The sequence below is a fragment of the Staphylococcus schleiferi genome, assembly GCF_025558325.1.
In the GTDB taxonomy this organism is placed as follows: domain Bacteria; phylum Bacillota; class Bacilli; order Staphylococcales; family Staphylococcaceae; genus Staphylococcus; species Staphylococcus schleiferi.
This window is the reverse complement of record NZ_CP094712.1, coordinates 1,441,787-1,499,457: the sequence shown is the minus strand read 5'-3', so window position 1 is coordinate 1,499,457 and position 57,671 is coordinate 1,441,787. Positions and strand designations below refer to the sequence as shown.

Below are 57,671 nucleotides of genomic sequence, written 5' to 3'. Positions count from 1 at the left end.
TTTATCCACTATATCTGTTATATTTTTGAAAAGAAAATGACGGAGGGAATTGATGATGTTTACTCAAGAAAAATTGAATCGAATCAATGAATTAGCTAATAAGAAAAAGCAAGAGGGTTTAACAGAAAGTGAAGCAAAAGAGCAATCACAATTGAGAAGTGAATATTTAGAAATGTTCAGAAGTAGCTTCAAAAGCCAAATTGAGAACACTAAAGTGATTGATCCAGAAGGTAATGATGTTACACCTGAAAAACTTAAAGAAATCCAAAAGAAAAATCATTTACGTAACTAATCTAAAATTAGTTTATATTTGCTGATTGGCATGCTGATTTATTAGGCTTTATACTACCATTTCGGTTATAATGAAAATATGATGAGCATTCGAAAGGAAGGAAGTAATAATATGACAGAAACAAAAGATCAACTTGCGATTAATACATTACGTGGTTTAAGTATTGACGCCATTGAAAAAGCAAATTCAGGACACCCTGGATTACCAATGGGTGCAGCACCTATGGCTTATACTTTATGGACACGTCATTTGAATTTCAACCCTAATTCAAATGAATATTTTAACAGAGACCGTTTCATTTTATCAGCGGGTCATGGTTCAGCATTATTGTACAGCTTACTCCATGTTTCAGGAAGCTTAGAATTAGAAGAGCTTAAACAATTCAGACAATGGGGTTCTAAAACACCAGGACATCCAGAATATCACCATACTAAAGGTGTAGAAATTACAACTGGTCCACTAGGTCAAGGTTTTGCAATGTCTGTAGGTATGGCAATGGCTGAGAAACATTTAGCAGCTAAATTTAATAAAGACATCGAAGTAGTCAACCACTATACGTATGTTTTAGCTTCTGACGGAGATTTAATGGAAGGTATTTCTCATGAAGCAGCATCATTAGCAGGACATTTAAAACTAGACAAACTCATTACACTTTATGATTCTAACAACATTTCTTTAGATGGTGAGACAAATAAATCATTTTCTGAAGATATTAAAAAACGTTTTGAGGCGTATGGTTGGAACCATATTCTTGTTAAAGATGGTAATGACGTAGAGGCTATCGACAAAGCCATTTCTGAAGCTAAACAACAAAATGGTCCGACAATCATTGAAGTTAAAACGATTATTGGTGAAGGTTCACCAAACAAATCAAATAGTAATTCAGTTCATGGTGCACCTTTAGGTGAAGAAGAACGTAAGCTTACATTTGAAAACTATCAATTAGATAGTTCTAAATATTTCCATGTTGACGACGAAGTTTATGAAATCTTCAATTCAACAATGATTAAACGTGCCAATGAAAATGAAGATGAATGGCATAAAAAAGTTGAAGCATACAGTCAACAATATCCTGAATTATACAAAGAGTTTAAAGATGCTTTAGAAGGCCGTTTACCTGAAGGTTATGAAGCTGAACTTCCAAAATTCGAATTAGGTCATAAAGGTGCTTCACGTGCAGACTCAGGAGATGTAATTCAAGCATTAAGTAAAGCTGTTCCAACATTATTTGGTGGTTCTGCTGACTTAGCATCTTCAAATAAATCAAATGTAAAAGAAGAAACAGACTTCTCAGCTGAAAATGGCGAAGGTAAAAACGTATGGTTCGGTGTGCGTGAATTTGCGATGGCTGCTGCCGTTAATGGTATGGCTGCACATGGTGGTTTACATCCATACGGTGCAACATTCTTTGTATTTAGTGACTATTTAAAACCTGCTTTACGTTTAGCAGCAATAATGGGACTTCGTTCTACATTTGTGTTTACACACGATTCAATCGCTGTTGGTGAAGATGGTCCTACACATGAACCAATCGAACAATTGGCAGGCTTAAGAGCCATTCCAAATCTTAACGTGATTCGTCCAGCTGATGGTAATGAAACACGTGTTGCATGGAAAGTTGCTGTTGAATCAAACGGTATCCCAACTGCTTTAGTATTAACACGTCAAGGTTTACCAGTGTTAGATGTAGAAGAATCTGTTGTAGAAGAAGGCGTTAGAAAAGGTGCATATGTCGTTTATGAAACTGAAAAAGCGCCTGAGTATGTTTTATTAGCTTCTGGTTCTGAAGTAAGTTTAACAGTTGAAGCTGCAAAAGCACTTGAAGAACAAGGTAAAGGTGTTCGTGTTGTATCAATGCCAAACTGGAATGCATTTGAAGCACAATCAAAAGCGTACCAAGACGAAATTTTATTACCACAAGTGGAAAAACGTGTTGCTGTTGAAATGGCATCATCACTTGGTTGGCATAAATATGTAGGTATGCACGGTCTTGTTGTAGGTATTGATCGTTATGGCGCAAGTGCCCCTGGCGACTTAGTTGTCGAAAAATATGGTTTTACAAAAGAAAACATATTATCTGAAATTGAAAAATTATAATTGATGATCGCATTCAAAAGTCGAGCTTGATTTGTTCAAAATTGAGCTTGGCTTTTCTTTTAGTTATTCATATAAGTTTGCTTTCATATCTTGAAAAGAATACATAATTTTAGTAAAATGCAAAAGGATACAGAAAGTGGGTGAAACTATGGCTACATGGTTAGCAATTTTATTAATTGTTATTGCACTTATCGGTGGATTAGTGGGGGGCTTTTTCTTAGCACGTAAATATATGATGGACTATTTAAAAAAGAACCCACCTATTAATGAAGAAATGTTGCGCATGATGATGATGCAAATGGGACAAAAACCATCTCAAAAGAAGATTAATCAAATGATGACAATGATGAATAAAAACATGGACAAAAAAATGTAATATCCATGATGTTGATAATAGCAAAGAGAAGTACGGTAATAAAAATCGTACTCAACTTTGCTATTTTTTTAGGTTAAAATAAAGAAGTGCTTTAAGCGTATGGCTATACCTTACTTGGTATTAATTTTAAGACAAGTGACTTCCACTCTATTAACTGAAAGAGGTAGGGTCTATGTTATGTCAAAGTACGTCCAGTTTATTCATATAGAAAAAAATTTAAAATAAACGTAATATAATTGTGGTTTCGTTTGTTATAATGGATAAGAGGAGGTATGACATACATGATTAGTATCATACTCATTATTGTTATATCAACGATTGTGACTATTTATTTGGGGATAACAAAAGATGTGAATATTATCGCTTCAATTGATGCGCAAAAGGTGCCTGCACATTTAAAAACTAAATTGATTTATTTGTTTATAGTAATGTTATGGTTGACTAGTTTAAGTCTTATATTAGTAATTGCTTTAATAGAAACACATCTTTTTATAGGTCTTATTTTGTTAGTGGTTAGTTTATTATTAATGCTCTCTTTTTATATATATTATTATAAGATAAGTCAGTAGTTTCAATAAAAGACATTGATAGACGTGCGTATAACATGAGTTATGAAAAAACACATTATTAGATGTAAAATCTTAAATAATACGTCGAAGTAAGAAAATTAACGAATTTAAATGTCATGTGATATACTATTGAGTATCGAATGAGAAATGAGGAGGAGCAACATTGACGTATTTAGTATTATCGATTCTTATTGCATTTGTCATGGGGGCAGCGGTCATTGTAATTAGAATGAAAGCGCAAAAATATCCAGTGAATGAAAAGAAAATTCTTTTACCTCCTTTTTTTATGGCAACAGGTGCATTGATGTACGTTGTTCCCTATTTTAGACTTTCTAATTTTGAAATTTTAGAGTCAGTTGTATTAGGTGTGATTTTTTCGAGTGTACTCATTATGACATCACACTTTGAAACAAAAGGGAGCCAAATCTTTTTAAAAAAATCTAAAGCTTTCCCGCTTGTGCTCATCACGCTTCTATTGGTAAGAACAGTATTAAAAGTATTTATAGGCAGTAATATTGATCCGGGTGAGTTAGCAGGTATGTTCTTTTTATTAGCTTTTAGTATGTTATTGCCATGGCGCCTTGCGATGTTACGTCGCTATCGCAAAATTAAGCATCAACTTGTACAATAAAGAGCATATTATTAAAATGTAATGTTTCATTTATGTGTTGTACGTGTCGTTTGTTTTAATAAAAAATGCTTGCAGCTTGGCGATATATTCATACATTGTTGAATCGCTGATATTTATAAATTAACCGTCTTGGATTGAGTTGAGTGTTTCAGCCTCAATCCATTTTTTTAATCATAATCAATATGATGGAGTGGGATAATGAAATCTCTTGGTTTCAATCTCATTCTTTTTTTAGGTTTATTGAGTTAAAGCGAGGCATTGATATTATCATTAAATGATGAAATGATAGATTTGAAATGGGCGCTTGAATTCCAATAAAAACACCTATACAATAATAACGAACGTTTGTTCTGAGGTGATCAATATGAAAATAATACATACAGCGGATTGGCATTTAGGAAAAGTATTAAATGGCCATTCATTTTTGGAAGATCAACAGTATATTGTGGATCAATTGATAGAAGTGCTTATAAAAGAAAAACCTGATTTGCTCGTTATAGCTGGTGATATCTATGATACAACGTATCCAAATAAGTATGTAATTAGACTAATGGAAAATACTATCGCAAAGATAAATCTAGATTTACGAATTCCTATTGTTATGATTAATGGCAACCATGATGGTAAAGAGCGTCTACGTTATGGAGCTTCATGGTTTCAGCACAATCAATTGTACATTGCTACAGAATTAGAGCAGTGTTTAACGCCATACATATTTGAGGATGTTGCACTCTACACTATGCCGTTTTTTACTGTATCAGAAGCGCGTGAATTTCTGAATGAACCGATTGAAACATATGAGCAAGCGGTTAAGAAATTGATTGCACGTATTCAACCACATTTAGACCAAAATATGACGAATATTTTAGTGGGACATTTCACTTTAAATGGTGCACCTAAAAGTGACTCTGAACGTGAAATTACTGTAGGTACAATTGAAGCGGTCTCACCCCAATTTTTAAATGATTTTGATGCTGTGATGTTAGGGCATATACATCATCCATTTGCGACGCCATTTAAGCATATCGTCTATAGTGGGTCAATTTTGCAATATTCCTTTTCGGAAGCTGGACAAGCAAAAGGGATTCGAATATTTGACGTACAGTCTCATGGAATAAAACAGTCTTTTGTCCCTTTGAAACCTAAACACGAATTAGAAGTAGTCGAAGCAAAATTTGATGATTTAATGAATGGTGAATTTGAGCGTAAAAGTGACGAAAGTTATTTTCACTTTATTGTTGAACAACTCAGTCATGTAAAAGATCCAATGCAAAAGTTAAAGCAAATTTATCCCAACACTTTATCACTAACACAACAAGTACAGACTTCCCAATATCAATCTAAAGCTTTAAAAGATGTTAAAAAAATGCATCCAATAGATATCGTGGAGAAGTTTTATAGTGAAATGACTACTGAAAAGTTATCGGAATTGCAAAAAGAAAATGTATTGGCATTGTTAGAAAAAATAGAAGGGGAGGAATAAAAGATGAAACCGATACGCCTCCATCTTAAAAATTTTGGGCCTTTTTTAGATGAAACCATTGATTTTTCAAATATACAATCGAATCAACTCTTCTTAATTAGCGGAAAAACAGGTTCAGGTAAGACGATGATATTTGATGGAATGGTCTATGCGCTATATGGACGTGCGTCTACTGAAAAACGAGAAGTGAAACATTTGAGAAGTCACTTTGCGCAACCTAAGGAACCATTAACGGTTACCTTTGAATTTGAAATCAACGGCGGTCGTTATAAGGTCGTTCGAGAAGCTTCATTTTTGAAACCAGGAAATAAAAATGAGACAAAACCTAAACTTGAAGTTTACCATTTAAATGGTGACGTTTTTGAGCTGGTTGAAAGTACAATTCAAGCCGGAGACCAATTTATTTTAAATCTTTTAAAGCTTAAACAAGATCAATTTAGACAGTTATTTATCTTGCCTCAAGGCGAATTTAAATCCTTTTTAGTTTCAAATAGCACAGATAAGCAGGCGATTTTGAGAACGCTTTTTAATACGCAATTGTATGACATTCTTAAAAATGAGTTGGTAGATAAAACTAAAAATATGAAGAATGAAATTAATCAAATCTATACAAAAATCCAAAGCAGCTGGGATGAAATGTATACATTAGATGACGCTGAATTAGTAGCAGAAAAACAATTGAAAAGTGAACAATATGAATTGATTCTTGATGCATTACCGATGTTTCAACGTATAGGACAACAACAGGTCGACGAAACGGCAGTGGAGAAAAGCAAAAGTGAAGCCGCTATGAAAAAGATAAATGAAGCGGTTGCACGTGAAGAATCACGTCAACAATTAAAACAACAAAAAGCGGACTTAGAACACAAATTAAATCAGTTAAATGAACAACAACCCCGAATTACGGAGCTAGAAAAGAAATTAAAATTGATAACTGAAAGCCAAGTGGCTATCAAAACGTATCAAAATAAGCTTGAATACGAAAAAACACTGAATTCCAAAAAAAGTAAGCAGTCTACTTTAACATCAGAATTTGATGCATTGAAAGAACTAGAAACACAAGATGCAACATTGCTTGAAAAACATTTAGCTCAACAAGAACGGATAGCTCAACAATCACAATTTATCCAAAATACGAGACATTATTTTCAACAAGTCGAACAGTTAAAACAAAAGCAACAGCGTGACCAACAAATCAACGCACAACATCAGCAACTCGTAGAAGAAATGGATAAAGCTAAAAATGAATTACAACAAATTAGTGAAGTGGATATTGAGAAAAAACCGGATTATGAGAAAAAATCACAGTTACAAAATATGCAAATGAGGCTCACTGAACAGCATACGTCACTTATTGAATCTGAAAAGCGCATGCAACTCAAGCTAAAGCATGAAGAAAGTCTTCAACAACTCAACAAACAATATGAAAATTTAACGCATAAAATTGAGGCACAGCGCGCACAATTGCATACGATTTCAAGTCAAGATCAACACTTACTCGATCATGAAAAAGCGGTTGTTACTTTAAGAACAGTTTTACAAGTTGACGAACCTTGTCCTGTGTGTGGGCAACACGTTTCACATGTCGATCATGGTCCGGAGATTGAGGCCATTAAATCATTGCAAAGTGAAAATGCGAAAATTGAAATTCAAATTCGAGAACTCACTGAGCAAAAAATTCATTGCGAAGCAGATATTACGCATACAAAGGAAAGAATAAATGAAATTGGAGACGTTCAATTTGATAAAAATTTATTAAATGAAAATGAAGCACAACTTTTAAATGTTAAAAATGATATAGAAGCCGTTGATCGTGAAAATAAACGGATTGAAGCATTACAACAACAAGTTGAACGTATCAATAAAGTGTTGGATGAAAATATGCGTCAAAAGCAACTTTTAGAAAAAGAACAACAACACATTCAAGAACAGTTAGGAAGTTTTCAACAAATAACAGGATATGATGATATTGTGAAGTTTCAAAAGGCATTTGAGCAAATTGATGCGGAAGTTCAAGACTTTGAAGCGCAAAAAGTAGCGTTAACACAACAATTAGAAAATACACAAAATAAAGTGAAAAATCATCACTATGATCTGCGTCTTATAGCACAACAAATTGATGATGTTACAATACAACTAAATCGACTCGACGAAGAATTGAAAACAGCAATGAAGCAATTAGATATTGCGGATGAGACGACATTAATGACCATTTCAAACGAAAGTGAAAACAAATCTGACTATGCGTCTGAAGTGGAGCAATTTCATCATGAAATACAAGCACTTCAATTTAAACTTCAAGATGTTACGACACAAATTTTAACTATTGAACCGCATGATATAGATATTTTGAAAAAAGAGCAACAAGAAACACAATTACAATATGAGTCTGTGCAAAAGCAGTTGAATGAATTTGCTTTTCAAGTAGATCAAAATAAGAAGACGATACAACGAATAGAACGGGAGATAGCACATTTAAAGCAGACATTGTCAGCACAAATTGAACTCTTTCAACTCGCCGAAATTTTAAATGGAAAAAATGAGCATAATTTAACTTTAGAAAATTATGTACTGATGCATTTTCTAGAACAAATTCTCGTTAAAGCGAATCAAAGATTGTTAAGTATGACAGGTCAACGGTATGAGTTGATTAGGAATGAGAAAAAAGGAAGAGGGTTTAGTGGTTTAGAAATTGAAGTTTTTGACTACTACTCAAACCAATCACGTCATATTACCTCATTATCTGGGGGAGAAACATTTCAAGCGTCACTGGCATTAGCTTTAGGTCTTTGTGAAGTGGTACAAAATGAGCAGGGAGGCATTGCACTAGATGCGATGTTCATTGACGAAGGTTTTGGGACATTAGACCAAGAAACTTTAGAGACAGCGTTAGATACATTAATTCAACTTCAATCGAGTGGACGATTAGTAGGAATTATTTCTCATGTCACTGAATTAAAAAATCGTATCCCTGTTATTTTAGATGTAGTTTCTAAAAATTATCAAAGTACAACTTTATTACGTTACAATGAATAATTATACGTCCTATATTTTTGGACTAGCTTAAAATATAAATGACAGACGGTAAGATAGAGATTCTTTTCTACCTTATCGCCTGTCATTTTTAATGCCCACTTATTTTTGATTTTGACGTAATAAATCGCGGATTTCAGTTAGGAGTACAGTGTTTTCTTCGATAGCTTCTTCCTCTTCTTCTGCTTTCGGTTTCACGAGCGTATTTGCAATTTTAACAAAGATAAATAATGCAAAAGCGATGATAATAAAATCAATGATAGATTGAATAAATATACCATATTTGATACCGAACATTGACCAGTTTTTAGCAAAATCAACTTCGCCAAATAGTAAACCGATTAAAGGCATTATGATGTTTTCGACCAATGATGACACGATTTTATTGAAAGCAGCACCCATTACAACAGCAACAGCTAAATCCAGCACGTTACCTTTTAATGCAAACTCTTTAAATTCTTTTAACATGGCTTTTTTCCCCTCCAATAAACATATTTAATGGCACACCGATTATACATTACTCATAAAATATTGCAAGATTTAATTAATAAAGAAATTGATATGATTCTTAGTTCGTTGATTATACGATAATGTTTTGTTATTGTATATATGTCGATTGCGCTTTAAAATATTTGTACATTGTTAATATAAAGTGCGTGATTATTTAAAATTTAATATATGAAAGGGAGTATGTTATTTTATGAGTTCTTCAACTCCAGAACCAAATGGTAAGAAGTTTTCTCCGGTATTCCTGATTAGTGCAATTATCGTTTTTGCGATTGTGTTAGTCGGTGTGTTCATTCCAACGCAGTTTGGTGAATTTACGAATACGATAAAACTTTGGATTACAGATAAACTGGGTTGGTACTATCTTATTTTAACGACGATTATCGTATTCTTCTGTATCTTCTTAATCTTCAGTCCGATAGGGAAATTGAAGTTAGGCCGACCACACGATAAACCGGAATTCAACACAATTTCTTGGTTTGCGATGCTATTTAGTGCAGGTATGGGGATTGGATTAGTCTTTTATGGTGCAGCAGAGCCAATTTCTCATTTTGCGTCACCCCCTAATGCTGATCCGAAATCAACGGAAGCATTTACTGAATCATTACGTGCGACGTTCTTTCATTGGGGATTCCATGCGTGGGCAGTATATGGTGTTGTCGCACTTGCATTAGCTTATGCGCAATTTAGAAAAGGTGAACCGGGCTTATTATCTAAAACATTACGTCCCATTTTAGGGGATCATGTAGATGGTCTCGTTGGTACGATTATTGATGTTTTAGCTGTATTTGCGACAGTTATTGGGGTAGCCGTTTCTCTAGGTATGGGTGCACTTCAAATCTCAGGTGGTTTACATTACCTATTCGGCACACCTAACAATATCATTACGCAATCTATTATTATTGTTGTCGTGACAATTTTATTTATAATGAGTGCTTGGTCTGGTTTAAGTAAAGGAATTCAATATTTAAGTAACTTGAACATCGGTTTAGGGACTTTATTATTGATTGCCGGGTTAATTGTGGGACCGACAATCTTAATCTTAAACATGTTTACAAGTTCAACGGGAAGCTTATTAAATTCTTTCTTATTTAACAGTTTTGATGCAGCACCAACAAATCCTCAAAAACGTGAATGGATGACAAATTGGACGCTTTACTATTGGGGCTGGTGGCTAAGCTGGAGCCCATTCGTAGGTGTATTTATTGCTCGTGTTTCAAAAGGGCGTTCAATTCGAGAATTTATTTCAGGCGTACTCTTAGTGCCTGTTATTGTAAGTTTCGTTTGGTTTAGTGTGTTTGGCGTTTTAGGTATTGAAACGGCTAAAAAACATACAGAAATTTTCAAAATGTCACCTGAAACACAACTTTTCGGTGTCTTTCATCATGTGCCATTAGGCATGGTGCTTTCAATTATCGCGTTACTTTTAATTGCGTCATTCTTTATTACATCAGCAGACTCAGCGACATTTGTACTAGGTATGCAGACAACATACGGTTCACTTAATCCAAGTGGTTTTGTTAAAGTAACTTGGGGTGTCGCACAATCACTTATCGCATTTGTTTTATTATTATCAGGCGGAGGCGATGGTGCAGCAGGATTAAATGCGTTGCAAAGTGCAGCGATTATTAGTGCCTTGCCGTTCTCATTGATTGTCATACTGATGATGATTAGTTTCTATAAAGATGCGAATAAAGAGCGTAAGTTCTTGGGCTTAACATTAACCCCTAATAAACATCGTTTGAAAGAATATGTCGCAAGTTCACAACAAGATTATGAAGAGGAATTAATTTCAAAACGTAAAGCGTTGCGAGATCAAGAAAAATAAATTCATTTAATTAAAAGACAGGTTTCAATTCACTGAAATGAAAATACAGTGGATGGACCTGTCTTTTTTATTGATCAACAGTTGATTGAAAATCATTCTCAATTAATAATATATACTTATTACACCTGATGAAAGTCATAAGTTTTAGTTATAATAACCGATTAGAAAGTCAAAACTTCAAAACCCCAGTTTTAATCATCATTTAGTTGTTTTCATAAAGCGTTAATTATACAATTAAACCAACGGCATATAAAAATATCAGGGGGGATATTCGATGGCTTCAAAATTAAAAGAACAAGCTAAAAAGTCATTTCAATTAAACGGAAAAAACTTAACGTACTATGATTTGAAAACGTTAGAAGAACAAGGACTTACTCAAGTAAGCCGCTTACCATATTCTATTCGTGTATTACTTGAATCAGTATTGCGTCAAGAAGATGGTTTCGTTATTACAGACGAACATATTAAAGCGCTTTCAACATTTGGTAAAGAAAATAGTAAAGGTGAAGTGCCATTCAAACCTTCACGTGTTATTTTACAAGACTTTACAGGTGTCCCAGCGGTTGTAGACTTAGCTTCTTTACGTAAAGCAATGGACGATGTTGGCGGAGACTTGTCTAAAATCAACCCAGAAGTTCCTGTAGACCTAGTGATTGACCACTCTGTACAAGTTGATAGTTACGCAAATCCAGAAGCTTTAGAGCGCAACATGAAATTAGAATTCGAACGTAACTATGAACGTTATCAATTTTTGAACTGGGCTACTAAAGCGTTTAAAAATTATAATGCTGTACCTCCAGCAACAGGGATTGTACACCAAGTTAACTTGGAATATTTAGCTAATGTTGTTCACGTACGTGAAGAAGATGGAGAAGACGTTGCATTTCCAGATACATTAGTGGGGACGGACTCACATACTACAATGATTAATGGCCTTGGCGTTTTAGGTTGGGGTGTTGGCGGAATCGAAGCAGAAGCGGGCATGCTTGGTCAGCCATCATACTTCCCAATTCCTGAAGTTATTGGTGTACGTTTATCTAATGAATTGCCTCAAGGTGCAAATGCGACAGACTTAGCATTACGCGTAACAGAGTTATTGCGTAAAAAAGGGGTAGTAGGTAAATTTGTTGAATTCTTCGGTCCAGGTGTAGATAAATTACCTTTAGCTGACCGTGCGACAATTGCCAACATGGCACCAGAATACGGGGCAACTTGTGGTTTCTTCCCTGTTGATGACGAAACGTTAAAATATTTACGTTTAACAGGTCGTTCTGATGAACATATTGAAACAGTTGAAAAGTATTTAAAACAAAATCACCTGTTCTTTGATGTTAATGAAGAGCCAAATTATACAGACGTTGTGGAACTTGATTTATCTACAGTTGAAGCTTCTTTATCAGGTCCAAAACGTCCACAAGATTTAATTTTCTTAAGCGATATGAAAAAAGAGTTCGAAAAATCAGTGACTGCACCAGCGGGTAACCAAGGTCATGGTTTAGACGCATCAGAATTCGATAAAAAGGCAACAATCGAATTCAAAGATGGTTCAACAACTGAAATGACGACAGGTGACATTGCGATTGCAGCGATCACTTCTTGTACAAATACTTCTAACCCTTACGTGATGTTAGGTGCGGGGTTACTAGCTAAAAAAGCTGTTGAAAAAGGATTAGAAGTTCCAGCCTATGTTAAAACGTCTTTAGCACCGGGTTCAAAAGTTGTAACAGGTTATTTACGTGACTCAGGTTTACAAAGCTATTTAGACAAACTTGGCTTTAACTTAGTCGGTTATGGCTGTACAACATGTATTGGTAACTCAGGTCCACTATTAGAAGAAATTGAAAAAGCTGTCGCTAAAGAAGATTTATTAGTAACTTCTGTATTATCAGGTAACCGTAACTTTGAAGGACGTATCCATCCACTTGTCAAAGCGAACTATTTAGCTTCACCACCATTAGTTGTAGCTTATGCTTTAGCGGGAACTGTAGATATTGATTTACACAAAGAAGCTTTAGGCCAAGATGCACAAGGAAACGATGTATTCTTGAAAGATATTTGGCCATCTATTCAAGAGGTAGCAGACGCTGTAGAAAGTGTTGTTACACCTGAATTGTTTAAAGAAGAATATAAGAGTGTTTATGATAACAACGAATTATGGAACCAAATCGATACGACAGATCAACCGTTGTATGATTTTGATCCTGAATCAACGTACATTCAAAACCCAACATTCTTCCAAGGATTATCTAAAGAACCAGGTCACATTGAACCATTAAAAGATTTACGTGTCATGGGTAAATTTGGTGATTCTGTTACAACTGACCATATCTCTCCAGCAGGGGCAATTGGTAAAGATACGCCAGCAGGACACTACTTAACAGAAAATGGTGTTTCTCCACGTGACTTTAACTCTTATGGTTCTCGTCGTGGTAACCACGAAGTCATGGTTCGTGGTACATTTGCCAATATTCGTATTAAAAACCAATTAGCACCAGGAACAGAAGGTGGCTTCACAACATATTGGCCAACTGGAGAAGTAATGCCAATCTTTGATGCAGCTATGAAATATAAAGAAGATGGCACTGGCCTTGTTGTATTAGCAGGTAACGACTATGGTATGGGCTCATCTCGTGACTGGGCTGCGAAAGGTACAAATTTATTAGGTGTAAAAACAGTTATTGCACAAAGTTATGAGCGTATTCACCGTTCTAACTTAGTTATGATGGGTGTTTTACCATTACAATTTAAACAAGGTGAATCAGCGGATACGTTAGGTTTAGACGGTAAAGAAACGATTTCAGTTGAAATTAGCGAATCTGTTCAACCTAGAGACACAGTGAAAGTAACTGCAACGAAAGAAGATGGTTCTACTGTTGAGTTCGAAGCCATTGCACGTTTCGATTCTAATGTAGAAATTGATTACTATCGTCATGGTGGTATTTTACAACTTGTGTTACGTAAAAAATTAGCTTCTTCATAATGAATAGATAAGAAAATATTATATAAAGTCCGGTCATTTTGATGTACCGGGCTTTATTTTTTGATACGTAGAGGTTAATATCCTTGATACATCTATTGCCAAATTCATTATAAGTTTCTAGGGTGGTTTTTTATGGTAAAATGAGTGGCATGAGCGCTAAGAGAAGGAAGGTAAAATAATGATCTACGCATTAACTGAAATCGAAGCACGTTATCAAGAGACAGACCAAATGGGTGTGATTTACCACGGTAACTATGCGACATGGTTTGAAGTTGCACGTACAGACTACATACGCAAACTCGGCTTAGACTATGTAGAAATGGAAGAAGCAGGTATTGTTTCTCCTGTAACAGAACTGAATATTAATTATAAAAAGAGTATTGGTTATCCTGAAAAAGTAACAATTAAAACATGGGTGTCTAAGTTTTCAAAATTACGCTCTCGTTATCAATATGAAGTTTATAATGAAAAAGGTGAGCTTGCGACAACGGGTTATACAGATAATGTCATCATCACTAAAAATGAAGGCAAACCTGTTCGTTTAGATAGAGCTTTTCCAAATTGGTATGAAGTTTATCATGATGTTCAGCAAAGAAATGAAGCGGGCGAAGAGTTAGAAGTCACACAAGAGTCGTCCATATAAAAACATCAATTTGTTTTTATCATCTCGTTTGTGCATCAGCAAATTGCAGGGCAAATGAGGCTATTAAAATTTAGAGTAATGATTATTGTAGTCTTAATAGCTTTGTCATAGAAATTGTTTCAACGCAATCATAAAAAAATCGAGGTTAGGAAATTGTGATTCCACCTCGATTTTTCTTGTTAATTTAATTTATGATTCAATAAGTTCGGCTTCATAAAGCACATCATCATTTTTAATATCTACTTTTATATGATGATCTTCAAAATACCAAACATCTTTTTCTGCTACGATGACATGAATGCCATCAAATTTTTCTTCGTATCCAATTTCATCTATATCACGTGTGTAATCTACATTAAAAGCTGGGCTAAATCCTTGTTTTAATTGGAACTCTCCACCATAGCGAACAAAGAAGCGTAACACTTTTCCGTCTTCTGGTAAGTCAAGTTCATCTTTAAACCAAGTAATGGCATCATTCGTAAATTCTATTTTCATGTCGAATTCTCCTCCCAGTATAAGGATATGATTTGTTTACCTTATTTTAATGGGTTTTAAACTAAATTCAAATTTTAAGTATTACATCCATTTGATTTTAGGTTCAGTCCCTTTAATAATGCGTTTAATATTACTACTATGTCGATAAATGAGTAGAACTGAAACAGCGATGCTCGTTATTAATAATACATAATCACTAATGAAAAATGAGCCAATCACACAACAAATTGCTGCAATGATACTTGATAATGAAACATATTTTGTTAATTTTAAAATGATAAAGAAAATCAAAGCAAGTATTAATAGTAAAATCGGATTAACAGCAAGCAGGACGCCAGCACTTGTCGCCACTGCTTTTCCCCCTCTAAATTTCAAGTAGATAGGGTAAACATGACCGATAATTGCAAAAATTCCTACGAGTAAACCGTGTATTTCCACATTGAATAACGCTGGAAGGAATACAACGATGAACCCTTTAAATATATCAAAAAATGTGACAGCAAACCCAGCTGGTTTACCTAGTACACGGAAACTGTTTGTTGCACCTGTATTGCCGCTCCCATATTCCCTAATATCTTTTTTAAAGAAAATCTTCCCAATTAAATAACCACTTGGAATAGAACCAATTAAATAACTTGCAATGAATAGTAGGGCTATCACCATAAGTATTCACATCCTTTTAGTACCTGCTCTTATTTTAACATAATTTCACAAAGAGTCATGTATTTTTATAGTCGTTTCTGTACATTTAATCAAAAGGTGGACTAAAAAAATGGCAATAAATCATTGTTTTTTTGACATATTCCCTAATTTCTAAATAGATGTCAGGATTGATAAAAATAATATTTATTTTAGTCATGATATAGATTAGCGCTTGCATTTTCAATGATTTTATATAAGAATAGCTATTGTATAGTTTGATGAACGAACGTATGTTTGTAGGAGGGGAATTGAGTGTCTGCAAAGAAAGTTAATAATTACTCGGATGATGCAATTCAAGTGCTTGAAGGACTTGAAGCTGTAAGAAAAAGACCGGGGATGTATATAGGATCTACAGATAAACGTGGTTTACACCATTTAGTATATGAAGTCGTAGATAACTCTGTTGATGAAATTTTAAATGGTTATGGTGACGAAATTAACGTCACAATCAATGCAGATGAAAGTATTACTGTAGCGGATAATGGACGTGGTATGCCAACAGGGACACATCGTTCTGGAAAGCCTACTGTCGAAGTGATATTTACTGTGCTACATGCCGGCGGGAAATTTGGACAAGGTGGTTATAAAACGTCTGGTGGTTTGCATGGTGTAGGGGCGTCAGTTGTGAATGCGTTAAGTGAATCGCTCAGCGTTGAAATTCATCGTGACGGAAAAATATTTGAGCAACACTTCGCTCACGGAGGTGTGCCACAAACAAAATTAGTTCAAAAAGGCACAACGAAAAAGACAGGAACAAAGGTGACATTCAAGCCGGATCCTGAAATCTTTAAAAATGCTACAAGCTTTAATTTTGATACGTTAAGTGAACGTTTGCAAGAATCTGCCTTCTTATTACAAGGATTAAAGATTACACTTGATGATCAACGTAAAGGAAAAGAACGCAGCGAAATTTACCATTATGAAGAAGGGATTAAAGCTTTTGTAAGCTATGTGAATGAAGGTAAAGAAGTCTTACATGATGTGGCTTTGTTCCAAGGAACGGCTAATGAAATCGAAGTGGATGTCTCTTTTCAATACAACGATCAATATTCTGAAAGCATTATGAGCTTTGTTAACAACGTCCGTACTAAAGACGGTGGTACACACGAGGTGGGCTTTAAAACAGCCATGACACGTGTGTTTAATGATTATGCGCGACGTATTGGTGATTTGAAAGCAAAAGATAAGAATTTAGAAGGTAATGATATTCGTGAAGGCTTAACTGCAATTATTTCTGTACGGATACCTGAGCATTTATTGCAATTTGAAGGACAGACAAAATCAAAGTTAGGTACGCCTGAAGCAAGAAGTGCAGTTGATGCTGTCGTTTCTGAAAAATTACCGTATTACTTAGAAGAAAAAGGACAATTATCAAAATCGTTAGTGAAAAAAGCGATTAAGGCACAACAAGCAAGAGAAGCTGCACGTAAAGCAAGAGAAGAAGCGAGATCAGGTAAAAAGAATAAACGTAAAGATACATTATTATCTGGTAAGTTAACACCAGCACAGAGTAAAAACACTGAGAAAAACGAACTTTATCTTGTCGAAGGGGATTCTGCAGGGGGTTCTGCTAAACTTGGACGTGATCGTAAATTTCAAGCTATTTTACCTTTGCGAGGTAAAGTCATTAATACAGAAAAAGCCAAGTTAGAAGACATCTTCAAAAACGAAGAAATCAATACAATCATCCATACAATTGGTGCTGGCGTCGGTAATGATTTTAGTTTAGAAGACAGTAATTACAACCGCGTCATTATTATGACCGATGCGGATACGGATGGTGCCCACATACAAGTATTGCTACTGACATTTTTCTTTAAGTATATGCGACCACTTGTAGCGGCAGGACGTGTGTATATCGCGTTACCACCCCTTTATAAGCTAGAAAAAGGTAAAGGTAAAAATAAACAAGTCTCATATGCATGGACAGATGAAGAGCTAGAAAAATTACAAAAAGAGATGGGTAAAGGTTTTATTTTACAGCGTTATAAAGGTTTAGGTGAGATGAATCCAGACCAGTTATGGGAAACAACGATGAATCCAGAGACAAGAACGTTGATTCGTGTTCAAATTGATGACGAGGTACGTTCATCTAAACGTGTTTCAACATTAATGGGTGATAAAGTTGCGCCACGTAGAGATTGGATTGAACGTCATGTTCAATTTGGCATGCAGGAAGATCAAAGCATTTTAGAAAATGATGAGATTCAAGTTTTGTCAGACCAGACAGTTGAAGAGGAGGATGCATAATGAGTGAAATCATCCAAAATTTACCTTTAGAGGACGTGATTGGAGATCGATTCGGTCGTTATAGTAAATACATTATTCAAGAGCGTGCTTTACCTGATGTACGTGACGGTTTAAAACCAGTACAGCGTCGTATCCTTTATTCAATGTATTCCAATGGCAACACGTATGACAAACATTTTCGAAAGAGTGCTAAAACAGTCGGTGATGTTATAGGTCAATTACATCCACACGGCGATAGCTCTGTATATGATGCGATGGTACGTTTGAGCCAAGACTGGAAATTACGTCATGTATTAGTTGAGATGCATGGGAATAACGGAAGTATTGATAATGACCCGCCTGCAGCGATGCGTTATACTGAAGCAAAATTGAGCCAGCTTTCTGAGCAAATCTTGCGTGATATTCATAAAGATACGGTAGATTTTGTTCCGAACTACGATGATACTGAAATGGAGCCTATGGTATTACCGGCACGTTTTCCAAATTTATTGGTCAATGGCTCAACAGGCATTTCTGCAGGTTATGCCACGGATATTCCGCCACATAATTTAGCAGAAGTGATTACAGCGACGTTAAAGTATATCGATCATCCTAATATTACTGTCAATCAGTTAATGAAACATATTAAAGGCCCTGATTTTCCTACTGGTGGTATTGTACAAGGGATTGACGGTATTAAAAAAGCTTATGAGACAGGTAAAGGCAAGGTTGTTGTCCGCGCGAAGTCTGAAACTGAAACGTTGAGAAACGGACGTCATCAAATTGTTGTTACTGAAATTCCTTATGAAGTGAATAAAAGTAGTCTCGTTAAAAAAATTGATGAGCTTCGTGCTGATAAAAAAGTGGACGGTATCGTTGAAGTACGTGACGAAACGGATCGAAGCGGTCTTCGAATTGCAATTGAACTTAAAAAAGATGTCAATGCGACTTCAGTGTTAAATTTTTTATTTAAAAATACGGACTTACAAGTTGCATATAATTTCAATATGGTTGCGATACGCGAAGGACGTCCTCAATTAATGGGCATTAAATCAATCATCGATAGTTATTTAAACCATCAAATCGAAGTCGTGAGTCGACGTACACGTTATGATTTGAAACATACGGAAGAGAGAATGCATATTGTAGAAGGACTAATGAAAGCTTTATCGATTTTAGATGAAGTGATTGCGTTAATTAGAAATTCCAAAAATAAACGTGATGCTAAAGATAATTTAGTTGAAAAATACGATTTTACTGAAGCTCAAGCTGAAGCGATTGTGATGTTGCAATTATATCGCCTGACAAATACGGACATTGTGGCACTTCAAGAAGAACATGCAGAGTTAAAAGGAAAAATCGATGCATTACGCCACATTCTAGATCACCATGATGCATTATTAAATGTCATTAAAGAAGAACTTACAGCGATTAAAAAGCAATTTAAATCACCACGTCTCTCAGTGATTGAAGAAAAAATAGCAGAAATCAAAATCGACAAAGAAGTCATTGTACCGAGTGAAACAGTGATGTTAAGTATTACGCAAGAAGGCTACATTAAAAGAACATCATTACGTAGTTTTAATGCAAGTGGCAAAGATGAAATCGGATTGAAAGAGCAAGATGGTGTACTTAAAATTTTAGAAGTCAATACGCAAGACAATGCGCTTGTTTTTACAAATAAAGGGCGTTACTTGTTCATTCCCGTTCATAAAATTGCAGATATCAAATGGAAGGATTTGGGACAACATGTTTCTCAGATTGTGCCGATTGATGAGGATGAGCGAGTTATTGATTGCTATGTTGTTTCTGAATTCGATGATCAAAGTGCCATCATCACAGCGACACGTCAAGGTATGATTAAGAAAAGCTTGCTCTCTGGTTTTAAATCAACACGCACGAATAAACCACTCGTGGCAGCTAAAATTAAAGATGGCGATGAATTGATTTCAGTCATGCATGTGTCAACGAAGACCCCTTCGCAGTTATTGACATTTTTAACTTTCAAAGGGATGTCACTCACATATGCGCTTGAAGAATTACCTGATACGGGTTTACGTGCTGCAGGTGTTAAGGGAATTAATTTAAAAAATGATGACCATGTTGTGATGGTTAATACAGTTTCACCACAAGACACGATTTTAATTGCGACTCAGCGTGGTTCACTTAAACGTATCGCTTTTAAAGTCTTACAACAAGCGAAACGTGCTCAACGTGGAATTACATTGTTGAAAGAGTTAAAGAAACAGCCGCATCGTATTGTGTCAGCGCGCGTGTGTCAACCTGATCAAAATCGCTACAAACTGATTTCTCAAAATGATACTTTTGAAGGCGAAATTAAAGATATTCATTTATCAGAGCAATATACAAATGGTAGCTTCGTTGTCGATACAACAGTATTTGGCGAGATAGAGAATCTGTTTGTTGAATAAGCACTAAAAAAATTTATAGTCACTGTTATACTTTGATGATAAAATGGGGCTAGTTGTTTTAACTTGATTGTTTACATTTTGAAATTAAAAAGTAAAGAGGGATTTGTGTGAGAGATTTTGATAGTTTAATTCCGGGGTGGTTTAAGGCTTTTATTCATGTCGGTAATGATTTGATTTGGTCTCAGTATTTAATTGGTTTACTTTTAACAGCAGGTTTATTTTTCTCAATTAGTTCTAAGTTTGTTCAAATCAGATGGATTCCAGAAATGTTTAGAGCTTTAACTGAAAAATCGGAAACTTTAGACAGTGGTGAAAAAGGTATTTCACCATTCCAGGCTTTTGCAATCAGTGCGGGTTCTCGAGTGGGAACGGGTAATATCGCTGGTGTTGCAACTGCAATCGTATTAGGTGGCCCTGGTGCAGTTTTTTGGATGTGGATTATAGCAATCATAGGGGCAGCGAGTGCATTTATTGAAGCCACTTTAGCACAAGTATATAAAGTGCCAGATAAAGAAGGCGGTTTCCGTGGAGGCCCTGCATATTATATTACTAAAGGACTCAATCAACGTTGGTTAGGTGTTTTGTTTGCGATATTAATTACAATTACATTTGCATTTGTTTTTAATACAGTGCAATCCAATACAATTGCTGAATCGTTAAATACGCAATACAACGTAAGTCCTGTGATTACAGGGATTATTTTAGCAGTCATTACTGCGATTGTTATTTTTGGTGGTGTGCGTAGTATTGCAACATTATCATCATTTATCGTTCCAATTATGGCAATTATTTATATTTTCATGGTATTAATTATTTTATTATTAAACTTTGATCAAATCTTGCCGATGATTTCAACTATTATTAAAAGTGCTTTTGGTATTGATCAAGCAGCGGGTGGCGCTGTAGGATTTGCTGTATTACAAGGTGTTAAACGTGGTCTGTTTTCAAATGAAGCAGGGATGGGTTCAGCACCAAATGCTGCAGCAACAGCCGCAGTCTCACATCCGGTTAAGCAAGGATTAATTCAATCACTCGGTGTATTTTTTGATACGATTTTAGTTTGTACTGCAACAGCGATTATGATTTTGTTATATACAGGTTTGAAGTTCGGTGAAGGACAACCACAAGGTGTGGCTGTGACACAATCAGCATTGAATGAGCATTTAGGTAGTGCTGGTGGAATTTTCCTTACAGTAGCGATTACATTATTTGCTTTTTCATCTGTAATTGGTAACTACTACTATGGTCAATCCAATATCGAATTTTTATCGACGAATAAAATGGTACTTTTTGTATTTCGTTGTTTTGTCGTTTTACTTGTATTTGTTGGCGCAGTCGTTAAAACTGAGACAGTTTGGAATACTGCAGACGTCTTTATGGGATTAATGGCAATCGTTAATATCGTGGCGATTATTGGACTTTCTAATATTGCTTTTGCAGTGATGAAAGATTATCAGAAACAACGAAAAGCAGGAAAACGACCGATTTTCAGACCAGAAGAATTAGAAATTAATTTATTTGGTATTGAATGTTGGGGTAACGAAATTCATAAAAATAAAAAACACGATTAGTTTCAATAAGGGCTGAGGCATGAATGTCTACAGCCCTTTATTAACAATTTTTTTAAGTGGAACGTTGATGAGTGAGCGTGTTATTTTAATATTGTATAACATTTGTCATTTAAACATATTTTTTTGTGAATAAGCCATGATTTTGTGCTTTTCATCTTCGGCAATAAGCGGTATGATTTGAATTGGATGTAAGAGGTGAAGACAGTGAATCAGTATACAATTAAAAAAGTCCTCAATAATAATGTACTTATTTGCCAACATCAACAATCTGAAGTGATTATCATCGGAAAAGGATTAGGGTTTAATAAAAAACCGGGCATGACAATTCGAGATCCAGAAACGATTGAGAAAGTTTTCAAATTAGAAAGCAAATCGGAGCAAGATCATTATAAAATGTTAATTGCGCACACTGATGAACGGGTGTTGCGTGTTGTCATTGATTCTGTTCAAATGATTATGTCGCATTTCGATTTGAGTCATGAAGAATCTTTTGTCGTTTCGTTAACAGATCATTTGATTTTTGCATTAAAGCGTATGGAAAACGGGCAATTAATTACTAATCCATTTTTAAGTGAGACAAAATATAGCTATCCAGAAGCTTATCAAATTGCGAAAAAAGTGGTGACGCGAATTAACTTGCAACTCAACATTGATTTTCCGGAAGATGAAGTCGGCTTTATTGCACTTCATATCGCTTCGCAGATCAATGATGTTGAATTTGGAGAAATGCAAACCGTTCCGAAATTAATTAATAATGCTATTCGAATGATTGAACATGATATGGGGATTGAAATTCCAGAGTCATCTATTCCATATCAACGTTTTGTAAGACATATCCATTTCTTATTGCAACGATTGAAAAAAGGTGAAGGCACAACCATTGAATTGAATTTTGAAAATCTATTGAAGACACAATACCCATTATGTTACAATATAGCTGTTAAAATAGTTAAAATGATTCAATCACAAATTGATGTTCGCGTATATGAAGCTGAAGTGGCATATTTAACGATGCATATCCATCAGCTGTCGCTCGCATCTAAAAAACAAGCATAAAAACGTGTTACTAAGTTAGATTAGGCATGAGTTTAAAACATTGTGAACAGTTTTCACATGTCGTTGACTCATGCCCTTTTTTTATGTCGTGTGAAGTGTGATGTGTCATAAATATAGGGAGGTTTATGTAGTGAGAAAGAAATTGTTTGGACAATTGCAACGTATTGGTAAAGCATTAATGTTACCGGTTGCGATTTTGCCAGCTGCAGGGCTACTTCTTGCATTTGGTGCAGCATTACAAGGTGATCAGTTACAATCGTATTTACCTTTTATTCAAAACCATGGTGTTCAAAATGTAGCTGAAATGATGGCTGCGGCGGGAAGTATTATCTTTGATAACTTGCCTATCATTTTTGCGATGGGTGTGGCCATTGGTTTAGCAGGTGGAGATGGTGTAGCTGCCATTGCCGCATTTGTAGGTTTTATTATTTTAAACAAAACGATGGGTGAATTTTTAGGTGTTACACCTGATAATGTTAGCGACACAGCAAAAGGTTATGCAAGTGTACTTGGTATTCCAACGCTACAAACAGGGGTATTTGGTGGTATCATCATTGGTGCGCTTGCGGCTTGGTGTTACAACAAGTTTTATAATATTTCGTTACCTTCGTACTTAGGTTTCTTTGCAGGTAAACGTTTTGTACCTATTGTGATGGCGACAACATCATTTTTATTAGCATTTCCGATGGCATTGATTTGGCCTATTATTCAAAACGGTTTAAATGCTTTTAGTGAAGGTTTACTCGACTCAAATACAGGTTTAGCTGTATTCTTATTTGGATTTATTAAACGTCTATTAATACCATTTGGTCTACACCACATTTTCCATGCACCATTCTGGTTTGAATTTGGTTCATATACAAACGGTGCAGGACAAATTTTCCGTGGGGACCAACGTATCTTTATTGAGCAAATCCGTGAAGGTGCGAACTTAACAGCAGGTAAATTTATGCAAGGTGAGTTCCCAGTTATGATGTTTGGTTTACCGGCAGCTGCGTTAGCAATTTATCATACGGCTAAACCGGAAAATAAAAAAGTTGTAGCAGGTTTAATGGGTTCTGCTGCTTTAACATCATTTTTAACAGGTATTACAGAGCCACTTGAATTTTCATTCTTATTTGTGGCACCATTATTATTCTTTATTCATGCTGTATTAGATGGTTTCAGCTTTTTAATTTTATACTTACTTGACTTACATTTAGGTTATACATTCTCTGGTGGATTTATCGATTTCTTATTATTAGGTATTTTACCAAACCAAACGAAATGGTGGCTTGTTATACCAGTCGGCTTAGTGTATGCGGTGATTTACTACTTTGTGTTCCGCTTCCTTATCGTCAAGTTCAATTACAAAACACCTGGACGTGAAGATAAACAAACAAAAGCAACGACAACATCGACAAGTGATTTACCATATGAAGTTTTAGAAGCGATGGGTGATAAAGACAACATTAAGCATTTAGATGCATGTATCACAAGACTACGTGTAGAGGTGAATGATAAATCTAAAGTAGACGTCGCACGTTTGAAAGATTTAGGTGCATCAGGTGTACTTGAAGTCGGTAATAATATGCAAGCGATATTTGGTCCAAAATCAGACCAAATCAAACATGAAATGCAACAAATTATGGATGGTAAAGTGGTTAGAGATCCTGTGACACTTGATGATAATGATGAAACAGTTATTGTTGATGGTTCACAATCAGATCTTGAAGTGACACATTCTGGTCTTGTATCCGCACCAATGAGTGGTGAAATTGTGCCACTTTCAGAAGTACCTGACCAAGTCTTTAGTGAAAAAATGATGGGTGAAGGTATGGCAATTCGTCCAAGTGAAGGTGAAATTTATGCACCATTTGATGGCAAAATTCAACTCGTATTCCCAACTAAGCATGCACTAGGTCTGGTTTCAGACAATGGTTTAGAATTGCTTATCCATGTTGGTCTAGATACGGTGAAGTTAAATGGTGAAGGCTTTACTGTTCATGTTGAAGAAGGGCAAGAAATTAAAGCAGGCGATCATTTAATGACCGTTGATTTAGAATTAATTAGAAAATCAGCGAAAAGCGATATTACGCCAATTATTGTAACGCAATCTGAAATTAAACATCTTGATTATACAGATGTGCAAACTGTTCAGCATGGTGATAAAATTTTTGAAATTTAACAGATAAGTTTGGAATGAAGGTCAAGATGCATTTGACTTGATGACATTAACCGATGTATTGACAATTATGGTTAAGCTTTAATCTTAATAGAAATCGCTCTAAGATGGTATTTGATTATAATCATCTTAGAGCTTTTTTATATTATTCGTGTGATTTCATTTTCTAAGGAAAACATCGTTCAACAGAAAATCATGCTTTATTATTTGAAATTTTCGGTTTATAGTCTGAAGAGCGTTGGTAATATTAATGGTATAATGAAGCGTATGAGGTTCATCGTTTAGATAGAAATAAATTTAAAGACTTGTATATTCATCTTTGCGACAAATTCGTATGTTTGTTTGTTATTATAGATTTAAGTTTAAATTTTTATGGAAAAGCGATAAACTATAACTAATTTCTAAAAGGCTTGGTGAAATCTATGACCGAACAGCAACAAAAAGAACAATTAGAACATCGAAATCTAAACATACGTGAGAGTCGCTTTATGAAATTTTTCGGTGGTAAAGACTTAATATTTGCATTGCTTGTTTTTATTTTAATAGGGGTTGTTATTTTTATATTTGATCGTGTGTCTTATATTTTTCAACCTTTCATTATTATATTTAATACTATTGCAGCACCGATTATTGTTGCGCTCATTCTGTACTATTTGTTTAATCCGATTATTAATTTAATGGAGCGTTATAATATTAATCGGGTCTGGGGCATTACGATTTTATTTTTAGGTATTGCTGGAATTATAACGATTGTTGTAAATTTATTAATTCCACTTGTTACAATTCAATTTGAACGCTTAATGCATAACTTTCCAAATTATATTAATAAACTCAGTTCCTTTGCGGACAATATGATGCATATACCATTTTTGTCTGATTATTATTCGCAAATTGAAAAAACACTACATGGTTTACAAGAAAAGGTGCCTAGTTTAGCTGATGGCTTAAGTTCAAAAATACGTGTTTTTGCTGAAACTGTTGTGAATATCACAGTTGTTATTGTGACAGTTCCTTTTGTTCTATTTTTTATGTTAAAAGATGGGCATCGTTTTAAAGAATTTTCTAACAGAATTGTTCCTCCAAAGTTTCGCAAAGATGTACATGATTTATTAGATAAAATGAGTGAACAAGTTGGGTCTTACATTCAAGGACAAATTATTGTCTCTTTCTGTATAGGGATTTTATTATTTATCGGTTACTCCATTATCGGCTTAGATTATGCTTTGATTTTGGCAAGTATAGCCGCAGTAACGAGTGTTGTGCCTTATTTAGGACCAACGATTGCGATTTCACCAGCGATTATTATTTCTATTATTACCTCTCCATTTATGTTGGTAAAATTGATTGTCGTCTGGACTGCAGTTCAATTTATAGAAGGTCATTTTATTTCGCCAAATATTATGGGGAAAACACTTAAAATTCATCCGTTAACGATTATCTTTGTCCTTTTATCTGCAGGTAATCTCTTAGGGATTGTAGGGGTTATTTTAGGTATTCCAACCTATGCGATTATCAAAGTTTTAGTTTCTCACATCTTCCTATTATTCAAGCGTCGTTATAATAAATATTACGCTGATGATGCAGGTGGATACGAGATGCCTGAGGAAGAATATAATAAAGAACAATAAAAGATGGAGAGATTGAGCAATCATAAAGTGTCTCAATCTCTTTTTCTAAGACATGGATTCACACATAGAGAAAGGAACAGTTTGCATGATAAAACAAAAACATCACTTGCTTAAATATCTAAAAATTGCATTTATCATTTTTTTAATCACAACGATTACAGTGATTTTAGTCAAAGAACTTGCGGCTATTGATTTTAAGAAAGTCTTCCTATTATTCAATCATATTAGTCCAATGGAAATGATTATTCTCTTCTTATTAGGGGGAAGTTCCGTCATTTTATTATCACTTTATGACGTGATTTTAACCGGTCGTTTTAAATTAGATCTTTCTCCTTTTAAAGCGTTGCGCGTCGGTTATATTATCAATGCGTTTAATAATATTATCGGATTCGGTGGTTTTATTGGCGCTAGTGTTCGTATGTGGTTTTATGGGAGTTATACAAATGAGCGCAAAAAGCTTGTTCAATTTGTCTCCTATATGTTGACGTCGATGCTGACAGGTTTAAGTTTCTTGTCACTATTAATCGTGACACATGTGTTAGATGTTAGCTTTTTATACCGCACATCGATTTGGTTTACAGTCTTTTTATACGTTATCGCTTTTTTATTACCTGTATTTATTATTATTTCATGGATTTGGCCTATTGATCGGACGGCGCGTTGGTTAGGGTCTATCTTTACACTCGTGTCTAGTTCAGAGTGGTTATTAGCGAGTATCGTTCTGTTCTGTGCATTCCAACTTGTAGGTGTGCATGTCTCTTATCCAGTGATTCTCAGTGTCTTTATTGTTGCGGCGATTTCAGGGCTTATTTCATTTATACCGGGTGGTTTCGGTGCATTTGATTTAATAGTTCTGTTAGGTCTACAACATTTAGGGATTGCCGAAGAAAAAGTGGTATTAGGGTTACTTTTATATCGTTTTGCCTATTACTTCTTCCCATTATTAATAGCACTTGTGTTAACCGTTTTTGAATTCGGTTCACTTGCGAAAAAATATGTTTCTGAATCAAAATACTTTTTACCCGCAAAAGAGGTTTCAGGTTTTTTAATGTCTTTCCAAAAAGACTTTGTTGCGTTAATACCATCACTTGCGTTGAGTATTCTAGTATTAATGATGAGTTCGATTTTATTCTTTAGTAATTTCTCCATTATATTCGATGCTTTAAATACGAAGCATCATACATTGTTTATTCTATTGTATATTTTAAATGTCAGTGCAAGTTTGATTTTACTGCTGAATTTACGTGGGATTATCGCTAGGAGTAAACGATCGATATTGTTTGCGATTGTAGCGCTCGTTATCTTATTATTATCTAATTTTTATGTATATGGCGCGACGTTATTATTACTCGTTATCGCTTTAATACTTGCAGCACTGATCTTTGCTTATCGTAAAGCACGTGTACTTAAACGACCACTTCGTATCCAAAAATTAACGATTATTTTAGTCATTAGTGCGATTGTCCTTTATTTCAATCAGCTATTAGTGAAGCAATTTTTATACTTAATTGAAGTACAACCGCCTAAAATTGACTTTTTCTTATTACGTTCAACTTTTTGGTTGTCTGTCATTGGTATGACATTAATTGTTGTGGTCATTATTTATCTTTTCGAATGGAATTATCGTCGCCCTCGAGAACATCATGATAAAGAAGTGGCCAGTCAAATTTTGAAACAATATGGCGGGCATTTATTAAGCCATTTATTATATAGTGGCGATAAGCTCGTATTTGTTAATGAACAACAAACGGCTTTCGTTATGTATCGTTATGACCGAAGTGCCTATATCATTTTAGGTGATCCTGTAGGTTTAGAATCAGATTTCCGTTCGTTGCTGACGGAGTTTTATGAGTATGCCACATATTTAGGTAGAGATGTCATTTTTTATCAAGTGTCTGAAGATTATTTGACGCTTTATCATGACTTTGGTAACCAATTCTTCAAATTGGGTGAAGAGGCGTTAATCAACGCGACAGACTTTACAGTTGCAGGTAAAAAACGACGTGGTTTTAGAGCGACGTTGAATAAATTTGAATCATTAGGTTATCAATTTGAAATTTTAGAGACGCCGTTAGACGAGAAAACGTATGATCGATTGCATCAAATTAGTCGAGAGTGGCTAGGTCAGCAATCAGAGTTTTACTTTTCAGTAGGTCGATTCACGCCTGCCTATATTAACGCAGCGCCAGTTGGGGTGTTGAGAAATGAAGAAGGTCGTATTGATGCCTTTTGTACATTAATGCCTGTTGAAGGTGCAGATACCATTTCCGTCGATTTGATTCGTTGGGATAAATCATTAGGCTTACCTTTCATGGACGCGTTATATTTAAATATGATTTTATGGGCCCAATCAGAAGGCTATTCACGTTTTAATATGGGGATGGCGACATTATCCAATGTTGGACAAGTGCCTTATGGTCATATTAGAGAGAAATTTGCAGGTCGCTTTTATGAACACTTTAATGGTTTGTATAGTTTCCAAGGTTTACGTCAATATAAAAGCAAGTTCAATCCAGATTGGGAGTCACGCTATTTAGTGTATCATCGAGGCCAAAGTGTCTGGGAGAGTCTCATTAAAGTGACAAGAGTGATTCGTCGAAAAAAATAATTGTAATAGAAAAATAAAAACGCCGACAAAGTCATAAGTACTTTGTCGGTGTTTCTGTAGTTTAAAACCAATATGTGATAAGTCCGATATAAAAATCCTTTATTCAAATCAGCAATGGTATGCTTATGTTTACTTAATTTGATGAGATTGCGCGTAAGCTTCACGTTCTCTTTCTTGTTGTTCAAAACGTTCAGGGTCTTTTTTATAGAAATCTTGATGGTATGCTTCAGCTTCATAAAATTCAGAAGCTGGAAGAACTTTAGTGGCGACTGCTTTATCGTGGTCAAAAGTGCCTTCGAGTGAAGCAATATAAGCTTCAGCGACTTCTTTTTGGTCTTCGTTTGTATAAAAAATAGCAGTGCGATACTGCGAACCTCTATCTTGGAATTGTCCACCGTCATCAGTCGGATCAATCACTGAGAAAAAGATTTCTAACAGCTTTTGGTATGAAAAGAGTGCGACATCATACTCGATTTTGACTGTTTCATAGTGACCTGTTTCTCCTGTTTTCACTTGTTGATACGTCGGTTGATCAACGTGGCCTCCCATATAACCTGATGTGACTTGCTCAATGCCCTCGTTTTGGTCAAATGGCTTGGTCATACACCAAAAGCAACCACCTGCAAAATATGCTGTATTGATATTCATTTAAACACCCTTCCATATAAGAACTTGGTATGATTTTATGGTTTTCACTTGATTTTTAAAATAAATTTATATAACGTTAATATGTATTTATTATAGTACATAGATACATAATTTTGAAGATATAAGGTTGATAAGATGAATGAAAACAATTTAAACCGTAGTACCTCGAATGCTTCTGAGAAAACTTTAAAGCGTAAGAAAAAGAGAAAGATACCTAAATGGCCTTTGTTTATCTTGGCGTTTATCATTCTGCTTTTTGCCTTTGTGATGTATTGTGTTTCTAGTTATAAGTCAGGTCTTGAAGTGGCTAAAAAACATAATCAAGCGCCGAAAATACATAAATTTAATGGTGCAATTAAAAATGATGGGAAAGCCACTGTATTAATTTTAGGTGCGGACCGTGAAGACGGCGGTGTGTCTCGTACCGATTCGATTATGGTTGCACAATATGACTATATTAAAAAAGATATGAAGATCGTGTCTATTATGCGTGACATTTATGCGGATATTCCAGGCTATAACAGCTATAAAATTAATGCGGCTTATTCATTAGGTGGACCTGAACTATTGCGCAAGACGTTAAAGTCAAACTTAGGTATTGAGCCAGAGTACTATGCAACACTAGACTTTAATGGTTTTGAAGCGATGATTGACGAACTTGAGCCTAAAGGCGTGCCTATTCACGTTGAAAAAGATATGTCTGCCAAAATTGGTGTATCATTGAAAAAAGGCTATCATCGCCTAAACGGGAAAGAGTTACTAGGTTATGCACGTTTTCGTAATGATCCGGAAGGGGATTTTGGACGTGTACGTCGTCAACAACAAGTGATGTCGGCATTGAAACAACAACTCGTACAACCTTCATCTATTATGAAGGCGCCTAAATTAGCGGGCATTATGCGGGGTTATGTCGGTACGAACATGCCAGATTCAGCAATCTATCAAACAGGCTTCAGTTTTATTGTCCGTGGTGATAAAGATATTAAGACGTTAAGTGTTCCTGTTAAAGGAAGCTACGAAAATATTACGACGAATGATGGTGGCTCTGCTTTAGGTATAGATAAAGCTGAAAATAAAAAGCGAATTCAAGCATTTTTGAATGATTAAAATGATGTTAAAACCCCCTGTTTTCAATCAAACAGGGGGTTTTAGTATTATTGGTCTGATTTACGTACACCAGCAACGCCGAAGTGTTCTTTTTTCATTTCTTCAATGATAACAGAAATCGCTTCTCGCTTTGCATTTGTTGTTCTTTCTACGGCATCTGTCACTTCAGTTACTAAATTTTTAAGCTGTTCATCTGTGCGACCTTCTAATAATTTAACTGTAACAATAGGCATGATAAGACCTCCTCAATTTTTATTTCATTATAGCATTTTTGATATCGGTTGCGCGATTGAATCATTTTTGGCTATGATAAGATTAACAACAAGAGACATGGAGGGTTTTTATGGGTTTCGATAATGTATTAACATCTTTAGGCATCAACGGTATGAAAGTATTTATTCGTTTAAATCAGCGAGAATATGATCTTTCGGATACAATTTCTGGTTGTGTACATCTCAAAGCAGGTCAGAGTGATCAAAAAGTGACACATATTGTATTGACGATGATTGAAAAATATCCGAATGATGATGAAACGAGTGACTTTTCATATTTAACGCACGAACTAGACCGCTTTGTGATTGATGAAGCATTTACTATCGATGTAGGTGAAGATAAAAAAATAGACTTTAGTTTTAAACCGGAGTCGTTAACGTTTAAATCACTTAAAAGCCATATTTATTTACATACTCATGTTTATATTGGGCACGGTTTGGATGAAGAGATGGAAGCTGTCATTCCTTACCGACGTTAATCATTCATAAGCAGTGAGGATTCAATTGAGCGATGTTGCCGCTGATGAAAGGCGCGACATCGCTTTTTTTATGATTTTATTAGAACGTATGTACTGTTTGTGTTGATTTAAGAACATATGTTCGTGTATGATAGAAATATAACTTCAGATAGGTGAGGGTGAATGGAGATGTATGATTATCATTTATTAGAAAACAGGGATATTTTGTGTATAGACCAAAAAAGTTTTTTTGCGAGTGTGTCGTGTATTGAAAAAGGATTAGATCCTTTAACGACAAAGTTAGCAGTAGTTGCAGATACGAAAAGACAGGGATCGGTTGTGCTTGCAGCAACGCAACCCCTTAAAAAGTTAGGTATTCAAACAGGTTCACGTCTATTTGAAATTCCGCATCGCAACGATATTTATATTATTAATCCAAGTATGCGTAAGTATTTAGATATATCACTAAAGATTTCTAAAATCGCGTTACGTTATGTGCCACCAGAAGATTTTCATCAGTACAGTATTGATGAGTTTTTTATGGATGTGACGAAGAGTTACTATCGTTTTAATACGACTTTACATTCTTTTTGTGAGCGTTTAATTAAAGAAATATATGAAGAAACTAAAGTGCAATGTGCGATTGGTGTCGGTTCTAACATGTTACTCAGTAAGCTCGCACTGGATAATGAAGCTAAAAATAATCCGCGCTATATTGCCGAATGGCGTTATGAAGATGTGCCAGATAAAGTATGGGAGATTTCTCCTTTGACTTCTTTTTGGGGGATTAGTAAACGAACGGAGAAAAAGTTGAATGCACGCGGGATCTTTAAAATTGGACAATTAGCACAGTATCCGTACGTTTACTTAAAAAGAGACTTTGGGATTATAGGTGTGGACCTTCATTTACATGCGAATGGGATTGATCAAAGTCGTATCAATGAAACGTATCAAATTATGAACCCTTCTATTTGTAAAAGCCAAATTTTGATGCGTGATTATACATTTCAAGAAGCAAAGGTCGTTATGCAAGAGCTCATTGAAGATGTGGCACGGCGCTTGCGAGAACGTGAACAACTCGCAAAGACGATTCATTTTTCGTTTGGTTACAAAGATGGAGGCGGTATCTCTAAACAGTATACGTTACAAGTCGGTACCAACTTAGAGCAAGATATTTATAACGTTGTTGCGCGTTTGGCTGAAACGTATTGTGACCCAAATGAATTATATCGGACCTTGAGTGTGTCGTTGACGAAAATGTCACCTGAAAGTGAAAGACAGTTAGATTTATTTACGGATGAATTTCAAAGGTTACGTCAAGAAAAGTTGGCGAAAACGATCGATCAATTACAAGAGAAATATGGCAAAGGGATCGTTTCAAAAGCGATATCCTATACTGAAGCGGGAACAAAGTATGGAAGATTAGGCTTAATGGCGGGACATAAAATGTAACTGTATGATTGAGATACCCGTATTTATTGTTATTTTACGGTGGATAAGAAGTAAGCTAGGATTGTAAAAATGAAGGTGGTATAATAAAAAAGTCGCCTATCTCTCAGGCGTCAATGATGACGCAGAGAGGAGGTGCATATGAATGACCGAAGTTCTTGTTCACATCACAACCACGGTTGTCAGTGGTTGTATTGTTGCGTTATTTGCACATTGGCTACGTGTACGCAGCAATAAGAAAAAATAGGCGATATGATAAGCTAGCGCCGAAAAAATCCCCTCGCTACTTCCGATAGCGAGGGGATTGGTGCATATCATGCACGAAGTTCTTGTTGAAGTTATTATAACACGAGTCAGGAAGGAAATGCAAAATGCGTTGATATTTCCTGTCTGTTAGCTTAAGTAAGTATCAAAGTCTTTTAATGCAATACGTGCTGCATCTCGATCTTCCGGACGTTTAAAACTAATACGTAAAGCACCGTAAATGTCTTCACGAACCTCTAAAATCCTCAAGTTTCTTATAGAAATATAATGCGTGCTCAATATATCTGTAATTTTTGAAATCATGCCCGGTTGGTCTGGGATATCTACATATAAATCAAAAGTACTCTCCATTGCTCCTTTTTGACGAATTGGCAAGGCATCGCGATAAGATTTTGCATCATTAAAAAAATCATATAGGGCGTCTTGCTGTTCGGTTTCAAGCAAATGAATGGTATTCGAAAGCTGACGCTGTAAATGTTTAAGTGTCGAAATGATATGGGCCTTGTTCTCAATTGAAATATCTCGCCACATTTCGGGGTTACTACTTGCTACACGTGTAATATCGCGAAAACCTCCAGCCGCAAAGTCTTGAATTAAAGAAGACTCAGAAGCGAAAAAAGCATTAAGATGAACAAGACTAGAGGCCATGAAATGAGGGACATGACTTACGACACTCATGATACGATCGTGTTCTTCAGCAGTTAAATGGATAAAGTGGGCACGCGTAGGTTCGAGTAATTGCTGAATTTGCTGACGTGCATCATTATTTTCTGCAAGGTTATGAACGAGAATATAATAAGCATTTTCAAATAGATGCTTTTTTGCATTGAGTACGCCTGATTTATGACTTCCCGCCATCGGATGCCCACCGACTAAGTGGATTTGAGCAGCTAATAAAGTCGACTCAAATGCTTGAATCGTTGCTTTCGTACTTCCAGTATCAGTGACAATTAAACCGGGTTGTGTTTCAAGATGGGGCAACGCTTTTAAATATTTAACTGTCGTTTGAACGGGTGTCGCAAAAATCACGATGTCTGCTTGCTTAAGTGTCGTTTCATAATCTGAAGAGGCATGGTCAATAATACCTATAGACTGTGCACGTTCGAGTTGGTCGGGATTTGCATCAAAAGCGGTAATGGTTACGTTTGGATGAAAATACTTTATATTACTGGCTAAACTTCCACCGATTAAACCGAGACCAACAAAAAAGATGTGAGTCATCAAAGTCCCCCCTTGAGTTTATAATAAATAATGGCTAGTTTATCATTTTAACGCGTTTAATTGCAAGAGTGAGATAAGAATACGTGAGATTTTAGCGTATCATCGTTACAATAGAATAAAAAGAAGAAGGGGATGAAGAGTATGAATGAACGTGTCATTGATACATTAACTGAATTAACAGCCATCAATAGTCCGTCGGGAAGTGCTGAGCGTGCCATCGATTATGTTAAAAAGCGTGTGGAATTGAGTGGCTACACGACACATATTACTAATAAAGGCGGATTACTAATAGAAGTTAAGGGCGACAACGATGAGAAGAAAAAGTGTATCACAGCTCATGTAGATACACTTGGCGCAATGGTTAAAGAGATATTAAAAGATGGTCGTTTACGTTTAGCTCTTATTGGTGGCTTTCGTTATAATGCAATTGAAGGCGAATATTGTACGATTGAAACGGCAACAGGACAAACATACCGAGGTACAATTTTAATCCATGAGACGACGCCACATGTTTATCGTAACAATCATGAAATTGTGCGTGATGAGACTAATATGGAAGTGAGAATAGATGAAAAGGTGACATCTGAAGCGGAAACACGTGCTTTAGGTATTGAAGTCGGTGATTTTGTCAGTTTTGATCCTCGAACAGAAGTTACGGCTTCAGGATTTGTAAAGTCACGTCATTTAGACGACAAAGTCAGTGTAGCAGTCATTATTGAATTTTTGGAATGGTATCAAGAACAATCGAAGCGGCTCCCTTATACAATTCAGTTTTATATTTCTAATAATGAAGAAATTGGTTACGGTGCGAACTCAAATATTGATCCAAAAGTCAAAGAATTTATCGCTTTTGATATGGGCGCATTAGGTGATGGTCAATCCTCAGACGAATACACTGTGTCAATATGCGCAAAAGATGCTTCAGGCCCTTACCACAAAAAATTGCGTCATCATCTGGTGTCTTTATGTCGTGAACGCCACATTCCATATCAAGTAGATATTTATCCATATTATGGTTCTGATGCTTCTGCCGCTTTAAGTGCAGGTGCAGATGTCAAACACGGTTTGTTTGGGGCAGGAATTGAGTCTTCACATGCATTGGAACGGACACATATAGATTCAATTAAAGCAGCTCAAGCCCTTTTAGAAGCATACTGTTTTTCAGAATTAGTTTAAATTTAATACCGTCATATTGGCGAATTTGAAGGGAATAAGTTAAAATGTAGAAAGAATAAAAGGGTGAATATGGCGTAATCGCAACGGTGATAGAGTTTAAACAATCTGGGGATTTAAAACTTCACTGTTGCTTTTTCTAGGTATGCCATAAGAGGAAAAGCAGAACAAATTAAAAATGCTTGGAAGATATAAAGAGAAATAGGAGTATTAAAATGAAGTTTACAAATTTAACGACGGCTGAATTTGGTGCGTTTACAGATCAAATGCCATATAGCCATTTCACGCAAATGGTAGGGAACTATGAATTAAAGGTTGCTGAAGGTGTTGAAACACATCTTGTCGGCATTAAAGATAACAACAATAACGTACTAGCAGCATGTTTACTGACAGCAGTGCCAGTAATGAAGTTTTTTAAATATTTTTATTCAAACCGCGGACCAGTCATGGACTACGAAAATAAAGAGCTCGTTCATTTCTTTTTTAATGAACTTTCAAAATATGTTAAGAAATATCACGCATTGTATTTGAGAGTAGACCCTTATTTACCAATGTTAAAGCGAAACCATGATGGTGAAGTGATTGAAAGATACGGCAGTGACTGGTTTTTTGATAAAATGGCTGAATTAAACTTTGAACATGAAGGTTTCACAACTGGGTTTGATACAATAAGGCAAATTCGTTTTCATTCTGTGCTCGATGTTGAAAATAAAACATCAAAAGACATCTTAAATCAAATGGATAATTTAAGGAAAAGAAATACGAAAAAAGTACAGAAAAATGGTGTGAAAGTCCGCTATCTAAACGAAGATGAATTACATATTTTCCGTTCGTTTATGGAAGATACATCTGAAACAAAAGATTTTGTAGATAGAGATGACGATTTTTATTATCATCGTATGAAATACTATAAAGATCGTGTCCGCGTACCACTAGCGTATATTGATTTTAATGCATATTTAGCAGAGCTCAACACTGAAGCGCAAGACTTTAAAAAAGAAATTGCAAAAGCAGATAAAGACATCAACAAGCGTCCTGAAAATCAGAAAGCCATAAATAAAAAGAAAAATTTAGAGCAACAACTAGAAGCGAATCAAGCTAAAATAAAAGAAGCAGAAACATTGCAACTTAAACACGGTGACACATTACCGATTTCGGCTGGATTCTTTATTATTAATCCATTTGAGGTTGTTTATTATGCAGGCGGCACAGCAAACGAATTTCGTCATTTTGCTGGAAGCTACGCAGTGCAATGGGAAATGATTAATTATGCGATTGATTATCAAATTCCAAGATATAACTTTTATGGCATTAGTGGTGATTTTTCAGAAGATGCAGAAGATGCAGGTGTGATAAAATTTAAAAAAGGCTATAATGCAGAAGTAATAGAATATGTCGGTGATTTTATTAAGCCTATAAACAAACCTGCCTATACAGTCTACTTAAAATTAAAGCAATTAAAAGACAAGATAAAAAGATAAGATATAGCAAAGAGAAGGGGATTTATTGGTATGAAATTTACAGAGTTAACAGTTGAAGAATACGACCAATTTGTTCAAAATCCTGTTTTAGAAAGCCACTATTTTCAAGTAAAAGAAAATATTGCAACAAGAGAAGCGGACGGATTTCAAGTTGTGTTGCTTGGTGTGAAAGATGACAACAATCAAATCCTTGCAGCCAGCTTATTTTCAAAAATTCCTACAGCAGGCAGTTATGTTTATTACTCAAATCGTGGCCCGGTCATGGATTATAGTGATTTAGGATTAGTAGACTTCTATTTAAAAGAATTAGAACAATATTTAACGAAAAATAAATGCCTTTATGTCAAAATAGATCCATATTGGATTTATCAAATATATGATAAAGATATCCAACCGTTTCCGAATCGAGAGCGTAATGATAAATTAGTACAACTTTTCAAATCGCACGGTTACCGTCATCATGGCTTTACAACTACATATGACACATCGAGTCAAGTGAGATGGATGGGCGTACTCGATTTAAAACATCAAACGCCACAGACATTAAAAAAATCGTTCGATAGTCAGCGTAAAAGAAATATCAATAAAGCGAACAATTTTGGTGTGAAAGTTAGATTTTTAGAAAAAGATGAAATCGATCTCTTTTTAGAGCTTTATAGAGAGACTGAAGAACGTGCAGGCTTTGTGTCAAAAACAGACGACTATTTCAAAAACTTTATTAATCATTATGGCCATAAAGTGTTGATTCCGTTAGCATATATTGATCTTGATGAGTATATAACGACATTACAAGAGAGCTTGAATGATAAAGAATCAAGACGTGATCAAATGATGTCTAAAGAGAATAAAACAGACAAACAAATCAAGAAAATTGCAGAGTTAGATACGCAAATTGATCATGACCAAAAAGAATTGTTAAGAGCTAGCGAATTACGTCAAACAGATGGTGCAATCCTTCATCTTGCTTCGGGTGTATATTTTGCAAATGCTTATGAAATCAATTATTTTTCGGGCGGCTCAAGTGAGAAATACAACCAATTTATGGGACCATATGCGATGCATTGGTTTATGATTAACTATTGCTTTGAACAAGGTTATGAGCGTTACAATTTTTACGGTTTGTCCGGTGATTTTACCGAAAACAGTGAAGATTATGGTGTATATCGCTTTAAAAGAGGATTCAATGTGCAAATTGAAGAACTTATTGGTGACTTTTATAAACCTATCCATAAAGTAAAATACTTTGTCTTCAATACATTGAATAAAGTACGTACAAAAATTAAAAAACAATAACAATTGATTCGCGCTTTGAGCTAAAAAGCGCGAATTTTTTTATAAAAAATAGAATTAACCATATTTATGTTATGTAAACCTAATAAGTGATATAAATTTTAAAACAAGCATATAAGGACTTTTGACAGCGCTTTCATTTTAGAGTGCGCTTAAACACTGTATGAATCTAAATCGTTACATATGGAGCAAATTTGAAGCCTTTAGCAATAGGTTTTTAGATGTTATTATGTATTATTATTGTAAATCAGTGATTGTGCTGATGTATCATACATTTATAAGCTTTTAACGGTATTTAAATATCGCTATTGAACATGGTTATAGCACTATGGATGGCTTTAGCTTCAAATTTGTCGCATTATCTAAGCGTGAATTTATATATACCATGTAGCCATAGCAAATTCATGTGTTGCATAGATCTTTAAATGATATATAAACCAATCAGCTGCAAATAATAAACGTCATAACATAATACTAACGGTTAAATCATAATAAGCGTTGGTAAATGATGTATTTAATATGTAAATACGTAAATCATTATAGATATGTATAGAAAGACCAATGTATTTCAAAAATCACTTTTTAGTTTACATAATATATATTATAGGAAGTTATGTATAAAAAAGGGATTGAGCCCTTTTCCTTATACATAAAATAAAAAATATCCCTAAACCGTTGATGATTGATATCAACTTGCTTAAGGATATTGCGATTACTTTGGATAATGATTTTTTTCGAAGCGTGCACGTTCTTTTTCAAATTTTCTAAGCTGACGCTGTTTTCGCCAATTGCGTGTAAAATACCATAACAATGCGCTAATGATTAAACTTAGAATTGCGACAAATGCTGCATATCCTAATAACGGTTCATACGTAATGTCATAAAAATTGGGTATGATAAATGCCAATACACCAAGCACGACAAACATGGTTATTGCTGTAGAAAACCACTTATTGAGCACTAAAGTACAAAATAACGTGAGGACGACCATAATGAGTAAAGTCACCCACAAATAGTTCGGCATTTCTAGTATCGTCATATGGGTTAGTCTCCTTCAATTGCTTTGATTTAGATTTCATTATACTAAAATTACTGTACTTTATCAGTTTTAAAAGTCAAATTAAGTTATCAATATCTTTTGACATGCGTTTATGCATATAAAAACGTTATAATATGGTTACATACATATTTAAAGGAGGAATGATGACATATGTCTCAAAAATTACCACATAGAACGGAAGTTCCTACAGCTGAAACTTGGGATTTAAGTGATTTATACGCTGATTCAGCGGCTTACGAAAAAGCGATTCACGCATTATATCAAGATGCCCAAGGCTTTAAAGCGCAATATGAAGGGCAATTGAACCAATTAGATACCATTAAAAAAGGATTAGAAGCCTTTTCTCAAATCTTAATAGAATTAGATCGCGCAGGGAATTATGCAGAACTATTGCTGAGTGTCGATACTACAGACGCAGAACGACAACGGTTAAGCGCCCTATTTTCAACGAATTATGGTAAGATTTTAAGCCAACTGTCTTTTGTTGAATCTGAGTTGCTATCTTTAGACAAAGAAACGATGGATACTGCAATTAATGAGTTGCCTTATGGTTATTATTTAAAGCAATTGCAAAAAAGACAACCGCATCAATTACATGCCAAAGCAGAAGAAGCTTTGGCGAGTATGGCACCCGCGTTTTCATCAGCAAGTGAAATCTATGGCATCACAAAAATGCTTGATATTGATTTCGGAAGTTTCGAAGTGAATGGTCAGCAATATGATATGGACTATACGACGTTTGAAGGCTACTATGAAGATCATGAAGACACGGATTTACGTCGTAAGAGCTTCCGTCATTTTAGTGACACGATTAAAAAATATGAACATACAACGGCTGCAGTATACAATGCTCAAGTCCAAAGAGAAAAATTAGAAGCTGATTTGAGGGGTTACGATTCAGTCATTGAGTACCTACTCGAAGAACAAGATGTTACTTTAGAGATGTATCATCGCCAAATTGATACGGTTATGTCTGATTTAGCCCCTATTATGCGTAAATATGCGAAAATCATTCAAAGAACAAATAAATTAGACGAGCTTCGATTTGAAGACTTAAAGATTTCGGTTGATCCTACATATGAGCCTGAAATTACAATTGAAGAATCTAAAAAATATATTTTTGGTGCACTGGATGTCTTAGGTGCTGATTATGTTAAAATGTTAAATCAAGCCTATGATGAAAGATGGATAGATTTTCCACAAAATAAAGGTAAACAAACGGGTGCTTATTGTGCGAGCCCTTATGCGTCACATAGTTATATTTTTATTTCGTGGACAGGTAAAATGACAGAGGCATTTGTGCTAGCTCATGAATTAGGTCATGCAGGCCATTTTACATTTGCACAAGCGCATCAAAATTACTTACAATCTGAAGCATCTATGTATTTTGTTGAAGCACCATCAACAATGAACGAAATGTTAATGCTAAATTACTTATTCAAAAATAGTCATAATCCACGTTTTAAACGTTGGGCAATCGGCTCTATTTTAGCACGCACATATTATCATAATATGGTCACGCATTTACTTGAGGCAGCTTATCAACGAGAAGTCTATCAACGTGTTGATAAAGGTGAATCATTGAATGCCCCTGCGCTAAATGAAATTAAATTAGATGTGATTAAAGCATTCTGGGGAGATGTAGTAACGTATACACCAGGTGCTGAGTTAACTTGGATGCGTCAACCTCACTATTATATGGGACTTTACTCATACACTTATTCAGCTGGTTTAACTATCGGAACAATTATGGCACAACGTATTAAAAATGAAGGTCAACCTGCTGTAGAAGATTGGTTAACTGCCTTAAAAGCCGGTGGTAGTGTTTCTCCAACAGAGATTGCGAAGATTGCTGGTATCGATATTACGACGGATCAACCACTTAAAGAAACAATACAATATATCGGTCAATTAGTTGATGAATTAGAAGCATTAACGAATGAAATTGAGGCTGGGACTGATAGCGAAAAGTAAATGAATGTTAAAAATAAACTTTAAGAAGAATGTTTAAAGAAATGCGGAGGATATAGAGATGAAATTGAAAGATGAACGTCATCAGTATATACTTGATCAAATCGAACAAAAAAGAATCGCACGTGTGTTAGATTTGTCGAAAGATTTAAATGTAGCCGAAATGACGATACGTCGTGATTTAAAAGAACTTGAGTCACAAGGTTATTTGCAACGTATACATGGTGGCGCTAAAGCTTTATCCTCCCCTAACCCAACGATTTATAAAGAACAATCAAGACAAGATAAGAAAGCAATGAATACAGCAGCTAAAAAAATCATCGCACAAAAGTGTAGTACACTTATCCATGATGTTGTTGATGATAATGAGGAAGTTGTATTTATTGGTTCAGGCACCACGAACGAAGCCATTTTTGATTATATAAAAGAGAAAAGATTGACGATTGTAACGAACTCTATGGATATATTTATGCAGTATAAAGGCTTGGCACATATTGATACGTACTTAGTTGGTGGTCGATATCGAGAAAAAACAGGTACTTTTGTAGGCCAATATGCTGAAAATATGATTCGTCAATTTGAAATTACAAAGGCATTCATCGGCGCAAATGGGATCGTAAACCAAGAAATAACGACAGCAAATGAAGCTGAAGGTGCCTGCCATCAAGTTGTTATTGAAACTGCTGAGCAAGTTTATATTAATGCAGATCGAACAAAATTCGATGTCAAAGCGTTATTTACATTCGCTACACTGAATCAAGTTACAGCTGTCATCACAGATGATGTTGCAAAAATCGAACAAAATCCTATGTTTTTTATTTGATAAAAAGTGGCTGTATGCAAACATTACGTTAACTCGAACTGGAGTATAAGAGAAAACCAAATAATTTCTCTTATACTCTTTTTTTCTTTTGAACACCTATTTTCTTCATCATTTTGATAAAAACAATGATTAACCCCTACTCCATCGCATTTTTATCACACAATAATTTTAAAATCATCCCTCTGTTTAAAATATAACGGTATTGCACAATTAAGTTTGTAAAAATTACTTTGTTGTGTATAATATAACTATAAACAAACATTTAAGAACATAACTATACTTTATCGAACATTTTAAAGGAGTGAGAGATATGAAATTGTACCTCAATGCGACAACAAAAGGACAAGCATTAAAAGAAAAATTGCTTTCTTTTTTGGTAGCTAAAGGTCATGACGTCGTGGATTTAACAAGTTCAGAAGATGGAGACGATGTTTTCAAAGTAACCCAACAGACTGTTATGAAGATTCAGAGTGATTTAGAAAGTAAAGCGATTATCGTTGATGACTATGGCATTGCCCCATTTATCATTGCGAACAAATATAAACACATTATTTGTGCCAGTGTATCCGATGAGCAATCTTCTAAAATGACAAGACGTCATAATAATACGAACATCATCGTTTTAGGTTCAGAAATTATAGGTGCAACACTTGCGCAAAATTGTGCAGACGCCTTTTTTAAAGCTGATTACGATGCAGGTCGTCATCAAATTAGAATCGATATGCTCAATCATATGTGTTAAAAACTGGGAGGGAAAATTATGAAAATAGCGATTGGCTGTGATCACATTGTTACAGATGTAAAAATGAGGATTTCTGAACATTTAAAAGATTTAGGGCATGAAGTTATTGACTTTGGTACATACGATAAGCACCGCACGCACTACCCTATTTTTGGAAAATTGACGGCAGAAAGTGTCGTTAAACAAGAAGCAGATTTAGGTGTTGTTTTATGTGGAACGGGTGTTGGCATTAGTGTTTCTGCGAATAAAACACCTGGTGCACGTGTAGCTCTTGTGCGTGATACTACAAGTGCACGAATTGCAAAGCAACAATATAACTGCAACCTTATTGCAGTTGGAGGTGCAGTGACGGGGATTGACTTAATCAAAAATATTGTCGAAACATTTATTAACACTGAATATAAGCACACAGATGAAAACGAAGCATTGATTCGGCAAATTGATCATGTATTAGAGTCAGAAGATGTTCATTACACTGACGATATGTTTGATTTGTATTTAGAAAAATGGAATCAAGGGGCTTACCAAGATTAAAGATTATAGTACTTAAAATAAGCACAGTTACTAAATGATATCTCTGGGGATGTGGAGATACGCTATTGACTACTATGACATTTAAGTTGAAAAAGTAAAATAATATCACTAGGTGCGCGTGTAATGATTAGGAGGTACCTGCGAAATAAACGAGCATCACTATACAATAATCAATTTGAGAAGATTTGTATATGTTTTTATCCGCAGGCAAATAAAATGGTAAAAGACTTATCTCATTTAGTGAATGATAAAGGCTTTATTGCAGCATTGGCGATTGATCAACGTGGTGCATTAAAGCGAATGTTAGGAAATGATATTTCAGATAAAGCTATCGAACAATTTAAAGTTATCGTTTCTGAATCTTTGACACCTTATGCATCTAGCATTTTATTAGATCCTGAATATGGCCTTCCAGCTGCTGCTTGCAGAGAGCCATTGTGTGGTTTAATGTTAGCTTATGAAAAAACAGGCTATGATAAAACCGAACCAGGTCGACTTCCAGATTTACTTGATAATTGGTCTGTTAAGCGTTTAAAAGAGGCTGGCGCAAATGCTATTAAGTTACTTATTTATGTTGACGTAGATGAATCAGAAGACATAAATATTAAAAAGGAAGCATTTGTTGAACGTGTGGGCGCAGAGTGTCATTCTGAAGATATACCTTTCTTCTTAGAAATATTGACTTATGATGCGACTATTGAAGACAACCAAAGTATTGAATACGCAAAATTAAAGCCGCATAAAGTTAATCAAGCGATGGAAATATACAGTCAACCACGTTTTCAAGTTGATGTTTTAAAAGTAGAAATTCCTGTTAACATGTCATTTGTTGAAGGATTTAGTGAAAAAGAAGTCGTTTATACACAATCTGAGGCAGCGCAACACAACTGTACCGTAATGAAAACATGAGCCAAGCGCAATCGTGGCTTACAAACGAAGGGGTTAAAAATATAGAAGCCTTAAACAAAGTATTAGAGAAGACAGCCACACCTATTCAATCATTATAATATGAGCCTGGGACATAAATACCAAAATAAATAGCTCGAAGATGATTTTGATAAAAATCGTCTTCGAGCTTCCTTTTTATTATCATGCTTCGTATTATATAGGCTCGCTTTCCGAGGGGACAGCCTCAGCCTGTAGTCTTCGGCTCGTCCTGTTCCCTCAGGAGTCTCGCTATAAATACTTCGCTTATATATGTAATCATTCACCATTATACTTAAAAAAATAAGGCACTTTCGTATAATTTAATTCATCACAACAAAAACTAAATTAACGAGGTGCCTAAGGAAATTAGTCGCATCTAGTGCGGCTAAACTGATGATAAAAGGAAAAAATCCGAGATTTTTCGTTTTTTACGAAAACCTCGGATTTCATCGATTATTGAGACAATTTTGTCTCAGGCTCATTTCCTATTTACGTATGTTAAGATTGTTGGGCAATCGTTTTTGCTAATTCACGGTACCATAATGCACTTTTTTTGACATATCTTTTTTGCGTTTCAAAATCAATATAGAATAGTCCATACCGTTTATTATAACCATTTGACCAACTAAACATATCTTGTAGTGACCATACAAAATAACCGTCGACACGTGCACCCTCTTTGATCGCTTTACTAATTGCTTCTAGATGAGTTGCTATATAGTCAATACGTACTTGATCGTTTATCGGTGTTTCTTCGTCAATCCACTGATCTTTGTAACCAAGTCCATTTTCTGTTACGAGCATTTTCTTATAGTTTGGATAATCATTTTGAATCCGTTGAATCATATCGTAAAGGCCTTCTGGATAAATATACCAATCCCAGTCGGTCGTTGGAATTTTATCATTTTTGACAACTTCACCAATGCCTGCGATGCGATACACAGAAGTCCCCTTATCACCTGTTCCATTATGAAAAATATAGCTTTCATCCTGATGGTATTGAATCCAATTACTTTGATAATAATTTATTCCAATAAAATCAAGTTGCGGTGCTGCAATTTTAAGGGTATCCAACTCCTCTTTTCGAATATCTAATTGCTCAAATTCATCTGCTAATATCGTTTTTATTGTTGTGAGTTTTTCGTCCGTATAATAGCCTAAAAATGTTGCGTCTAACATGAACCCATTCATGAAAATATCATGTTTACGTGTTGCTTCAATATTTTGAGGTTGTTGATCAATACTATAAAATTGTGTTAATGCATGTACGAGACCAATTTCACCTTGATAGCCTTTTTCTTTAAACAAATTGACAACACGACTATGTGCAACGAGTTGATTGTGTTGAGATTGGACACATTTTAGACGCTCATACTTTTCACCTGGTGGAAACGCACCAGAAAGATACTGTCCTTGTGCATAGGCAATAGGTTCATTTATCGTTATCCAATGTTTAACAATGTCATGATATGCTTCAAAAACAAAAGCGGCATAATCCTCAAATGCTGAAATTTGATTTTTATTGAGCCAGTCTCCTTGTAAAAACAATGTTTCAGGCGTATCAAAATGATGCAAAGTAACGTAAGGCTCTATATCGTATCGAAGACATGTTTCAAATACTTTGCGATAGTATTCAACCCCTTTCACATTCGGCTCGCCACTTCCATTTGGAAATATGCGTGACCATGCAATTGAAATACGCAGCGCTGTAATACCATGTTCATGAGCTAAACGGATGTCTTCTTCATAACGGCGATAAAAATCACTCGCTGGATCAGGACTAAATCGCCCCTCTTTTTCTAAAAACGCATCCCATAAAACGCGACCTTTCCCATCTTCTTTGCTTGCACCTTCAACTTGATATGATGCTGTTGCGGCACCTAAGATAAAAGTTTTAGGTAATGCTATCATTTAAATCGCTCCTTTATGTTTATTTTTGTTTAATTTTTCTGACGAATCAAGTTAGCTATTTTTGTTAATGCCGCATCTCCGTCACGTGTTAACGCAATGTATTCACGTCCAGTTGTAGTCATTAGTTGTGCGTCATATTGATCTGTTATTTTCTTCATTTCATCTTTCATTGAATCCATTTGTGGTGCAAGGATTACAACATCCATGTCACGAATCAAATCCATGTCTTGACCATATGCACGAGCGGTTGCCTCTAACTGAACGCCTTTTTCTTTTGTTGTTTTGTTAAGTGCGTTAGCTAGGATACCACTTGTTCCGCCACCTGCACAGACGACTAAAACATTGGCACTAAAGTTGTGAGTCGATTGGTCATATGAAGATTCATTTTCTTGTTCAGTCTTTGTATCAGAGGTATCTTTTAAATCATTGCTTGATTCAGCAGTTACAGTACTGCGTTCTTCATCAAGCTTGATTTTGTCGTATGCACGTACAAATGGATACCAAATAATAAAATCCACTATCAATAATACGGCTATTAAAACAAGAGAAAGCATTGCAAAATTGCTAGCCATGTATATACCAATCGGTGCTGGTGTAGGCCATGGAAGTAAGTGCATAAAACCATTCATCCCTAATTGTTCAACAAAGAATTTTAAAATCCATGAATTAATAATAGGCGTAATGATAAAAGGAATCATAAATACTGGATTTAAGATAATCGGTGCACCAAAGAGTAAAGGTTCGTTTACTGCAAAAGTAGTTGGAACGACAGATGCTTTACCAACAGCTTTTAATTCTTTTGATTTACAAAGAAATATAAATAAATAAGGGACGAGTAAAGTCGCGCCAGTACCACCCATTAGTGCAACGAAATCTTGTGTAGATTGTGTCAATGCAAAACTTGCATGTTGCCCTTCTCTAAAAAGGCGTAAATTTTCAGCTTGGTTATTATACATGATTGCAACCACAGCAGGACCCACAACGGATGGGCCGTGTACACCAATAAACCAAAAGAAAGCAATGAACCCAAAAATAACAGCAAAGCCTAAGTAACCATTGGCAGCCGTAAATAAAGGCGAAAGTAAGATTGTCACAAGCTCGGCTAAATTTCCTTCTGTTAAATGTCTCACTAAAATATCAATAATCCAGAAAAAGGAGACCGATAAGGCGAATGGAATCATATCCTTAAACGCTTGTGCAATATTCCCTGGAACTTGGGGAGGCATCTTAATCGTAATATTATTTTTTATACAAACGTAATAAATGTTAGGAACGATAAATGCGACTAAGAAAGAGGCAATCAACCCTTTGGTACCTAACATATCAATATTAATACCATCTTTTACAGGATTCATCGCTAAAATTAATAGTGCTGATTCGGCAGCGATAAATGTGGAGATAACATTGATTTGGTTTGTTTTAGGTAACTTGATATTTTTATTATCAGTCAGTGACTTGGTGACAGTCCCTGAAATATAAACGGCAATCATTCCCATTGTAAATGTGTAAACTTTCATAATGATTTCTTCAATATGTTTTGGCCAGTGAAATCCCCATATATTCGGCACATAAGCAACTAAAATAAACAATGAAGAAAATAAAATAACAGGCATAACTGCGACAAATCCGTCACGAATTGCAGTTAAATACGGATTGGCTGCAACCTTTTCAAAAAAAGGCTTCATACGCTCTATATATTTGATAATGGATTTCATATATATTAACCTACCTCTCTAAGCGTTCTAATTGCTGATAGACATCAATAAAGTATTTTGCAATATCTCGTAAAGCCATTGTCGTCATGAGGTGATCTTGTCCATGAACCATGACAAAACTCATTTCTCCGACTTCGCCACGTGACTCTTTTGCTAAAAGCTGTGTCTGTTCCACATGTGCTTCATTAATAAATCGATTCGCATTTTCAATGTGTGCTTGCGCCTCTTGAAAGTTTTTACTTTTGGCTGCCTCGAATGCACGCATAATTTCTGCACGTGCATCACCTGCTATAGCAACAATGGTAAATCCAATCATCATGTTATCTTCTTTAGACATAAATTTTCCTCCTTTATCGCCTTAAATAAGTCGCTCTATATGCAATTGAAAATGATATTTATCAGTTTCTAGAACGGTGAGATGAAATTGACTTTCTAAAGCTTCTGCCAGCTCGCTTGCAAGTTTGTACGAGACTGGATGAGATTGTTTTAATCCAAAAAAATAGCAACATCAATCGAACTTAATTGATTTTCATCTTTATTTGCATTTTGAGACTCATAAAAGTAACTCATGTGTGTGAAAAAGCGGTCGTAGTGATAATGATTACGTTGGGTTCGAACAATTTGATGGTCATTTAAAAACTGATTTACGAAGTTAATGATACGAATGAATCGTGCATTATCTTCTATTTGAGTCGTGTTTACATCCAGCTTGGCATTGAGAAAATGTAATGCTAAACTGACAACTTCAGATTGTGGAAACGATGGCGCTAAGTTTTGATTAATGATTTTTAACCCAAGTTCTGCGGCCTCCATTTCAAGTGGATAATGCGACTGCATATCTGGTATAACGGTTTCTTGCCAAAGGTTATTTTCAATACGATGTTGTGCTGCATATAAATGATCAGCTAATGTCACATAAAGATAGTCTTGAAACGTCAGATTAAAATGCTTTTGTACAGTTGAAACAACTTCAAAGCTAGTTAAGATGTATTTAATCGGAACATCTTTAATTAAAAAAGTCAGATTCTGCTTCATATTTTCGTTTTCTAGACGAAAAATTTTCTCAACCAATTGACGTTCTAAAGTGTCCCCTTTTTTCTTTTTAAATGCGATACCTTTACCTGTGACAATCAGTTCTTCTTGCTCGTGTGATTTGACAATTGCACAATTATTGTTCAAAACCTGTTGAATAATCATTTATAAACCTCCCAAAACTCAAATAAAAAAACCACAAATCAATTCGTCTGATACAAAATTGATTTGTGGTTTCGCCTAATTCAATAGTCACGATCCATGGAAATGTTTTAAAATGTCCGTTTTTGTTCTTTATGATAATAATAAAGCTGTTCAATTTAAATGTCAATATAAATTTAATATGACGAAACACAAATAGAGATACAATGACGTTAAATAAACATATGAAAAAAGCCCTATCATCAAGTGGTATGCATGACGACAAGGCTTTATCTGAAATGATTTTAAGTTGAAAATTTTACGTGAGTTAATCTTCTAAGCGAGACCAACCTTTTTTCGTTAATGTGATTTTTCCAGTTTCAATATTGATAATGCGCTTTTTATATAAATGACCGATAGCGCGTTTAAAAGCGCCTTTACTCATGTTAAAAACTTCTTTTATAGCTTCTGGGCTAGATTTGTCCCAAAATGGTAATTCGCCTTCGTATTCAACAAGTAGGTTAAATATACGTTCGCCATCTTCATCCAAACGTTCATGCGCAAAAGGTAAAAATGAACCGTTTAATTCGCCTTTATCATTATAGCCAATAATGCGCACATCTAACTGTTGTCCTAGTCTCGGTTCTTCCTTACGTTCTGACTCATGCACAAAAATTTTGTAGCCTTCTTCTGATAAAAGAAATGTACCTACGCGTAATAAACGATATGGGCGTGCTTGAATTGTTTTGTTTTTAAGTGCGTCATCATGAACAGGTGTGTACATTTGTTGGACCGTTGTTTCTGATGCAAGTCGAGCAAACATTTGTCGTTCACGGTCAATTCTCAATGTACATAAAACGTAGTCTCCTTTTACAGGCCATAACGATTTAAGCTTGGGTAAATCTTCCCATGGTACTAAAACTTCTCTTGGTAAGCCGACGTCTAAGCGTGCACCATCACGGTCTGTACTGAGTACACGAACAAAGTCATAACGCCCCACGGTAATATCAGGCATATTTTGAGTAGCAAATAAATCACCAGATCGGTTAGGATAGATGAAAAAACTATATGACTCCCCTATTTCTAATTCGTCATCAGCATTGACTTCTGACGCATTTAATTTCACTAATTCTTGGTTCGGCCCTTCCAAATGATATGTAGAACCTTCAAGGGCTTTTACTTCTAAAAATTCAATCGTCCCTATAATTTCATTTTCTTTAAATGACATAACGTACTCCTCTATAATTAAGTTATTTCTATTATATCATCTTATAGTGGTATAAGCATTAAGGGTAAGTTACATTTAAAAGTCATGCGGTGCTGTTCGATTATTTTTTAAAGAAATTAGATTTATAGCCCTTTCTCATGATATAATTCATCCATTAGATGAAAATGAAATAAAGGAGAAAATCCATGTTACAAGTTACAGATGTGAGTTTACGTTTCGGTGATCGTAAATTATTTGAAGATGTGAATATTAAATTCACACCGGGAAATTGTTACGGACTTATCGGTGCAAATGGTGCAGGAAAGTCTACGTTTTTAAAAATTTTATCAGGAGAGTTAGATTCTCAATCGGGTCATGTTTCGTTAGGCAAAGATGAACGTTTAGCAGTATTAAAACAAGATCACTTTGCATATGAAGATGAACGTGTACTAGATGTTGTCATTAAAGGGCATGAGCGTTTATACGAAGTCATGCAAGAGAAAGACGCAATCTATATGAAACCTGACTTTAGTGATGAAGATGGAATACGCGCTGCTGAACTTGAAGGCGAATTTGCTGAAATGAACGGTTGGAATGCTGAAGCGGATGCGGCAACATTACTTTCAGGACTTGGTATTGCGGCAGAGTTACATGATAAAAAAATGTCTGAACTTGAAAATAATCAAAAAGTTAAAGTATTGTTAGCGCAAAGTTTATTTGGACAACCTGATGTGTTATTACTCGACGAGCCGACCAACGGACTAGACATTCAAGCCATTAGTTGGTTAGAAGACTTTTTAATTAACTTTGAAAATACAGTGATTGTTGTTTCCCACGATAGACATTTCTTAAATAATGTTTGTACGCACATCGCTGATCTCGACTTCGGTAAGATTAAAATTTATGTAGGGAATTATGATTTTTGGTATCAATCTAGCCAATTGGCTCAGAAGATGGCGCAAGAACAAAATAAGAAAAAAGAAGAAAAAATCAAAGAATTACAAGACTTTATTGCGCGCTTCTCTGCCAATGCGTCAAAATCGAAACAAGCAACAAGTCGTAAGAAGCAATTAGAGAAAATAGAATTAGATGATATTCAACCTTCATCTCGTCGTTATCCGTTCGTTAAATTCACGCCAGAACGTGAAATCGGAAATGACCTACTATTTGTTGACAATGTTTCTAAAACGATTGAAGGCGAAAAAGTTTTAGACGGCATCTCTTTCACAATGAACCCTAATGATAAAGCTGTATTAATTGGTGAAAGTGAAATTGCAAAAACGACATTGTTAAAAATACTTGCTGGTGAAATGGAACCCGATGAAGGTACAGTTAAATGGGGTGTGACAACTTCTCAAAGTTACTTCCCTAAAGATAACTCTGCTTATTTTGAAGGTGTGGATATGAACTTAGTCGATTGGTTGCGTCAATATGCACCAGAGGATGAACAAACAGAGACGTTTTTACGCGGATTTCTAGGCCGTATGCTATTTAGCGGTGAAGAAGTGAAGAAAAAAGCGAGCGTTTTATCTGGTGGAGAAAAAGTACGCTGTATGCTTAGCAAAATGATGTTATCAAGTGCGAACGTCTTATTGTTAGATGAGCCAACCAACCATCTAGATTTAGAAAGTATCACTTCAGTAAACGAAGGCTTGAAAACATTTAAAGGCTCACTCATCTTTACTTCTCATGACTTTGAGTTTATCAATACTATCGCGAATCGTGTGATTGATTTAGACCATGAAGGCGGTCTTTCTAAGGAAATGAGTTATGAGTTATACTTGCAAGAAAAAGGTGTACTTAAAGCAAAAGCCTAATCCCATTTCAATGTCTTAAATAGAGAGCTAGAATGAAAAGCTTTCACATAAAGGTTTACACATTAAGCGTTTATATGTATAATGAAGTTCATAATAATTGAATATCACTGATGAGGCGCATCAATCATAAGTAGATATATTTTAAGCGTGTCTGCAAGCACATATATCGAAAGGGTGAGATGCCGAAACAAACAGTATTGCAGTTGCTTGTTTGTTGGATTCTTTGGTTAAGAGCTGAGAGTCTGTCATTATTGTTACAATAATGGAGTGCATCACTTGTATATAGATTGAGCAAGTTCGCACGCCGAACTTGCTTTTTTGTTTATATGTGTCCCCCATTTTTGTAAAGTCTAGACTTAACTATTGATTTAAGTTGTCAATTCAGTGGATGCGTTGTAAAGTAAAGATTAAAATATCAATTATTATCTGAATTGTGTGAAGATAATGCTAAATCAGACTTTATTGAAGTATGACTTTGAATTTAAAATTGGAGTGAGATAAGATGACAAAATTAGCAGTTGTAGGTGCAACAGGATTAGTAGGTACAAAAATTTTAGAAACGATTGACCGAAAAAATATTCCTTTTGATGAACTCGTACTTTTTTCGTCACGACGTTCTGCAGGTCAAAAAGTAGATTTTCAAGGACAAACATATACTGTTCAGGAATTAACTGAGCAAGCCACTGAAGATCACTTTGATTATGTGCTTATGAGTGCAGGGGGCGGAACAAGTGCTCAATTTGCCCCACATTTTGAATCTAACGGTGCTACAGTCATCGATAATTCAAGTCAATGGCGTATGACAGAAGATGTTGATTTGATTGTGCCTGAAGTGAATGCCCCAACGTTCAAGAGAGGGATTATTGCTAATCCGAACTGTTCTACAATCCAATCGGTCGTTCCTTTGAAACCATTGCAAGAACAGTTTGGTTTAAAACGAGTTGCTTATACAACATATCAAGCTGTTTCAGGTTCAGGTATGAAAGGTAAACAAGATTTAGAAAATGGGGCCAAAGGTTTATCGCCTGAAGCTTACCCACATCCAATTTATAATAATGTACTGCCACATATTGATGTGTTTCTTGAAGATGGGTATACAAAAGAAGAGCAAAAAATGATTGATGAAACGAGAAAAATTTTAACTGAGCCAGAATTAAATGTAACAGCGACTTGTGTTCGTGTGCCAGTTCAAGATAGTCACAGTGTTCACATCAACGTCACTTTAGACCAACCTACAACGGTGAAAGAAATTCAAGATGTACTTGAAAAAGACCCTCGTGTTGTTTTGGTCGATGATCCAGAAAATAATGCGTACCCTTTAGCGATTCATTCCACAGGACGTGATGAAGTGTTTGTTGGTCGAATTCGAAAAGATGATTCTTTAGATAATACATTTCACTTATGGGTAACTTCAGATAACTTATTAAAAGGTGCGGCACTGAATGCGGTTCAAATATTAGAACAAGTGCTAAAATTGAAAGGAGAATTATAATGGGACATATTTTTGAAGGAACAGGTGTTGCTTTAATTACCCCTTTTACAAACGATGAAGTTGATTATAATGCGATTCGTAATCATGTCAATTTTCTTATCGAAAATGGTATTCAATCGATAGTCGTTAATGGAACAACAGCCGAAAATCCAACATTAACTGATGAAGAAAAAGACCAAATACTTCAAACAGTTATTGAAGTTAATGATCAACGTGTACCTATTATCGTTGGAACGGGTACAAATAATACGAAAAAATCAATAGCAGCTTCTCTACGTGCAAAAGAGCTTGGAGCTGATGCAATTATGTTAATCACGCCGTATTATTTAAAAACGAGTCAACGTGGCTTGATTGCTCATTTTGAAGCTATTGCAAATGCAACAGCTTTGCCAGTTGTCCTTTATAATGTTCCTTCACGTACGAACGCTACAATTGAGCCTGAAACGATTGAACGCCTAAGTCAGAATCCGTATATTGTTGCATTAAAAGATGCTACAAATGACTTTGATTATTTAGCAGAGATTCAAGCACGGGTTGATACGGATTCGTTTGCATTGTATAGTGGCAATGATGACAATATTCTATCGTATTATCAACAAGGTGGTCACGGTGTGATTTCGGTTGTCGCAAATGTGATTCCGAAGCAGTTTCAACAAGTATATACAGAAGCGTCACAGCGCGAAGCTCTATTCCAACCGATTCGTGCCCTTCTAGACGCGATGAGTATTGATATCAACCCTATTCCGATCAAGTACCTTTGTGCATTAGAAGGATTTGGGCAATATGAAGTGAGATTACCTCTAGTTACATTAAATGAACAAGAGCAACAAACATTGAAAGAAGCATACGAACAATTTAAAGCAGGTGTTCAATAATGAAAATTTTACTTATTGGTTATGGGGCAATGAACCAACGTGTCGCAAGATTAGCTGAAGAAAATGGACATGAAATTGTGGGTGTCATTGTCAATCGAAAAAAAGAGAATATACCGTACCCATTATATGAAAAAATAAGCGATGCCACAGAAGCTGAGGTTGCTATAGACTTTTCTCATCCTAATTTGTTACTGCCATTACTTGAGGATGATTTTAAATTACCCCTTGTGATTGCGACAACAGGAGAAAAAGAACGTATTACTCAGAAATTAAAAACACTCGGCAATACAATGCCTGTATTTTTCAGTGCAAATATGAGCTATGGTGTACATGCTTTGACAAAAATATTAGAAGCAGCAGTGCCTTTATTAAATGACTATGATATCGAATTAACGGAAGCGCATCATAATCAAAAAGTAGATGCACCAAGTGGAACGTTAGAAAAATTATATGATGTCATTGCATCGCTAAGATCTGATGTTTCCCCTGTTTATGATCGTAGTCAAAAAGATGCGAAAAGAACTAAAAATGAAATTGGTATCCATACAGTACGGGGTGGCACGATTGTAGGTGAACATGATGTATTATTTGCGGGCGTCGATGAAACAATTACATTGACACATCGAGCTCAGTCAAAAGATATTTTTGCAAATGGCGCATTGGGTGCAGCAGAAAAGTTAGTTCATCAACAACCCGGGTATTATACATTTGATAACTTATAAAGGAGCGTTTTTACAATATGGTTAAAAATTTTACAGCAGAAGAGATTATTCAATATATTAGCGATGCAAAAAAATCTACGCCGTTAAAGGTCTATATTAATGGTGAATTAAGTGACATCGCATTTCCAGAACAATTTAAAGTTTTCGGCTCTGAAAATTCAAAAGTGATTTTTTGTGAAGCTGCTGACTGGGCAACATTCTATGAAGAAAACCAAATGAGAATTGAAGACTTAGAAATTGAAATGGACCGTCGTAACTCAGCAATACCACTCAAAGATTTAACAAATACGAATGCCCGTATTGAGCCAGGCGCTTTTATTAGAGAGCATGCAGTCATTGGTGACGGTGCGGTCGTAATGATGGGTGCAACAATTAATATAGGTGCAGTCGTTGGTGAAGGTACAATGATTGATATGAATGCAACATTAGGTGGCCGAGCAACGACGGGTAAAAATGTTCATGTCGGTGCAGGTGCGGTATTAGCGGGTGTAATTGAACCCCCAAGCGCCTCCCCTGTTATCATTGAAGATAACGTTTTGATTGGTGCTAATGCTGTGATTCTAGAAGGTGTACGTGTGGGTGAAGGTGCTATTGTCGCAGCTGGCGCGATTGTCACACAAGATGTTCCGGCTGGCGCGGTAGTCGCTGGTACACCAGCAAAAGTCATTAAACAAGCACATGAAGTTGAAGATTCAAAACGTGAGATTGTCGCAGCATTACGTAAATTAGACGAGTAATCTATGAGTGGGCGGAGCAAACAACTCGGCCCTCTTTTTATACATAGCACAAAGAAAGGAGTTTTTTATGAGCGAAATAGAATTTGTCACACAACATCGTCGATACTTACATCAACATCCTGAATTGAGTTTAGAAGAGTTTGAGACAACACGTTATTTAGAACAATTTTTGATAGACTTAGAGGTCCCCTACGAAAAGCCTTTAGAAACGGGTATCATCGCCTATTTAGAAGGCAATAGTGAACATACCATTGCTTATCGTGCTGATATCGATGCCCTTCCGATACACGAAGAGAACGATGTCGTCTATCGAAGTGAGACGGATAATAAAATGCATGCTTGCGGGCATGATGGGCATACAACCGCATTAATGTTATTTGTAAAAAGATGTAAAAAGCTATTTGATGAAGGTCAATTACCCCACCATGTTGTTTTTATTTTTCAACCTGCTGAAGAATCTGGGGGCGGTGCGAATTTATTAATCAAGTCTCATGCTTTAGATAAGTTTCATATCGATGCCATTTATGGTGTACATGTGATGCCTTTTGTTGAAGAAGGTTCGGTTGTAATAAGAGATCATGAGATTACAGCAAGTGCGACCGAATATCGATTTTTTATTGAGGGCGAATCGAGTCATGTTGCAAATAAAGAACAAGGTAAATCTGCGGGTGAAGCTTTACAGCATATTTTAACGCAAGTTTCACAAATCCAACAATATCATCTTAACGGGCTACAACGCAATATTGTTCACATCGGTCATTTCCATGCTGGTGAAGCGATTAATACGGTACCAAGTAAAGGCTATTTAGAAGGTACAATTCGGACTTATGATATGGATGATTTGAGCGCAATACAAAATCAAATGCAAAAAATTGCGCAAAGTGCGCATACCTTATTTGATGTCTCTTGCGAAGTAAAGTTTGCTGAAGGATATCCCCCTACTATGAATGATCCATCATTAAAAAAATATGTAGTGGAAAGTCTCAATTATCACCAAATGACGGTTATTGAGAATGAACGTCCATACTTGTTTGGTGAAGACTTCAGTTTTTATCGTCAAATTGCCCCTGCTTACTTTGTATTTGTAGGCACTAGAAATGATGAAAAGCAATTTGTAAGTGGTCTTCATACCCCACAATTAAATTTTGATGAGCATGTATTAATTCGCATTGCGGATTATTATGAAAGACTGTTATTTAATTATAACGAGGTGGAAGCATGACTGCAGTTTGGCAAATCAATCAAGCGCGTTTTAAAGAAAATGTAAAACGCGTTAAA

General features: G+C 35.4%; 47 protein-coding genes, 1 pseudogene and 1 riboswitch (1 of these 49 cut by a window edge). Of the genes and pseudogenes, 36 read left to right on the top strand and 12 right to left on the bottom strand.

Going from position 1 to position 57,671, the window contains the following annotated elements:
- The first annotated feature begins 55 nt into the window (after window positions 1–55).
- The 7 genes from MUA40_RS07050 to sbcC all read left to right on the top strand — a co-directional run bounded on the left by MUA40_RS07050 (window position 56) and on the right by sbcC (window position 8,484).
- A complete protein-coding gene (locus MUA40_RS07050; protein WP_037559263.1) occupies window positions 56–292 on the top strand; it encodes a DUF896 domain-containing protein in 237 nt (78 codons plus the stop codon).
- Between the two features lie 111 nt (window positions 293–403).
- Window positions 404–2,389 (top strand): transketolase, encoded by a 1,986-nt coding sequence (gene tkt / locus MUA40_RS07045; protein ID WP_262569308.1) that lies wholly within the window; start codon window positions 404–406, stop codon window positions 2,387–2,389.
- Between the two features lie 148 nt (window positions 2,390–2,537).
- Complete coding sequence (locus MUA40_RS07040; RefSeq protein ID WP_014613986.1) at window positions 2,538–2,765, top strand: YneF family protein; 228 nt, start codon at window positions 2,538–2,540, stop codon at window positions 2,763–2,765.
- A 281-nt stretch (window positions 2,766–3,046) separates the two neighbouring features.
- A complete protein-coding gene (locus tag MUA40_RS07035; RefSeq protein WP_126496128.1) occupies window positions 3,047–3,334 on the top strand; it encodes a hypothetical protein in 288 nt (95 codons plus the stop codon).
- Between the two features lie 163 nt (window positions 3,335–3,497).
- Entirely contained in the window at window positions 3,498–3,965 is a 468-nt protein-coding gene (locus MUA40_RS07030) for a CcdC family protein (protein WP_016425007.1), read from the top strand.
- A gap of 364 nt (window positions 3,966–4,329) precedes the next feature.
- The gene (gene sbcD, locus MUA40_RS07025) at window positions 4,330–5,448 is read left to right on the top strand and encodes an exonuclease subunit SbcD (protein ID WP_016425008.1); all 1,119 of its coding nucleotides are present in this window, start codon (window positions 4,330–4,332) and stop codon (window positions 5,446–5,448) included.
- A gap of 3 nt (window positions 5,449–5,451) precedes the next feature.
- Entirely contained in the window at window positions 5,452–8,484 is a 3,033-nt protein-coding gene (gene sbcC / locus MUA40_RS07020; protein WP_167732847.1) for an exonuclease subunit SbcC, read from the top strand.
- Between the two features lie 99 nt (window positions 8,485–8,583).
- Here the strand turns inward: sbcC and mscL are convergent, their stop codons facing one another.
- A complete protein-coding gene (gene mscL / locus MUA40_RS07015) occupies window positions 8,584–8,949 on the bottom strand; it encodes a large conductance mechanosensitive channel protein MscL (protein ID WP_016425010.1) in 366 nt (121 codons plus the stop codon).
- A gap of 232 nt (window positions 8,950–9,181) precedes the next feature.
- On the opposite strand from mscL, the gene MUA40_RS07010 reads away from it, so the two are divergent.
- The 3 genes from MUA40_RS07010 (at window position 9,182) to menI (ending at window position 14,439) form a co-directional block, all read left to right on the top strand.
- Window positions 9,182–10,816: a BCCT family transporter gene (locus MUA40_RS07010; RefSeq protein ID WP_126496126.1), complete on the top strand. Its 1,635-nt coding sequence runs from the start codon at window positions 9,182–9,184 to the stop codon at window positions 10,814–10,816.
- 274 nt (window positions 10,817–11,090) lie between these two features.
- Entirely contained in the window at window positions 11,091–13,796 is a 2,706-nt protein-coding gene (acnA, locus tag MUA40_RS07005; protein ID WP_126496125.1) for an aconitate hydratase AcnA, read from the top strand.
- Window positions 13,797–13,974: 178 nt separating this feature from the next.
- Window positions 13,975–14,439, top strand: coding sequence for a 1,4-dihydroxy-2-naphthoyl-CoA hydrolase MenI (gene menI, locus MUA40_RS07000; RefSeq protein WP_016425013.1), 465 nt, complete (start codon window positions 13,975–13,977; stop codon window positions 14,437–14,439).
- Window positions 14,440–14,628: 189 nt separating this feature from the next.
- Here menI and MUA40_RS06995 read toward each other — a convergent pair whose 3' ends face one another.
- Window positions 14,629–14,934: a HesB/YadR/YfhF family protein gene (locus MUA40_RS06995; protein ID WP_016425014.1), complete on the bottom strand. Its 306-nt coding sequence runs from the start codon at window positions 14,932–14,934 to the stop codon at window positions 14,629–14,631.
- An 81-nt stretch (window positions 14,935–15,015) separates the two neighbouring features.
- Window positions 15,016–15,597 carry a glycerol-3-phosphate 1-O-acyltransferase PlsY gene (gene plsY, locus MUA40_RS06990; protein ID WP_016425015.1) on the bottom strand — a complete coding sequence of 194 codons (582 nt, stop codon included), beginning with the start codon at window positions 15,595–15,597 and terminating at the stop codon, window positions 15,016–15,018.
- 291 nt (window positions 15,598–15,888) lie between these two features.
- On the opposite strand from plsY, the gene parE reads away from it, so the two are divergent.
- The 7 genes from parE (at window position 15,889) to mprF (ending at window position 29,324) form a co-directional block, all read left to right on the top strand.
- Entirely contained in the window at window positions 15,889–17,886 is a 1,998-nt protein-coding gene (parE, locus tag MUA40_RS06985) for a DNA topoisomerase IV subunit B (protein ID WP_167732848.1), read from the top strand.
- Window positions 17,886–20,297 carry a DNA topoisomerase IV subunit A gene (gene parC, locus MUA40_RS06980; protein ID WP_262569296.1) on the top strand — a complete coding sequence of 804 codons (2,412 nt, stop codon included), beginning with the start codon at window positions 17,886–17,888 and terminating at the stop codon, window positions 20,295–20,297. The genes parE and parC overlap by 1 nt, the downstream gene beginning before the upstream one ends.
- 107 nt (window positions 20,298–20,404) lie before the next feature.
- Entirely contained in the window at window positions 20,405–21,868 is a 1,464-nt protein-coding gene (gene alsT, locus MUA40_RS06975) for a glutamine transporter AlsT (protein WP_016425018.1), read from the top strand.
- Window positions 21,869–22,072: 204 nt separating this feature from the next.
- A complete protein-coding gene (gene glcT / locus MUA40_RS06970; protein ID WP_126496121.1) occupies window positions 22,073–22,924 on the top strand; it encodes a glucose PTS transporter transcription antiterminator GlcT in 852 nt (283 codons plus the stop codon).
- Window positions 22,925–23,054: 130 nt separating this feature from the next.
- The gene (gene ptsG, locus MUA40_RS06965; RefSeq protein ID WP_167732850.1) at window positions 23,055–25,091 is read left to right on the top strand and encodes a glucose-specific PTS transporter subunit IIBC; all 2,037 of its coding nucleotides are present in this window, start codon (window positions 23,055–23,057) and stop codon (window positions 25,089–25,091) included.
- A gap of 419 nt (window positions 25,092–25,510) precedes the next feature.
- Window positions 25,511–26,716 (top strand): AI-2E family transporter, encoded by a 1,206-nt coding sequence (locus tag MUA40_RS06960; protein ID WP_016425021.1) that lies wholly within the window; start codon window positions 25,511–25,513, stop codon window positions 26,714–26,716.
- An 85-nt stretch (window positions 26,717–26,801) separates the two neighbouring features.
- Entirely contained in the window at window positions 26,802–29,324 is a 2,523-nt protein-coding gene (gene mprF, locus MUA40_RS06955) for a bifunctional lysylphosphatidylglycerol flippase/synthetase MprF (protein ID WP_016425022.1), read from the top strand.
- 129 nt (window positions 29,325–29,453) lie between these two features.
- Here mprF and msrA read toward each other — a convergent pair whose 3' ends face one another.
- The gene (gene msrA, locus MUA40_RS06950; protein ID WP_016425023.1) at window positions 29,454–29,972 is read right to left on the bottom strand and encodes a peptide-methionine (S)-S-oxide reductase MsrA; all 519 of its coding nucleotides are present in this window, start codon (window positions 29,970–29,972) and stop codon (window positions 29,454–29,456) included.
- A gap of 135 nt (window positions 29,973–30,107) precedes the next feature.
- Between msrA and MUA40_RS06945 the strand changes: the two genes are divergently transcribed.
- Window positions 30,108–31,079 (top strand): LCP family protein, encoded by a 972-nt coding sequence (locus MUA40_RS06945; protein ID WP_126496120.1) that lies wholly within the window; start codon window positions 30,108–30,110, stop codon window positions 31,077–31,079.
- A gap of 47 nt (window positions 31,080–31,126) precedes the next feature.
- Here MUA40_RS06945 and MUA40_RS06940 read toward each other — a convergent pair whose 3' ends face one another.
- Entirely contained in the window at window positions 31,127–31,312 is a 186-nt protein-coding gene (locus MUA40_RS06940; protein WP_016425025.1) for a 2-hydroxymuconate tautomerase, read from the bottom strand.
- 110 nt (window positions 31,313–31,422) lie between these two features.
- Between MUA40_RS06940 and MUA40_RS06935 the strand changes: the two genes are divergently transcribed.
- The 3 genes from MUA40_RS06935 (at window position 31,423) to MUA40_RS06925 (ending at window position 33,505) form a co-directional block, all read left to right on the top strand.
- The gene (locus MUA40_RS06935) at window positions 31,423–31,830 is read left to right on the top strand and encodes a sporulation protein (protein ID WP_016425026.1); all 408 of its coding nucleotides are present in this window, start codon (window positions 31,423–31,425) and stop codon (window positions 31,828–31,830) included.
- A gap of 168 nt (window positions 31,831–31,998) precedes the next feature.
- Window positions 31,999–33,261: a Y-family DNA polymerase gene (locus tag MUA40_RS06930; protein ID WP_016425027.1), complete on the top strand. Its 1,263-nt coding sequence runs from the start codon at window positions 31,999–32,001 to the stop codon at window positions 33,259–33,261.
- 142 nt (window positions 33,262–33,403) lie between these two features.
- Window positions 33,404–33,505 (top strand): type I toxin-antitoxin system Fst family toxin, encoded by a 102-nt coding sequence (locus MUA40_RS06925; protein WP_126496119.1) that lies wholly within the window; start codon window positions 33,404–33,406, stop codon window positions 33,503–33,505.
- A 146-nt stretch (window positions 33,506–33,651) separates the two neighbouring features.
- Here the strand turns inward: MUA40_RS06925 and MUA40_RS06920 are convergent, their stop codons facing one another.
- On the bottom strand, window positions 33,652–34,743 hold the full coding sequence (locus tag MUA40_RS06920; protein ID WP_126496118.1) for a prephenate dehydrogenase: 1,092 nt from the start codon (window positions 34,741–34,743) through the stop codon (window positions 33,652–33,654).
- A gap of 141 nt (window positions 34,744–34,884) precedes the next feature.
- Here MUA40_RS06920 and MUA40_RS06915 point away from each other — a divergent pair, with 141 nt between their 5' ends.
- From MUA40_RS06915 to MUA40_RS06905, 3 genes are all read left to right on the top strand, one after another.
- Entirely contained in the window at window positions 34,885–35,919 is a 1,035-nt protein-coding gene (locus MUA40_RS06915; protein ID WP_016425029.1) for a M42 family metallopeptidase, read from the top strand.
- A 212-nt stretch (window positions 35,920–36,131) separates the two neighbouring features.
- Complete coding sequence (locus MUA40_RS06910; RefSeq protein ID WP_016425030.1) at window positions 36,132–37,397, top strand: aminoacyltransferase; 1,266 nt, start codon at window positions 36,132–36,134, stop codon at window positions 37,395–37,397.
- 30 nt (window positions 37,398–37,427) lie between these two features.
- Window positions 37,428–38,690, top strand: coding sequence for an aminoacyltransferase (locus MUA40_RS06905; protein ID WP_262569291.1), 1,263 nt, complete (start codon window positions 37,428–37,430; stop codon window positions 38,688–38,690).
- Between the two features lie 709 nt (window positions 38,691–39,399).
- Here MUA40_RS06905 and MUA40_RS06900 read toward each other — a convergent pair.
- A complete protein-coding gene (locus MUA40_RS06900; protein WP_016425032.1) occupies window positions 39,400–39,726 on the bottom strand; it encodes a hypothetical protein in 327 nt (108 codons plus the stop codon).
- 171 nt (window positions 39,727–39,897) lie between these two features.
- Here MUA40_RS06900 and pepF point away from each other — a divergent pair, with 171 nt between their 5' ends.
- From pepF to MUA40_RS06875, 5 genes and pseudogenes are all read left to right on the top strand, one after another.
- Window positions 39,898–41,721 (top strand): oligoendopeptidase F, encoded by a 1,824-nt coding sequence (gene pepF, locus MUA40_RS06895; RefSeq protein ID WP_262569289.1) that lies wholly within the window; start codon window positions 39,898–39,900, stop codon window positions 41,719–41,721.
- Between the two features lie 58 nt (window positions 41,722–41,779).
- Window positions 41,780–42,541: a DeoR/GlpR family DNA-binding transcription regulator gene (locus MUA40_RS06890; protein ID WP_016425035.1), complete on the top strand. Its 762-nt coding sequence runs from the start codon at window positions 41,780–41,782 to the stop codon at window positions 42,539–42,541.
- A gap of 310 nt (window positions 42,542–42,851) precedes the next feature.
- Complete coding sequence (locus MUA40_RS06885; RefSeq protein WP_167732852.1) at window positions 42,852–43,283, top strand: RpiB/LacA/LacB family sugar-phosphate isomerase; 432 nt, start codon at window positions 42,852–42,854, stop codon at window positions 43,281–43,283.
- An 18-nt stretch (window positions 43,284–43,301) separates the two neighbouring features.
- Window positions 43,302–43,817 carry a galactose-6-phosphate isomerase subunit LacB gene (lacB, locus tag MUA40_RS06880; RefSeq protein ID WP_016425037.1) on the top strand — a complete coding sequence of 172 codons (516 nt, stop codon included), beginning with the start codon at window positions 43,302–43,304 and terminating at the stop codon, window positions 43,815–43,817.
- 216 nt (window positions 43,818–44,033) lie between these two features.
- A pseudogene (locus MUA40_RS06875) lies at window positions 44,034–44,702 on the top strand (tagatose 1,6-diphosphate aldolase); the annotation flags it as partial.
- Between the two features lie 540 nt (window positions 44,703–45,242).
- On the opposite strand, the gene lacG reads toward MUA40_RS06875, so the two are convergent.
- From lacG to MUA40_RS06850, 5 genes are all read right to left on the bottom strand, one after another.
- Window positions 45,243–46,655 carry a 6-phospho-beta-galactosidase gene (lacG, locus tag MUA40_RS06870; protein ID WP_167733043.1) on the bottom strand — a complete coding sequence of 471 codons (1,413 nt, stop codon included), beginning with the start codon at window positions 46,653–46,655 and terminating at the stop codon, window positions 45,243–45,245.
- Between the two features lie 29 nt (window positions 46,656–46,684).
- Window positions 46,685–48,370, bottom strand: coding sequence for a PTS lactose transporter subunit IIBC (locus tag MUA40_RS06865; RefSeq protein WP_016425040.1), 1,686 nt, complete (start codon window positions 48,368–48,370; stop codon window positions 46,685–46,687).
- Window positions 48,371–48,380: 10 nt separating this feature from the next.
- Window positions 48,381–48,707: a PTS lactose/cellobiose transporter subunit IIA gene (locus MUA40_RS06860; RefSeq protein ID WP_016425041.1), complete on the bottom strand. Its 327-nt coding sequence runs from the start codon at window positions 48,705–48,707 to the stop codon at window positions 48,381–48,383.
- A 149-nt stretch (window positions 48,708–48,856) separates the two neighbouring features.
- Window positions 48,857–49,567: a CAT RNA binding domain-containing protein gene (locus MUA40_RS06855; protein ID WP_262569286.1), complete on the bottom strand. Its 711-nt coding sequence runs from the start codon at window positions 49,565–49,567 to the stop codon at window positions 48,857–48,859.
- Between the two features lie 304 nt (window positions 49,568–49,871).
- Window positions 49,872–50,771: a CvfB family protein gene (locus MUA40_RS06850; protein WP_155976424.1), complete on the bottom strand. Its 900-nt coding sequence runs from the start codon at window positions 50,769–50,771 to the stop codon at window positions 49,872–49,874.
- 185 nt (window positions 50,772–50,956) lie between these two features.
- Here MUA40_RS06850 and MUA40_RS06845 point away from each other — a divergent pair, with 185 nt between their 5' ends.
- The 7 genes from MUA40_RS06845 to alr all read left to right on the top strand — a co-directional run.
- A complete protein-coding gene (locus MUA40_RS06845) occupies window positions 50,957–52,567 on the top strand; it encodes an ABC-F family ATP-binding cassette domain-containing protein (protein WP_016425044.1) in 1,611 nt (536 codons plus the stop codon).
- Window positions 52,568–52,669: 102 nt separating this feature from the next.
- Window positions 52,670–52,848, top strand: a riboswitch (Lysine riboswitch).
- 221 nt (window positions 52,849–53,069) lie between these two features.
- Window positions 53,070–54,059: an aspartate-semialdehyde dehydrogenase gene (locus MUA40_RS06840; RefSeq protein WP_016425045.1), complete on the top strand. Its 990-nt coding sequence runs from the start codon at window positions 53,070–53,072 to the stop codon at window positions 54,057–54,059.
- Window positions 54,059–54,934, top strand: coding sequence for a 4-hydroxy-tetrahydrodipicolinate synthase (gene dapA / locus MUA40_RS06835; protein ID WP_016425046.1), 876 nt, complete (start codon window positions 54,059–54,061; stop codon window positions 54,932–54,934). Before MUA40_RS06840 ends, dapA begins: the two co-directional genes overlap by 1 nt.
- Entirely contained in the window at window positions 54,934–55,656 is a 723-nt protein-coding gene (gene dapB, locus MUA40_RS06830) for a 4-hydroxy-tetrahydrodipicolinate reductase (protein WP_016425047.1), read from the top strand. Before dapA ends, dapB begins: the two co-directional genes overlap by 1 nt.
- A gap of 17 nt (window positions 55,657–55,673) precedes the next feature.
- On the top strand, window positions 55,674–56,393 hold the full coding sequence (gene dapD / locus MUA40_RS06825) for a 2,3,4,5-tetrahydropyridine-2,6-dicarboxylate N-acetyltransferase (RefSeq protein ID WP_016425048.1): 720 nt from the start codon (window positions 55,674–55,676) through the stop codon (window positions 56,391–56,393).
- A gap of 67 nt (window positions 56,394–56,460) precedes the next feature.
- Window positions 56,461–57,615, top strand: a complete 1,155-nt coding sequence (locus tag MUA40_RS06820) for a M20 metallopeptidase family protein (protein WP_262569284.1) — start codon at window positions 56,461–56,463, stop codon at window positions 57,613–57,615.
- Window positions 57,612–57,671 carry the beginning of an alanine racemase gene (gene alr, locus MUA40_RS06815; protein ID WP_016425050.1) on the top strand. The gene runs 1,014 nt beyond the window's last position, so the window shows 60 of its 1,074 coding nt (coding positions 1–60); the start codon lies at window positions 57,612–57,614; its stop codon lies beyond the right edge, outside the window. The genes MUA40_RS06820 and alr overlap by 4 nt, the downstream gene beginning before the upstream one ends.

Bases quoted from the DNA above. Each gene is read 5' to 3' on its own strand.
- MUA40_RS07050 (WP_037559263.1), top strand. From the start codon at position 56: ATGTTTACTCAAGAAAAATTGAATCGAATCAATGAATTAGCTAATAAG.
- tkt (WP_262569308.1), top strand. From the start codon at position 404: ATGACAGAAACAAAAGATCAACTTGCGATTAATACATTACGTGGTTTA.
- MUA40_RS07040 (WP_014613986.1), top strand. From the start codon at position 2,538: ATGGCTACATGGTTAGCAATTTTATTAATTGTTATTGCACTTATCGGT.
- MUA40_RS07035 (WP_126496128.1), top strand. From the start codon at position 3,047: ATGATTAGTATCATACTCATTATTGTTATATCAACGATTGTGACTATT.
- sbcD (WP_016425008.1), top strand. From the start codon at position 4,330: ATGAAAATAATACATACAGCGGATTGGCATTTAGGAAAAGTATTAAAT.
- sbcC (WP_167732847.1), top strand. From the start codon at position 5,452: ATGAAACCGATACGCCTCCATCTTAAAAATTTTGGGCCTTTTTTAGAT.
- mscL (WP_016425010.1), bottom strand. From the start codon at position 8,949: ATGTTAAAAGAATTTAAAGAGTTTGCATTAAAAGGTAACGTGCTGGAT.
- MUA40_RS07010 (WP_126496126.1), top strand. From the start codon at position 9,182: ATGAGTTCTTCAACTCCAGAACCAAATGGTAAGAAGTTTTCTCCGGTA.
- acnA (WP_126496125.1), top strand. From the start codon at position 11,091: ATGGCTTCAAAATTAAAAGAACAAGCTAAAAAGTCATTTCAATTAAAC.
- menI (WP_016425013.1), top strand. From the start codon at position 13,975: ATGATCTACGCATTAACTGAAATCGAAGCACGTTATCAAGAGACAGAC.
- MUA40_RS06995 (WP_016425014.1), bottom strand. From the start codon at position 14,934: ATGAAAATAGAATTTACGAATGATGCCATTACTTGGTTTAAAGATGAA.
- plsY (WP_016425015.1), bottom strand. From the start codon at position 15,597: ATGGTGATAGCCCTACTATTCATTGCAAGTTATTTAATTGGTTCTATT.
- parC (WP_262569296.1), top strand. From the start codon at position 17,886: ATGAGTGAAATCATCCAAAATTTACCTTTAGAGGACGTGATTGGAGAT.
- MUA40_RS06960 (WP_016425021.1), top strand. From the start codon at position 25,511: ATGACCGAACAGCAACAAAAAGAACAATTAGAACATCGAAATCTAAAC.
- mprF (WP_016425022.1), top strand. From the start codon at position 26,802: ATGATAAAACAAAAACATCACTTGCTTAAATATCTAAAAATTGCATTT.
- msrA (WP_016425023.1), bottom strand. From the start codon at position 29,972: ATGAATATCAATACAGCATATTTTGCAGGTGGTTGCTTTTGGTGTATG.
- MUA40_RS06945 (WP_126496120.1), top strand. From the start codon at position 30,108: ATGAATGAAAACAATTTAAACCGTAGTACCTCGAATGCTTCTGAGAAA.
- MUA40_RS06940 (WP_016425025.1), bottom strand. From the start codon at position 31,312: ATGCCTATTGTTACAGTTAAATTATTAGAAGGTCGCACAGATGAACAG.
- MUA40_RS06935 (WP_016425026.1), top strand. From the start codon at position 31,423: ATGGGTTTCGATAATGTATTAACATCTTTAGGCATCAACGGTATGAAA.
- MUA40_RS06930 (WP_016425027.1), top strand. From the start codon at position 31,999: ATGTATGATTATCATTTATTAGAAAACAGGGATATTTTGTGTATAGAC.
- MUA40_RS06925 (WP_126496119.1), top strand. From the start codon at position 33,404: ATGACCGAAGTTCTTGTTCACATCACAACCACGGTTGTCAGTGGTTGT.
- MUA40_RS06920 (WP_126496118.1), bottom strand. From the start codon at position 34,743: ATGACTCACATCTTTTTTGTTGGTCTCGGTTTAATCGGTGGAAGTTTA.
- MUA40_RS06915 (WP_016425029.1), top strand. From the start codon at position 34,885: ATGAATGAACGTGTCATTGATACATTAACTGAATTAACAGCCATCAAT.
- MUA40_RS06910 (WP_016425030.1), top strand. From the start codon at position 36,132: ATGAAGTTTACAAATTTAACGACGGCTGAATTTGGTGCGTTTACAGAT.
- MUA40_RS06905 (WP_262569291.1), top strand. From the start codon at position 37,428: ATGAAATTTACAGAGTTAACAGTTGAAGAATACGACCAATTTGTTCAA.
- MUA40_RS06900 (WP_016425032.1), bottom strand. From the start codon at position 39,726: ATGACGATACTAGAAATGCCGAACTATTTGTGGGTGACTTTACTCATT.
- pepF (WP_262569289.1), top strand. From the start codon at position 39,898: ATGTCTCAAAAATTACCACATAGAACGGAAGTTCCTACAGCTGAAACT.
- MUA40_RS06890 (WP_016425035.1), top strand. From the start codon at position 41,780: ATGAAATTGAAAGATGAACGTCATCAGTATATACTTGATCAAATCGAA.
- MUA40_RS06885 (WP_167732852.1), top strand. From the start codon at position 42,852: ATGAAATTGTACCTCAATGCGACAACAAAAGGACAAGCATTAAAAGAA.
- lacB (WP_016425037.1), top strand. From the start codon at position 43,302: ATGAAAATAGCGATTGGCTGTGATCACATTGTTACAGATGTAAAAATG.
- lacG (WP_167733043.1), bottom strand. From the start codon at position 46,655: ATGATAGCATTACCTAAAACTTTTATCTTAGGTGCCGCAACAGCATCA.
- MUA40_RS06865 (WP_016425040.1), bottom strand. From the start codon at position 48,370: ATGAAATCCATTATCAAATATATAGAGCGTATGAAGCCTTTTTTTGAA.
- MUA40_RS06860 (WP_016425041.1), bottom strand. From the start codon at position 48,707: ATGTCTAAAGAAGATAACATGATGATTGGATTTACCATTGTTGCTATA.
- MUA40_RS06855 (WP_262569286.1), bottom strand. From the start codon at position 49,567: ATGATTATTCAACAGGTTTTGAACAATAATTGTGCAATTGTCAAATCA.
- MUA40_RS06850 (WP_155976424.1), bottom strand. From the start codon at position 50,771: ATGTCATTTAAAGAAAATGAAATTATAGGGACGATTGAATTTTTAGAA.
- MUA40_RS06845 (WP_016425044.1), top strand. From the start codon at position 50,957: ATGTTACAAGTTACAGATGTGAGTTTACGTTTCGGTGATCGTAAATTA.
- MUA40_RS06840 (WP_016425045.1), top strand. From the start codon at position 53,070: ATGACAAAATTAGCAGTTGTAGGTGCAACAGGATTAGTAGGTACAAAA.
- dapA (WP_016425046.1), top strand. From the start codon at position 54,059: ATGGGACATATTTTTGAAGGAACAGGTGTTGCTTTAATTACCCCTTTT.
- dapB (WP_016425047.1), top strand. From the start codon at position 54,934: ATGAAAATTTTACTTATTGGTTATGGGGCAATGAACCAACGTGTCGCA.
- dapD (WP_016425048.1), top strand. From the start codon at position 55,674: ATGGTTAAAAATTTTACAGCAGAAGAGATTATTCAATATATTAGCGAT.
- MUA40_RS06820 (WP_262569284.1), top strand. From the start codon at position 56,461: ATGAGCGAAATAGAATTTGTCACACAACATCGTCGATACTTACATCAA.